We start from the raw sequence: 57,671 nt of genomic DNA, 5'->3' as shown, positions 1-57,671 counted from the left end.
CGCATTTCGCGGATCAGATGCGGCGACAGATATTGCGCAATGAAACTCTCGTCCTTGAAGTTGCGCATCGCGTAATGCAAGGCCGGCAGCCACGGACTGCCCGCCAGCTCCGGGAACCAGCGGCGATCTTCCTCGGTCGGGTTCTCGCAGATGCGGCGGATGTCGCTCATCATCGAAAAGCCGAGCGCATACGGGTTGATACCGCTGTAGTACGGTTTCGTCACTGGCGGCTGATAGACGACGTTGCTGTGCGAGTGCAGGAACTCCATCATGAAGCCGTCTTCGAGCTTGCCCTCGTTGTACAGCGTGTTGAGCAGCGTGTAATGCCAGAACGTCGCCCAGCCTTCGTTCATCACCTGCGTTTGCCGCTGCGGGTAGAAGTACTGGCCGATCTTGCGCACGATGCGGATCACTTCGCGTTCCCACGGCTCGAGCAGCGGCGCGTTCTTCTCCGCGAAATACAGCAGGTTTTCCTGCGGTTCCGGCGGATAGCGCTCTTCCACTTCCTCGGGCAGCGCCACATGCCTGCTCGGCAGCGTGCGCCACAATTCGTTCACTTGCGACTGCAGATACGCTTCGCGCTCGCGGCGCGCTTCGAGCTCTTTATGCAGCGACAGTTTCTGCGGGCGCTTGTAGCGGTCCACACCGTAATTCATCAGCGCGTGGCACGAGTCGAGTAATTCTTCGACCCGATCGAGCCCATAGCGCTCCTCGCAATCGGCGATGTAGTTCTTCGCATAGACGAGGTAGTCGATAATCGCGTGCGCATCGGTCCACAAGCGGAACAGGTAGTTGCCCTTGAAGAACGAGTTGTGACCGTACGCCGCGTGCGCGATGACGAGCGCTTGCATCGTCATCGTGTTCTCTTCCATCAGATACGCGATACACGGGTTCGAGTTGATCACGATCTCGTACGCGAGACCCATCTGCCCGCGCCGGTAGCTCTTCTCGGTCGACAGGAAGTGCTTGCCGAACGACCAGTGACGGTAGTTGACCGGCATGCCGACCGATGCGTAAGCATCCATCATCTGCTCTGAGCTGATCAGCTCGAGCTGGATCGGATACACATCGAGTTCATATTGCTCCGCAACATGCGAGATGTGTGTGTCGTATTCTTCGATCAGCTCGAAGGTCCAGTCGGACGGGCACGGCAACGGCCGTCTGTCGGCAACGTTCATACGGACTTCCCTTTGCCCATCGGTGGGCGCCCCGGTTTGTCCCTGTGCGTGAGCGGCTTCGCGTGGTCCGCCCTTTCCAGCATCGGGCTCGTAGACCTTGTGTACGCCGGTATCGGCATGCTCCGCGTTGCTGCCCGTCTGCACGCCTTTCTTTCGCTGCGGCTCATAGCCGCGCGCTTCGTTATGCAAATGTCGCGTCGTCATACTTCCACATGTTTCTCGAACAGTTCACGGAACACCGGATAAATATCCGCGGCTGTTTCGACCTTCTTCATCGCCAGATGAGGGACCGTTTGCGCAAGTTGCGCATATTCGAGCCACAGATTCTGCTCTTCGGGCGTCACCTGAATATAGGCAAAATACCGCACCTTCTCGAGGATGTCATCTGCAAGGATCTTGCGGCACTTTGGCGAATCGTCGGTCCAATTGTCACCGTCCGACGCTTGCGCGCCGTAAATATTCCATTCAGTGGGGGAATAGCGCTCGTCGAGGATTTTCTGCATCAACTCGAGCGCGCTCGATACGACCGTGCCGCCGCTTTCGGTCGAATGAAAGAACGTGTCTTCATCGACTTCCTCCGCACGCGTGTGATGGCGGATGAAGACGACCTCGATGCGCTCGTAGTTCCGCTTCAGAAACAGATACAGCAGAATGAAAAAGCGCTTCGCGAGGTCCTTGCGTTGCTCGTCCATCGAGCCCGACACATCCATTAGACAAAACATCACCGCCTGGCTCGACGGCTGCGGCTGCTTCACGCGGTTCACGTAGCGCAGATCGAACGGATCGATAAAAGGTATGCGCCAGATGCGGCCGCGCAGATGGTGAATCTGTTCTTCGAGCAGCTTGATTTCGTCGCGTCGATCGGCCGGGTCGGCCTTCATCTCTTCGAGCTGCTGCTCGAGCTCGTGCAGTTCATTGACGAGCGGCGCACCGAGCGCGATGCGCCGGCCCAGCGCGCTGCGCAGCGAGCGCACGACGTCGATGTTGTTCGGCGTGCCTTCCGCAGCCCATCCCGCGCGAATGCTCTTCCATGTGGGCACCGCGAGCAGATGGGTTTTGACCAGGCGCGGCAGTTCGAGGTCGTCGAAAAAGTACTGCATGAACTCTTCACGCGACAGCTCGAACACGAAGTCGTCCTGCCCTTCGCCTTCGTTGCTCGCGTTGCCGCCGCCCCCGCCGCCGCCACCGCCCTGCGGGCGCGCAATCTTGTCGCCGCGGATATAGTCGGAGTTGCCGGGATGGACCAGTTCGCGCCGGCCGCCCGGGCCATGCCGGAACGACGGTTCAGCGATGTCCTTGCGCGGAATCGTGATGCTCTGCGTGCTTTGAATGTCTTTGATGCTGCGGTCGCGCACCGCATCGGACACGGCGCGCCGAATGTAACTCTTTACGCGACGCAAGAAGCGTTCGCGATTTGCAATGCTCTTGTTCTTGCCTGCCAGCCTGCGGTCGATGATTTGATGAAGCACACCCGGTCTCCCGCTTCGATGTCGAACACGCAAGACGCAAGTTGTGCATGCAACCTCAGGTCGATGCCGCTTGCGACTTGCAAGGGGCCCGCGCGGCGCGGTTCGATAAACCCGCGCCGCGCGGGCTGTGCGTGTCGCGTGTCATGACGACTTGCGCACGCGCAGGTACCAGTCACACAAGAGCCGTACCTGCTTCGGCGTGTAGCCTTTCGTGACCATCCGGTTGACGAAGTCCTCGTGCTTGCGCTGCTCCTCCGCCGACCCTTTCGCATTGAACGAAATGACCGGCAAAAGTTCTTCCGTGTTCGAGAACATCTTCTTTTCAATCACGACGCGCAGCTTTTCATAGCTGATCCACGCGGGATTCTTGCCGCCGTTCGCCGCACGTGCGCGCAGCACAAAGTTGACGATCTCGTTGCGGAAGTCCTTCGGATTGCTGATGCCCGCGGGCTTCTCGATCTTCTCCAGTTCCGCGTTCAACGCGGCACGGTCGAAGCTCTCGCCGGTGTCATGATCGCGGAATTCCTGGTCTTGTATCCAGAAGTCCGCATAGGTGACATAGCGGTCAAAGATGTTTTGACCATACTCGGAATACGACTCCAGATACGCGGTCTGAATCTCCTTGCCGATAAATTCCGCATAGCGTGACGCGAGCACATCCTTGATGAACGACAGATACTTCTGTTCGGTTTCCGGCGGGAACTGCTCACGCTCGATCTGCTGTTCGAGCACATACATCAGATGCACCGGATTCGCCGCGACTTCCGTCGTATCGAAGTTGAACACACGTGACAAGATCTTGAACGCGAACCGCGTCGAGACGCCCGTCATCCCCTCATCAACACCTGCGAAGTCACGATATTCCTGGTATGACTTCGCTTTCGGGTCCGTGTCCTTCAGATTCTCGCCGTCATACACCTGCATCTTCGAGAAGAGGCTCGAGTTCTCGGGCTCCTGCAAACGCGTGAGCACCGACATCTGCGCCATCATTTTCAGCGTGCCGGGCGCACACACCGCATTCGCGAGCGACGAGTTGCGCAGCAACTTCTCATAAATTTTCATTTCTTCCGAGTAGCGCAGGCAGTACGGCACCTTCACGACGAAGATCCGGTCGAGCAGCGCCTCGTTGTTGCGATTGTTACGGAATGCCTTCCACTCGGACTCGTTCGAGTGCGCGAGAATCACGCCGTCGAAGGGAATCGCGCCGAACCCTTCCGTGCCCTTGAAGTTGCCTTCCTGGGTTGCGGTAAGCAGCGGGTGCAGCACCTTGATTGGCGCCTTGAACATTTCGACGAACTCGAGCAAGCCCTGATTCGCGAGACACAGGCCGCCCGAATAGCTGTATGCGTCGGCATCGTCCTGCGCATATTGCTCGAGCTTGCGGATATCGACCTTGCCGACCAGCGATGAAATGTCCTGGTTGTTTTCATCGCCAGGCTCGGTCTTCGCAATACCGATCTGCCGCAGAATGGACGGATAGCGGCGCACCACGCGGAACTTGCGGATATCGCCGTTGTACTCATGCAGGCGCTTGACCGCCCACGGACTCAGGATGCTCTTCAGGTAACGGCGCGGAATGCCGTATTGCTCTTCGAGTATCGGACCGTCTTCGTCGTAGTCGAACAGACCCAGTGGCGATTCATTGACGGGTGAACCCTTGATCGAATAGAACGGCACGCGTTCCATCAGTTGCTTGAGGCGCTCTGCAATTGAAGACTTGCCACCGCCCACCGGCCCCAACAGATAGAGAATCTGTTTCTTTTCTTCGAGCCCCTGAGCGGCGTGCCTGAAGTACGCAACGACCTGCTCGATCACATCTTCCATTCCGTAGAACTCACGGAACGCGGGGTAAACCTTGATGACCTTGTTCGCGAAGATCCGCGACATGCGCGGGTCGTTACGCGTATCGATCTGTTCAGGCTCTCCGATTGCCGTCAACATGCGCTCGCCAGCAGTGGCGTACGCGGCGGGATTGTCTTTGCAGAGCGCGAGGTACTCTTCGAGCGAAAATTCCTCCTCTCTCGTTTTCTCGAAGCGGGTCGCGAAACTGCTGTAGATATCCATGCTACCTCCTCGCCGAAGTCTGGAACGATGCCGTGCGCGGCGCGCCATCAGGAAGCGTCATCGTTCGAATTCATCCTAAACCCTTTTAAATTTTTTTTCACGAACTACGTTAAGAAATCGCCTCACAGCGAATGCGGGCAAGCTTCACTTGAAGACGCCGTTTCGGTCACCTACAATCTCCGGCCGCTCGCGACGATCAAAGCGCGAATCAATGCGGCGACGCCTTCCTTGCCTTTTCAACCACTCGCAACCTGTGCACCCGGCTGCGCATTCACTCATGCAACCGCTCGACTGATCGCAGCGTTGCATCGAACGTACCTCAAACTGCGATTGCGTGCGCGATCGCGCGCAGCAAGTGCTTCCATCATCCGTTTCAGTCCGTTTCAGCGCCGCTACGTTCGCTGCTTCTGCAACGGTCTGATACACCTGCGCCGTGTCGTCTTTTCCGGCACCTTCGCAAAGTCATCGGCGACATGCGGTGTGGTGCCCCACATTGCGCCGCACCGTAAGCGTGCGATCCGTCTCGCAATGCGGCCTGGCGCTCCCATCCACTCGCGTTCGAGCCGCTATTTACCTTAACGTGCGCCACGCGGCAAACGACGACATTGCAACGCGCTGTTACACGTTTGTGCGTACCCGGCTATTCGTCCCCGCATACCTGATTTCGTTCAACATCGACTGACAACATTGCATCTGAAACATGCGCAACACACTGTGCGCGACAGGTGCGGAAAACCGCGTCGTCCGCAGGGTCGGCGCGTGAAGTTCGCGACAGCGTTCAGCGGTGCGCGTCTTTGCGCACCCGCCAGTAAGCCACCCGCGAGGCAACCGCTGGCGACGTCCGTTTTTCTCGCGTCCCTGGCTGTATGACGGTTCGTCGGAGCCGCATCTGAATCAGTAGATACACGGTATGCGCGGCTCATTGCTATCAATGAGCGTACCTGCGCGTAGCGGATGTGGGATGTGCGACGACCCGGTGCGATGGCCGCATTCGGCAAGCGATGCGCGGCGCACGCGATCGCGCGTGACATCGCGCACCTGCACGACGCACGCGTGTGCGGCAACGGTTCAGGTGAGCCCGGAATCGGCCAGCCGTAATCAGCCATCCCTAATGGGGCGCCCCTGATGGGCCAGCCGTTCAGACAAGTTCGACTTCGACTTCGCCGAGGCCGTCGATATGACCGCGCACCATGCCCGGTTCGGCGATCGAATGCGCGCCGACATAGGAACCGGTTGTAATCGTCCACGTGGGTTCGATGGTGATGCCCATCGCCGCGCAATGATTGACGAACCAGACGAGCAGCTCACGCGGATCGCCCGCCGGATTGCCCGGCGCTTCGGGCACGAGCGATGCACCGTTGAACGCCAGTTCCAGTTCTGGCGACACGAAGTCGAAACTGCGCGCAAGGCTCGCGTAGCTGACCGGACGACCGGTCACGAGCGCGCCATTGTTCTGCGCGTCGGCGAGTTGCGCGAGCGGCGTGATATTCGGCCATTCGGCGAAGCGGCTATCGACGATTTCAAGCGTCGGCAGCACGGTGCCGACCAGCGTCAGCACTTCGTCGCGCGCGTAGGACTGCGCGCGCGGCGCAACCGGTTCGGCAAAACGGAACGCAATTTCAAGTTCGATCAGCACACGAAAAAACGACTGTCGCTCGACGCGCGCCGGCGACGCGAACGTCAGCGGCGCCGGAATCGGCGCGCCCGACGCGTCGCCGCCCGGCGAACGGGCACCGATTTTCCACGCACCGGTCACGCAGCCAAGGCCCGCGATCACCGCCTGCTGGATCGCATACGCGGTCGCCGCGTCGGGCGGCAGGCAGCCGGACGGTAGCGATTCGATTGCACGGTGCTGGCGGCGTGCCGAGATCAGGCGCTGCGCGAGGTCGGGTTGCGTCATGTCGTTCCTTTCTGGCTGTCGTGTTGAACGGCGCGTTGAACGGATACGGATGCAAAAACAACGGCAAAAACAACGTGCGCTCGGGGCTGGCGGAGGTCGGTATGCGCCGAAATCGTGCAAAGATGAAACGCCACCGGTTCAGGCGGGATTTCAGCCATTTTTCGACGCTGATTTGCAGCATTCCGTACGCTTTCAGACATAAAAGCGCCGCGATAGCGGACGCCTCGTCCACATATCGGACAGCGACACTCGACAGCCTGCCCGCCAATGTACCGGAACAAAGATACGGCGGGTCAATTCGAGTGTAGAGAATGCGAAAAGGATTGCAGCAGCGAATCGCCAGCGATGCCGGCGGCCTTGCAGAAGCGTGGCGCGCCGGCAATCTGGGCGAATCCGAGCGGCGGCCGCGCCGCCGCGGGTGATCAGCCGGCCAGAATGGCGACCGGCGCTGGGTTCAGAATGTTTCCCAATCCTGGTCGGTGGCGCTGGCCGACAGCCCCGCTGGCGCAGGAACGGGTGCAGCGGACGACGGCGGCGCGCCGCGGCTTTCGTGATGCACTGCAGATTGCACGCCGCTTTGCGCGCGCTTATGCCCGCCCTCGTATGCCGCTTTCTGCAAACTCTGCTGCGGCGCGCGCTGCGCGACGGCCGGCGCCGCGGGCCGGCGCAACGACGCGACCGCAGCGCTCGTCCTGCCGGGCGATGGATCCGCAGCGATTGCGGCATCTTCGACGTCGAACACGGCCACCGCGGTGCGCAGTTTCTGCGCCTGGTCTTCGAGCGATTGCGCGGCAGCCGCTGCCTGCTCGACGAGCGCGGCATTCTGCTGGGTCGCTTCGTCCATTTGCGCGACCGCGCGCGCGACCTGGTCGATGCCGCCGCTCTGCTCCGACGACGCCGCGGCGATCTCACCCATGATGTCGGTGACGCGCTGCACCGCACCGATGATTTCGGTCATCGTACGGCCCGCTTCGTCGACTAGCGCCGAGCCCGACTGCACACGTTCGACAGAGGTGTCGATCAATTCCTTGATCTCCTTCGCCGCCGCCGACGAGCGCTGCGCGAGACTGCGCACTTCACCGGCGACCACCGCAAAGCCACGGCCCTCCTCGCCTGCGCGCGCCGCCTCGACCGCCGCGTTCAGCGCGAGGATATTGGTCTGGAATGCGATGCCTTCGATGATCGTGATGATGTCGGCGATCTTCGCCGAACTCTGATTGATCTCGCCCATCGTGCCGACCACCTGTCCGACTACCGAGCTGCCCTTGTTCGCGATGTCCGACGCATTCGCGGCCAGCGCGCTCGCCTGGCGTGCATTCTCGGCGTTCTGTTTCACCGTGCCGGTGAGTTCTTCCATGCTCGCGGCGGTTTGCTGCAGTGCGGACGCCTGCTCCTCGGTTCGCGACGACAAGTCGATATTGCCGGCGGCGATTTCGCGGGTGGCGGTCGCGATCGAGTCGCTGCCGCTGCGCACCGATTGCACGGTCGCGACGAGGCTGCGCTGCATCTTCGCGATGCCATCGATGATCTGGCCCATTTCGTCGCGCGAATGCGCGACCACCGGGCGCCGCAGATCGCCTGCGGCGATTGCGTCGAAGTGGCCAAGCGCGTCGGCGAGGGGCCGCGCGATTGCACGGCGCAGCGTCAGCCAGGCAAGGAAGGCCGCGATCAGGCCGGTGGCTAGCGTCACGATACCGACGATGCGAAACGTATTGAAGGTCGACTCGGACGCGTCGTAATCCTGTTTCGACGATTCGAACTGGAATTTGCGCAGTTCGGCCGCCGCATTGGCCATCTCGTTGTAAGTCGCTTGCAGGCGTTTGGCGCCGTCGACCAGTTTGTCCCGGTCGTTCGCGGTGACGATCGCGACAAATGCGTCCATCGCCTGATACAGCGCGTCGCGCCTGGCCGACACGACCTGCGCGAGGCGGTCCTCGTTGGCATCGTGCGGAATGTCGAGATAGCGTTTCCATCCGTCATGCGCCGACGAACGCATCGTGCGGGCGCGCTCGAGCGTCGCGGCGACCTCCGGCGTGCCAAGCAGGAATGCGGCGCGGTCGAGCGCGAGGCGTTCACGGGCCGCGTACATCTCCATCTTGTCGATCGCGACCGCCGCCGGCATGTTGCCGTTGAAGGTGTCTTCCAGCGCATGGTTCGAGCGGCTCATGCCTATCATTCCCAGCGCGCTCGTCGCCGCGAGGAGTACCGCCAGAAATGCCATTGCGACGCCAATCCGCGCGTTGATCGTAATGCCCTTGCCCATGTTTTTTATCTGCCCTGTCGAGAGTGATGGCTGCGTACGCAGTCCCGTGCGTGGCGTGGGGTGACTGCTTGCCAATGACGATCCTCGGCGCCTTGATCCGGAACCGGGATGAGGCGCTCTTGAGGTTGTTTACGACAGGAGGCCTAAAAATCTTGAAATTTTTATATGGTCTGAAGATTACAAGTCGGTAAATTGTAATTGTTGCAAGATTTCGTCATCAATTTGTAGTATTGGCAATACCTGATACGCAAATCGGTCCATCGCCGGACAAGCGACGGGTTGGCTCGCGAGAAAGCGATCGAGGAGGAAGGGAGGTACCGGAAGAAAGGACACGAGACGCCACCGGCGCGGCGGCGCTCCGTCAGCGTGCGTCGACTTCCACGCGCGTCGGAATGGACGGCTGCGCGCCGGCGCGCGTCACCGACAGCGCCGCGGCCCGCTGCGCGAAGCGGATCGCATCGTCGAGCGGCGCGCGTTGCGCGAGTTGCGCGGCGAAGCCGCCGATAAACGTGTCGCCTGCCGCGGTCGTATCCACGGCGGCCACGCGCGGCGCGGCAAAATGCACCGGCGCGGCATCGCCGAGCGCGGCGAGCACGCCTTGCGCGCCGAGCGTAACGATCACATTGCGGGCGCCCGCGTCGCGCAACGCCGCAGCGGCCGCTGCGGCTTCATCCGGCGTGCGCACGGGTAGCCCGGTCAGCGTCGCGGCCTCGAGTTCGTTCGGAATCAGGTAATCGACAAGCGCAAGCCACGCTGCGGGCAGCGGTCCGGCAGCCGGCGCCGGATTCAGTACCACCGTCTTGCCGTGCCGATGCGCAGCGGTCAGTGCCGCATGCACGGTATCGGGCGGGGTTTCGAGCTGGCAGATCACGACCTCGGCGGCGGCCAGCACCGCGTCGTGGCGTGCGATGGTCGCCGGTGTGACTTCACCGTTGCTGCCAGCGACGATCACGATCGAATTCTGCGAGCCGTCGTCGACGATAATCAGCGCGACCCCAGTCGGCGCGGTCGTGCTGGTCTCGAGCGCCGCGCAATCGATCCGCTCTGCCTCGAGTCCCGCGCGCAGTTGCGCGCCATTCGCGTCGGCGCCGACGCAGCCGAGCATCGCGACCTGCGCGCCGAGACGCGCGGCCGCGACCGCCTGGTTGCCGCCCTTGCCACCCGGTACCTGCGCGAAGGTTCGCCCGGCGAGCGTCTCGCCCGGCTGCGGCATGCGCGGCGCGCGCGCGACGAGATCCATGTTCAGGCTGCCGACCACCGCCACGCGCGCATTCGTTTGATTCACCGCCAAGCTTGTCCCCTACGTTGTTTCCAGCGTTGTCTTCCGTTCGTTGCCGCGCTGTTTTGCCGCGCTGTTTTGCCGCGCTGTTTTGCCGCGCTGTTTTGCCGCGCTGTTTTGCCGCTTTGTCCCTGCGTTGCCGGTTGCACTGCCCCAGCGCCGTCCCGCTGACCGATGCGCTCAGACCGCGCGGCGGTAATGCTTACGCGGCGACGCCACTACGGCGTGCGCCGCCCCAGGCCGCGGTCGATTCGCGCAGCACGAGACGCGGCGCAATCACGCGACGCCGGCCAGGCGCGCTCGTCACGCTGCCGGTGATCCGTTCGATCAGCGTCTGCGCGGCCATATCGCCGAGCGCACGCACCGATTGCCCGACCGTCGACAGTGCCGGGTACGTGAAACTGCCAAGCTCGATGTCGTCGAAACCGATGACCGAGCAGTCGCGCGGCACGTCGATACCGCGCTCGGCCGCGGCGCGCAGCGCGCCGATACCCATCATGTCGTTGCACGCGAAAATCGCCGACGGTTGCACGGTGTCGAACAGCCGGCTCGCGGCCCAGTGGCCGCCCATGCCGGAAAAATCGCTTTCGACGATCGCATCCGGCGCGATTTCGATGCCCCGCTCGGCCATCGCGCGAATAAAGCCATGTACGCGCATCGCGCTGACCGCGGTCTCGACCGGTCCGGTAATACAGCCGATCTTCACGTGGCCAAGCTGCAATAGATGGCGCGTCGCCAGATACGCGCCCTTCTCGTGATCGATCTGCACGAGGTCCGCGTTCACCCCTTCGATGTTCCGATCGACAATCACGAGCGGTTCGCGCGAATCGGCCAGCGTCTTCGCCAGCACTGCGTCGTCGCCGGCGGACGCGACGATCAGCCCGTCGATGCGCTTTTCCTGTAGCACGCGCAAGTAGCTGCGCTGCTTCGACGGATCGTCGTCCGAGTTGCAGAAGAACACGCAGTAGCCGTTGCGCGCGCAACCGTCCTCGATGCCGCGCGCAAGCTCCGCGAAGTACGGATTCGTGCTGTTCGGCACCACGAGGCCGATCGTCGCGGTCGAGCGCGCCTTCAGCGAGCGCGCGACTGCCGACGGCACGTAGTTCAGCTGGTGGATCGCGCGTTCAACCTTCGCGCGCACATCCGCCGATACCGGCCGCGAATTGTTCACGACATGCGACACCGTCGTGAACGACACGCCTGCCGCTGCCGCTACATCCTTGATCGTCGCCATAACCTGTTGCTCCCCTGCCTGTTTTCACTGCTCATCGATGCGGCCGGTCCGCGGCGCGGCCGTCCGCCCGCGTAACGCCTCACGTACCCGCCGCACGCGTTTTCCCATGTGCCACGTCCACCCGTCACGCCCGTTTGCGGCGGCTGCGATACGTGTCGAGCACAACCGCCACGACAATCACCGCACCCGTAATGATGCGCTTGGTTGGCTCATTTGCGCCAATTTGCGCGAGTCCCGCGGCCAGAACCGAGATGATCAACACGCCAAAAAACGTGCTGATCACCGAACCGCGCCCGCCCATCAGGCTCGTGCCGCCGATCACGACGGCCGCGATCACCTGCAGTTCGAGACCGACGCCCGCGTTCGGGTCGGCGGCCTCGAGCCGCGAGATCTGGAATAGCGCCGCGAGCCCGGACAGCGCGCCCATCAACGCAAATACAATCACCTTGTACGGACGCGGATTCACGCCCGCGAGACGCACCGCTTCCTCGTTCGTGCCGATGCCGACAAGATAGCGGCCGAACACGGTGCGCGTGAGCACCAGTTGCGCGACGACCATCACCGCGACCGCGATCAGGAACGCCGGCGAGATGCCGACCGCGATCGGGTTCGACAGGAAATCGAACGCGTCGCCGATGTATGCGGTGCGCGAGTTCGTGATCTGGTACGCAACTCCTCGCGCCGCTTCGAGCACACCCAGCGACACGATAAACGACGGAATCCGCCAGCCAACCGTGACCGCGCCGGTCAGCGTGCCGGTTAGCGCGGCGGCCGCCAGACCGAGCACGGCCGCCGGTAGCGGCCCCCAACCCCACTTCAGCGTCGCGACGCTCACCACCGATGCGCCTAGCGCGAGTACCGAGCCGACCGACAGATCGATCCCCGCGATGATCAGCACGAAGGTCATGCCGACGGCCATCACGACGAGATCGGGAATCTGGTTCGCGATCGTGCTGAACGTGTCGTAGGTCAGAAAATGCGAGCTCAGCAACGAAAACAGCACGATCATCGCGGCGAGCGCGCCAGCCAGCCCGAGGTAATTCGAGAACCCGAGGCGCGTGCCCGCCGGCTTGCCGCTCGCGAGCGGCGCGGACGGGTCGTGCGCGACGGGCGACGCGGAAGGCGCCGCGCCGCGCGTGCCGGTTGCCGGCGCACCGCTGCCGCCTGCGCGTGGCTCCTCGCTCATCGGGACGCGCGGCGATTCGATCACGACAGCGCTCCCGCAGGGTGCGTCGCGAGCAGCGCATCGCGGCTTCGATAACCGGCGAACGCCGCCGCCAGCAGCGCGTCCTGCGACCATGCATCGCGCTCGAAAATGCCCGTCATCCGGCCCGCCGACATCACGCCGATCCGGTCGCAGATCAGCATCAGCTCGCGCAGATCGCTCGACACGACGACTAGCGCGCGCCCCTCGCGTGCGAGCGCTCCCATCAAACCGTAAATATCGAACTTCGCGCCAACGTCGATGCCGCGCGTCGGCTCGTCGAACAGCAGCACCGTGCAATCGCGCGCGAGCCAGCGGCCGATCACGACCTTCTGCTGGTTGCCGCCGGACAACTCGCCGACCGGCTGCGCGGGCCCGGACGTGCGAATCCGCAGTGTGTCGATCTGCCGGTTCGCGAGCGCGTTTTCGCGCTTCGGGTCAACGACGCCATGCGGCGCGACGCTGCCGATGTTACCGAGCGAGATGTTCGCGGCCACTGGTTGCGGCAGCAACAATCCTTCGCCCTTGCGGTCTTCGGTGATCAGCGCAATGCCGTGGCGCACCGCATCGGCCGGCGACGCGATCCGCACCGGCGCGGGCGCCATGCCCGGCGCGGCGGACAACGACACCGTGCCGCGATCCTTCGCATCGGCGCCGTAAATCAGGCGCATCAGTTCGGTGCGGCCCGCGCCGATCAGCCCGCTGATGCCAAAAATTTCGCCTGCGCGCACGTCGAACGTGACGTCGCGCACCACATCGGCTCGACCGAGTCCATCGACCTTCAGCAGCGGCGCGCCGATCCGGCGTTCGCCAAGATCGATCCGCTCGCCAAGCTCGCGGCCGACCATCAGCGTGACGATCTGGTCGCTCGTCAGGTTCGCCATCGCGTCGACGCACACGAGCCTGCCGTCGCGCAGCACCGCGACACGTTCGGCGACCCGCGCGAGTTCCTCGAGCCGGTGCGAGATATAGACGAGCGCGACGCCGCGCGCCTTCAGCCGGTCGATCTGTTCGAACAGCAGGTCGACTTCGCGAGCCGTCAGCATCGCGGTCGGTTCGTCCAGAATGAGCACGCGGCAATCGCCGATCAGGTTGCGCGCGATCTCGACCATCTGCTGATGACCGATGCCCAGCTCGCCGACCAGCGTGTCCGGGTCGATCGCTTCGAGCCCGACTTGCGCCATCGCATCGCGCGCATCGTCGTGCAGACGACGCCGGTCGATCCAGCCGAGCGGAATGCCGCCACGCTTCGGCAAGCGGTTCAGAAACAGGTTCTCGGCAACCGACAGCGTCGGCAGCAGATTCAGCTCCTGCATCACCATGCGGACGCCGAGCGCTTCCGCGTCGGTTCGACTGGCCGGTGCGTACGGCGCGCCGGCGAGCCGCATTGCGCCGGCAGTGGGCGCGACCAGTCCGCCGATGATCTTCGACAGCGTGCTTTTGCCCGCGCCGTTTTCGCCGGTTAACGCCAGCACTTCGCCGGCGCGCAGCGTAAGCGCGACATCGGAAAGCACCGGTTCGGCATAGGTCTTGCCGATTCCGGTGACTGACAACACGGCAGTCAATGCGTCGTGGTCGGTCGAATCCATTGTGATCAAGGTTCCGGGCCGCCGCGTCGGGTTTCGTCCGCCGTTGTACGACGGGCGTTGCGGCGCCGGGCAGCCACGCATGTCATGTCGCCATGCTGCGCGGATTTCGTTTGCGGATTACGCGAGGCATTGCTATGCCCCGCCAGCCGTCATGACGCTTAACCCGATATCGGCCGCACAGCGGATTTCTTTAGCAATTGTTGAATTGGCGCAAGACGATGCGGCGATTGCGAAAAAGTACGGCGCAACTTCCATGCTTCGAGGCGCGCGTCGCGCCGGTTCGCTAGTGCGCGGCGCCGCTCTTTTGCCGTTGGCTTTCTCACGGGTTGCGTTTCGCTTGCGCCACCCACGCAGTTCATCCAGCCGATCTGCGTCTACTTTGTCACGAGTTCCACCGGCGTCTCGATCACGCCGGACAACTGCGATTGCTTCTTGTGCTCGCTCAGCGCTTTCAGCGCCGTATCGATGCCGAATACCGCCTGCTTCGCCGCGAACTGGTCGGCGGTCGCGAGCACACGGCCATCCTTGAGCATCGGCCTGATCGCATTGATGTTGTCATAGCCAACCACATACACCTTGCCCTGCCGGCCCGCCGCGCGCACCGCCGACACCGCGCCGATCGCCATATTGTCATTGCCGCACAGCAGCGCCCGCAGATTCGGGTATTCGTTGAGCATCGCCGATGCGACCGCATTGCCCTTGTCGATTTCCCACTCGCCCGATTGCACCGACACGACCTTCGCGCCGACCTTCTGCATCGCATCCTTGAAGCCCGCAGTGCGCTGCTGCGCGTTGGTGGTCGTCGATACGCCTTCGATGATGCCGACTTCGTCGCCCGCCTTCAGCCGCTGCGCGAGATAGTCGCCGACTTTCTGCGCGCCCTTGCGGTTGTCAGGACCGACGAACGGGACGTTCAGATCCTTCGACTTCAGCACATCCGGGTCGAGCCGGTTGTCAATATTGACAACGATGATGCCGGCATCGACCGCTTTCTTGACGACCGGCACCAGCGCCTTCGAATCGGCCGGCGCGAGTACGATCGCATCGACCTTCGACACGATCATCTGCTCGACGATGCGGATCTGGCCCGCGGTGTCGGTTTCGTCCTTGATGCCGTTTGTGATCAGGTCGAAGGTGCCCGAGTTGTGGCGTTGATATTCCTTCGCGCCGTTTTCCATGGTCAGGAAGAACTCGTTCGCGAGCGACTTCATGACGAGCGCAACTTTGGGTTTTTTCGCGGCCTGCGCGTGCGCCGGCAACGCGGGTAACGCGGCGGCGGCAGTGATGGCGAGGCCGGCGGCAAGGATGCGGCGGCGGATACGTTGGGTCATGCGTGATCTCCTGTTGTTCGCAGGCTCAACCAGAAAGCCTTATTTATTCAGGTCCGCAAACGTTTGCGGAGCCTATTCTCGACGGAGCTCTACAGCTGTGTCAACGACCGAAGGTGCTGCGCCGCACAGTGTCGTGCTTTGGCCTTGCCATGCATCGACGCGTGCCAGGATGAGAGGTTTGGTCGAGAGGTTTGGTCGAAAGGCCTGGTCGAGGGGTCTGTGCGAGAGGTTGCACACGGGTGCATGACCGGCGCGGCACGTGGAGGCGAGGCACGCCAACGACCACCGTTCAGAGCCAGCCGGCCCGCTTGAAGCGCCACCACAACACGACGTCGATCAGCACCATCACGCCAATGCAGATCGGGTAGCCGAAGCGGAAGTGCAATTCGGGGATCCTTTCGAAGTTCATCCCGTAGATGCCGGCAATCATCGTCGGCACCGCGAATAGCGCGGCGAACGAACCGAGACGCTTGGTCACCTCGTTTTCCGCGAGCGAGATCATGCCGAGGTTCACCTGGATCGCGGTGACGATCATTTCACGTCGGCCGTCGATGGTTCGGACGATCCGGTCGAGATGATCGTAGACGTCGCGGAAGTACGCCTGCATGCCCGAGCAGACCACCGGGATGCGCCCGCCGGTGAACTTGCTGATCGCCTCCAGCAGCGGCGCGATGTGATGCTCGAGCGTGACCAGCCGGCGCTTTAACGAGTACAAGTCCTGGATGATCGCGCGTGACGCGGCAAGACTGTGCTTGTCGAAGATGCGGTCTTCGATCTGTTCGATCTCGGTGCCGAGCGCCTCGAGAATCGGGAAGTAGCGATCGACGATGTTGTCCGCGAGCGCGTACAGTACGAACGCCGCGCCTTGCCGGAGCAGTTGCGGCTCGCGCTCGCAGCGCGCGCGCACCTCCTGGAAGCCGTGCCGCGTGCGATTGCGCACCGTGAGCACATAGTTGCTGCCGACGAACACGTCGACTTCGCCGATCAGGATCTCGCCTTCGTCGTCCATCTCGAGCGTGTGCAGCACCGCGAACAGCGACTCGCCGTACTCTTCGATTTTCGGCCGTTGATGGCCGTTGCGCACGTCTTCGACCGCCAGCTCATGCAGCCCGAACTCGTGCTTCATTACGTCCAGTTCACCGGGACCGGGGTCTTTCAGCGCAACCCAGACGAAACACTCGGGCTTCGCGACATAGACGCTGATGTCGTCGATTTCAATGTCGGCGAGCTTCCGGCCATCCTGGTACGCCGCACAGTTGATCAGCATGATCGGAACCCTTGAGAACAAATCGGCATTGGATGTTGAATGGTTGAATTGTCGGACTGCCGGCGGCTATTGCGCAACGCGCCGAAGTTCGACGCGGTGGTCAGGCTTGAACGTGACGCTCGCGCGGTTTGTATAGCGAGGGTCGGCCGTGACGAGAAATTGCAATTCGCGTACCGGATCGAACTGCGTGGACACGGCAAGCCGGTGCACGCCGGGACTCAGAAAGAACACGACGTATTCACCGTTCATCAGATCGGTGACGCGCTCGCCGTCGACATAGACCAGCACATCCCGAAAACGGACAACGACGTTGTCGGTCCGCTCTCGCCGGACATCGACCGCGATCTTGCCGCCACCCGGCTCCGTGTAGCCCGCCTTGACGATGCGCTCGGCGGGCACCGCCCTGAACGGCACCCGTTCGGCAGGCGTTGCGCCGCATGCTGCAACAGAAATCGTGGCGACGGCCAACGCGACACGGGCGAAGGTCGTCTTTGCGATTTTTGTTGCTTGTCGTGACGCACGCTCCGGTGCGTGACGACTGCGTTGATGGACCGCATGCCGCGGTGGCTGCATCCGTCGTCTCCGTTGACTGCTTTTTGTTTGTTCTTTCTGTTTGCGTGTAGCACTCGTCGTGCTTGTGTGTCCGCTGCTTGCTTCCACTCGCGAAAGGCGTGGCCCGCCGATGTATCGTCATGTTGATGATACCGGCGGCGCCGGGTCTCGCGCCGCCGCGCCGCACCTATCCGTTATGCGTCAAACGGATTTACCACGCGCGCGCCCGTCGCAGCAAAGTCGTTCGTGTTACGCGTGACGACCGTGAGGTTGTAGATCAACGCCGTCGCGGCGATCAGCTTGTCGAGTGAATGCTCCGCATGCGGGACACGCAGGCGCCCCCACGTTTGAGCAACATCATCTCCGACTGTCAGGATGTGATCCGCAAACGACTTGAGCAGCGTATTCAACCACTCTTCCAGACGCGCGGCCTGCTCGACGTCGCCCCGATGACGCATCAAGTCGACGCCGCGCCGCAATTCACCGATCGTGATGACCGACAGATACAGCTTGAGTTGTTCCTTCGCCGCGCGGCTGAAGAATTCCTGCACGCCGGGGTGAGCGCCATTGCGCTTGCGAATCTCGCTGATCACGTTTGTGTCAATCAAATACATGTTTGCCCTCACCTTCATCATCATGGTTGACGCGCGCGAAATCGGCGTCCGCGCCGACATCGGGCATGCTCATCAGCAGCTCGGTAAAGCTGAGCTTTTTCGGGTGGTGCAGCGCCTGCGCCAGAATTTCCCGATGCTCGGCTTCAACGCTCCGGCCGTTTGCCGCCGCCTGCGTACGCAGCCGTTGCACAAGGGCCTCCGTGAGGCCTCGAACTAGCAGATTGGGCATGATAGGTTCCCCCAGAACTTGACATGATATCAATGCTATCACCTCCTGATAAGTTGTAAAAGAAAAAGACGACTGCGCGCCGCCGCGAACTTGCACGCCGCGGCCTTCCGGGTCATGATCGGCGCAGCTCAACAAGCCGCGACTGCTGCGTGCGGCAAGCCGGCTTCGCATGCCCATCAGTAAGCCATAGGTGGATCGCACTGCGAAAGTCGTCCGATCGGCATCTTGTGCGCGGAGGCGTCAATGTGGTACTTCAGCTGGATTCTCGGCATCGGGCTCGCATTGGGCTTTGGCATCATCAACGTGATGTGGCTCGAAGCGAACGGCAAGCTCGCGCGCGATGCGTGTGGGCCGAAAAACGCAGCGCAAACGCCGCGATGAACGGCTCCCGCTAATTGGCGCGCCGTGACCTATCTCGTGTTTTTTTGCGGCCATGCGGGCACCGGCAAGACAACGCTCGCGCGGTGCATGCTCAAGCCGTTGATGCAGGCAAGCGGCTCACCGTTCTGCCTGCTCGACAAGGACACGCTATACGGACACACTGGCGCGGCGATGATGCGCGCGCTCACCGGCGACCCGCACGACCGCGACAGTCCGCTCTTCCTTCAGCATTTGCGCGACCCCGAGTACCGCGGGCTCGTCGATACCGCGCGAGACAATCTTGCGCTTGGTGTCAGCGTACTGGCCGTCGCGCCGTTATCGCGCGAAGTACGCGAGCGGCGGCTGTTCGATCGTGAGTGGCTGGGAGTCGGAATGGACGTCGAGATTCGCGTCGTCTGGGTCCAGACGCGGGAAGACGTCGCGAGAAAGCGGATCGCCGCGCGCGGCGACCCGGCCGATGCATACAAGCTCGCGCACTGGCACGCCTACCGGCAACGCCGTTTCACGTGGACTGAGCTAACCGATAGTCAGCGAGACGGCGTGGTGTTATTCGACAACACCGCGCCGGACGCGGCCGGCTACGACATGCTGCTTCAGCAACTTGTCGAGCCACACCGCGCATGACAGGCTCGCTGTTTCCTGCGATGCCGCACACGCGTAAGCCGTGTGGGAAGCGCTCGATGTGAGCGCGTCAGACGAGCACGTCACTTCAGGTCAGCGCCTGGCTCAGCCAGGCGCGAAACTCCAGGCTCAAACCGTCGCCATCGCATCGAGCGGCTGGCCCTCATACAGCTGGCCGAACCGGTTGCCGAGAAAGTCGCGCAGCGACACCTGCTCCTGCCGCACGAACCCGCTTTGCGGCAAACGCCGTTCGCGGAACAGATCCAGCACCGCGCACATTGCGCCCGCGGTCGTGATCTGGATTGCGCTCATCGGCATTCCGCACACCGTCTTCGCGAAGATCTTGCGGGTGAAGACTTCCTGCACCAGCTGACCGTCGCGCATGCCGGTCACCGTGATGAACACCAGCACGACATCCTGCGCGGTCGACGGCACCGCGCGGCGCATGATCGACTTCAGCGTATCGCGGTCGCTCGACAGGCGCAGATCTTCGAGCAGAAACTGCATCAATGCGCGATGTCCCGGGTAACGCACCGACTTGTAGTCGAGCGATTCGACGCGGCCGGCCAGCGTTTCGCACAACGTGCCCAGGCCACCCGACGTGTTGAACGCCTCGTACTCAATACCGTCGAGCGAAAAATGCTCGAGCCCCTCGAGCGGCTGAACCCATTGTGTGCGGCCGTCGCGAATCGCTTCGCAGGGCTGGCAGTATTCGTTGATCAGACCGTCGACGCTCCAGGTCAGGTTGTACTTCAGCGCGTTGGTCGGAAATTCCGGCAGCGCGCCGACGCGCATTTTGACGTCGCGGATTTCGCTGAAACGGTTCGCGAGCTCGTGCGCGGCGATACCGATAAAACCTGGCGCAAGACCGCATTGCGGCATGAACGCGTGGTCCGCGCCGTCCGCGATCGCGCGAATGGCGTGAGTGGCGCGCACATCCTCGGTCAGATCGAAGTAGTGGACGCCCGCGCCCTTCGCCGCCGACGCGACATTGACGGCAAGGTAATACGGCAATGCATTGATCAGCACATCGACGTCATGCACGGCGGCGCGCAGCGCGGCCGCATCGGCGGATTCGACGCGGCGGGTCGGAATGCCCTGAGCCGCGAGTTTGTCGAGCGCGTGCGGGTCGCGATCGAGCGCGACCACATCGTAGTCGCCGGTCTCGCGCAGCATGTGAGCGATCGTGTGGCCGATCAGACCTGCACCAACGATGGCAACTTTCATGCGCTTCTCCTTTTTTGTGAGTGTCGTGAGCGGAATCGCGCGCCACGTGAGCTAGCCTCTGCACGCGCGGCGCCCGGCGGGCAAGCCCTACACAAAGTTTAAGGAGATGGACGAGCAGATCCTACGCACAGAACGCTGCGTATTGACCATGATTTTCGACATTTCGACGACATCAGCAGCCGATTTGACGAAAACGCGTAAAAACGGCGTAAATGCGGGTGAGCAGGCCCAGCGTGAAATGGCCTTTGCGATGGCGCGCGGCGTGCCCCTAGCCGCGCTCGCCGCCGATCATCCCGCGGTCGATCTTGCGCGCGAGGATGATCGATGTGGTCGTGCGTTCGACGCCCGCGAGGCCGCCAATCTGATCGAGCAGTTCGTTGAGCCGGTCCGGAGAATCGGCGCGCAGCCACGCGACATAGTCGAACTCGCCGCTCACCGCGCACAGCAGTTGCACCTCGGGCATCCTGGCGAGCCGCTTCTGTACGTCCGGTCCGTACTTCGGCGCGATGATGATGCCGACATACGCAAAAATGCTCGCATCGATCACGTCCTGACCGAGCCGCACGCCATAGCCGGCAATCACGTTGGTCTTTTCGAGCCGCGCGATGCGCGCAATCACCGTCGTGCGCGCGACGCCAAGCTGGCGCGCGAGATTCGCGACGCTTTCGCGCGCATTGTTCTGCAGCAACGCAACGAGGTTGCGGTCGAGTTCGTCGAGTTGATCGAGGCGCGGTGGTCTCATTGAAATCGGTGTGTCGGGTTGACCGGGAAGTCGGGAGGTCCGTTCAGGTCCCCGGGGTTCGCCGATTATGCCCGTGTTCCCGATACCTGCGCATACCGCTTTTATGTGCTGCGTTTAGCTGCGCGCAATCAAGCACACGCAAGCGCGGATTCAAAAGCGCGGCTTTAATTCTGTATTTTTGAATCTGTGCTTTTAAATCCGCGCTTTTAAACCAACTGACCCTGCACGCTAACCACGCGACCCGGGCTACTAGCGAGCAGCACTTTTCCCGCACGGATCCGCAACCGCCGCGAACTGCCTGCCGATCGTCTGGCGCGCGCGCACGACCCGGCTCATTACCGTATTGACCGGCACGCCAAGCACGTGCGCCGCCTCGGCGTAACTGAGTGCTTCGATCGCAACAAGCAGCATCGCAATGCGTTGTGCATGCGGCAGCTGATCGACGGCGGTGACGATCAGCTGGTTTTGCGCGGCGCGCGCGTGATCGAGCGCCGCCTGTGGGTCGGCGCTTTGCATCCATCGCAGTGGCCGCGCACGCCGCATACGGGCGCGCACGTCCGGAGTGCGCAATTCGTCGATCCAGATCCGATATGCAATCGCATAGATACTGCACAGCGGCCGTATGCCTTGCAGCGTCGACCCGACACGTTGCCGCGCCTGCAAGCAGGTCTTTTGCGTGAGCGCCTGGGCATCGAGCCGATCGCCGGTCATTCGACAGGCGAATGCCCATAGCCTCGGCAGCAGGTCCGGAAGCATTCCGGCCAGTTCCGTCGTATTCGCCAACATGATTCCTCTGTGGGTTTGCAGTGCGGCAAAGCGCCGTGGCGCATTGCTTCGTCATTGGCGCGCCCGTGCGCGTCGCGATGCCGGGGCAACCGCGCATCCGGCAACGCATCACGCAAAACGTGCATCGCATTGGCAAAACGACTGTCCACGACGCAATTTCATTAAACTTTTTCCGGACTACGTCGCTTTCACATTAAACCTGCATGTCAGTTGCATTTCGTCTCTGACACCGATCGCTGCGTGATGATGTATCGGGAGACCTCGGGGTGTATCGGTGTCCGATGCAATCGCACGCTGAGGCGGCGGCAGGGCGACGGCGCCACGCCCGCGGCCGGTCAATCGGCGTAAGCTTCTAACGCACGGCGCACGCGGCGCGTGCAGCAGAAAAGCCGCCGCTCGCTTCGCCGCGGCGCGGCACCGCGAAGCGAGCAAGCGCGATTTCGCATTCCAGCGGGGAATATCCGGGACCAGCAAGTGTTGTATCGGCGCTGCCGCGCGCATCGGACGCGCGCGACGCCGCCCCACCACCTTGACGAGGAAAAAGTATGCACGCGACCACGGTCCACCCGTGCGACGAGCCGCTGCCCGCGGGCCGGCTGCTGACGCTCGGATTCCAGCACGTGCTGGTGATGTACGCGGGCGCGATCGCGGTCCCGCTGATCGTCGGCAGCGCGCTGCAACTGCCGAAGGACCAGATCGCGTTCCTGATCAGCGCCGATCTGTTCGCATGCGGCATCGCCACGTTGATCCAGACGCTCGGCATCGGCATCTTCGGCATCCGGCTGCCGATCATCATGGGCTGCACGTTCACGGCGGTCGGCCCGATGATCGCGATCGGCTCGAATCCGAACCTCGGCATCCTCGATATCTTCGGCTCGACGATCGCATCCGGCGTGATCGGCATTCTCGCTGCGCCGGCCATCGGCAAGCTGCTGCGGCTCTTTCCACCGGTCGTGGTCGGCACCGTGATTGCGGTGATCGGCCTTTCGCTGATGGAAGTCGGCATCAACTGGGCAGCGGGCGGTGTCGGAAATCCGCAATACGGTAATCCTGTTTTTCTCGGGGTGTCGCTCGCGGTGCTGCTGCTGATCTTGCTGATCAACCGCTTCGGCAAGGGCTTTATCGCGAGCATCTCCGTTTTGCTCGGCATCGTCGCGGGCTTCGCGATCGCCGCGCTGATCGGCCGCGTGAACCTCGACGGCGTCGCGGGTGCTCAATGGTTCGGCGCAGTGGTGCCGTTCCGGTTCGGCATGCCGCGCTTCGACGCGGTGTCGATCGCGACGATGACAGTGGTGATGTTCGTCACGTTCATCGAATCGACCGGGATGTTCCTTGCGGTCGGCGACATGGTCGGCCGCCCGGTCGATCAGAAAGCGCTCGTGCGCGGCCTGCGCGTCGACGGTCTGGGCACACTGATCGGCGGCATCTTCAATGCGTTCCCGTACACGTCGTTCTCGCAGAATGTCGGGCTGGTTGGCGTGACCGGTGTCAAAAGCCGCTTCGTGTGCGCGACGAGCGGCGCGATTCTGATCGTGCTCGGACTGGTGCCGAAACTCGCGCAGGTGGTCGCGTCGATTCCGGCATTCGTGCTCGGCGGCGCCGGCATCGTGATGTTCGGCATGGTCGCGGCAAACGGCATCAAGGTGCTGTCGGGCGTCGACTTTTCGAAGAATCATCACAACCTGTTCATCGTCGCGGTGAGCATCGGGCTGGGACTCGTGCCGGTAGTCTCGCCGCAATTCTTCGCGAAGCTGCCGCCGGCACTGTCGCCGCTCCTGCATAGCGGCATTCTGCTGGCCGCGGCTTGCGCAGTCGTGCTGAATCTGATCTTCAACGGATTGCACGGCGAACGCGCGGCCTTGCGCGACATCCAGAGCATCAGTCACTGACGCGTGACATGCGCGCCGCTAGCAGTCGTGCGCGTGTTCGCACGCCGCAAGCTGACGATTGCATTCGCGCGCACTTACCGTTCGTTTCGGTTGTAAGCAGTTGTCGCAATCGCGTCGCACTGCAGCGATATCGTGGTATTAATACGCGTGGCTAATCGCGGGGCTCTCGCGAAATTCAACCCAATTCAACGGCTGCGGCGCGCTCACACACCGCGCAGCCCGTTGCGCGATTTCGCCTCCGGATTACATTTTCCCGCCATACCCCGATACCAACAGATGTCAGGAGTCTCGATGAAAAAAACGCTCGTTTTGCTCGTTTCAGCACTCTCGATCAGTGGCGGCGCATTCGCGCAAACCGCGGCGCCGTCCGCTGCGCCCGCCATGTCGGCCGCGTCCGGCGCGGACAAGTCTGCTCGCCGCGAAGAGCGTGTCGAACAGCGCATTGCCTATCTGCATCAGGCACTCAAGATCACACCACAACAGGAAACGCAATGGAATGCGTTCGCTGACGTGATGCGCGGCAACGGTGCGACGATGTCGGAGCTCTTCGAACAACGCCACGCAAACAAGAACATCTCCGCGCTCGACGACATGAAGCAATACGCGGAGATCGCACAGGCCCACGCGGATGGTACGAAGAAGCTGGTCGATGCATTCCAGCCGCTGTACGACAGCATGCCGGCTGAACAGAAGAAGCTTGCCGACGTGACATTCCGCGAAGCGCCGCCGCAAGGTGGCCATCGTTCGCGAAGCAGCGGCAAGAAGGCCGCGCCGTCGAACGATTCGACGGTCAAGCCTTAACGCGGGCCACCGCACATCGCGCAGGCGTGCGGGACATCACCGCCGCGCGCCGCGCCACACCGAACGCCTGCCTCGAACGGCAGGCGTTTTACGTTTCAGGCGGTCCATGCGCCGTAATCTGGCATCATTCCGGTCCTGCCGCGGCGTGCTGTTCGCGACGCCGGCGCCCTTGCCTACTCCGCTGGAACGCCTGTCATGATCGAACTGAAAAACCTCGATTTACGCACCGACCCGCTCGCGCAACGCGTCGTGAAAGACGAGACGGTTACTGTCGAATTCGCCGGCGGCGACGGCGCGTTGATGAGTCTCGAAGGACCGAATCGCTATCAAGCGGGCGACGCGCTGATCACCGGTGCCACGGGCGAACGCTGGGTCGTGTCGCGCGGCCGCTTCGACGCGAAATACGCGCCGGTGGATGCGTCGATGCCGCACGGCACGCATGGCGCGTATCGCAATCGACCGGCAGTCGTGCTCGCGAAGCAAATGAATGACGCGTTCTCGCTCGCCCGCACCGCGGCGGGCGGGGACGTACTGCACGGCACGGCCGGCGACTGGGTGATGCAATACGCGCCTGGCGATTACGGCGTCGTGCAGGCCGCGCGCTTCGCGAAGGTCTATCGGAGCGCGCCTTAGCTTTAGCCTGAGTACGCACAGCGCTCAGCGCGCCGCGCGCGGCACTTCAGGCAAACATTTCAGGCAAACACCTCAGGCAAACTCGTCGCCCAGTTCGACCGTAACTTCGCGCGGCACGGCCTCGCCGTTCGCATACTGCTCTTCAAGCGAGCCGAGCGACGCTTCGACATACGCGCACAACACCGCGAAGCTGCGTGCTCGCGCGCGCGGTGGCAACGCGCGGTAACGCGCGAATGCAGCCGGCGCGATTACGATGCTCATCGTGATCCGGCGCGCCGTCGCCCCGAAGCGCATCGCGACCCACTGCACCGCAAGAACCGGCGCACGCCCTTCTTCCGCGGGCTGCTCGGCAAAACGCGTCTGCTCGGGAAACAGATCGCTGATCACGCGCGCCAGTTGTTCGATTTCCGCGCTTGCGCACTCGTATTGGTAGTCCATGTCGTAACGGAATGATTGAGAAACGGCGTGATGCGGTGCCTAGCCCACCTGCGCGGCAGACATCGTCTGCGCCTCGCGGCGAAACAGCCGGATGAGACCAATCGCGAGCGGCACCGCAATCAGCACATAGATCGTATCGACAACCACCAGCGGCAGCGCCTGCGTTTGCGACAACGCAGCCGGCACTTCGAGCAGCGCATGCGCGGCGATCGCGAGCGGCAACACCGCGACCGAACCGGCGCGCACGCCGCGCCACATCAGCACCGACAAGCCGATCTGAAATACCAGTGCCGCGCCGCGCTCGAGGATAAACACGCCCGCGGCGGCCGGCGTCAGACTCACCACCAGCAGATGAATTCGCATCAGCGCATCGATCGGCAACCCGGACAGCGCGTTGCCGAGCTTGCCCTCGTTCTCGAGCCATGCGAACACGATCCACTGCACCTGCACCAGCACGCCGGTGAACCACAGTTCGGCGCCGCCCTGGCCCAGGCCGTAAGCGAGCGCGACCGGGTCGCGCGTCGACGCCCCCGTGGCGCTTTCCTTCGCGGACCTGCGCGCGAATAGCCAACGCATCGCGAGAAAACGCCCGACCTCCTGACAGATGCCGATCGACAAGACGCCGACAATCACGAAGACCGTGGGATGGGTCAGCCAGCCGGCAAGCGTCGGATTCACCCTTAGCAGCAAGTCGTTCAAGCCACGCTCGATCAGCATCGCAAACAGTGCGAATACGCCGATGCCGAGAATCGCCGGGCGCCGGTCGAGACCGAGCGGCTTGCGCACCCGGAGATAGAGAACGATCGGCAACGCGGCCATAAACAGCGTCGCGACAATCAGGCAGGCGAGCGTAAACGGTGCAACGGGCATGAGTTTCCTTATGAAAGTCGGGGTTTGGCGCCGGCTGGCGCACGAATGACGCCAGAACGGTTGGCGCGTGCCGGTCGCGCGCCGCAGCCCGAATGATCGCAGATCAGCGCGAAATCGACGCGCGCGCGGTCAAGTCGCCGGGCACCAGGCGGTCGAGCGCGGCTGTATTGCTGCCGCTCGCAATCCGCTCACGCTAAAACCGGAACCGCGCGATAACCGCTGGTGCGTGCCGGCCGGACAATCATCGTGATGCGCGGCCCCTCGCGAGCAGCACATCGGACACCGGACCGGATGCCAAGCTCATCCCACCAGCACCTCGCGGTTGACGATATTGCGCGCGAGCGTGCGCTGCAATGCGCCGATCAGGTTCTCCGCCGCGCAACGCGCCATCGCGTGCCTTGTTTCGTGCGTTGCCGAGCCGATGTGGGGCAGCGCGACCACGTTGCGCATCGCGAGCAGTGGAGAATTCGCGGCAAGCGGCTCCTGTTCGAACACATCGAGGCCGGCGGCGAGAATCGTCCCGGCTCGCAACGCGTCGACGAGCGCGGCTTCATCGACGACCGGTCCGCGCGCCGCATTGATCAGAATGGCGCTTTTCTTCATCGCGTTGAGTTCCGGCGCGCCGATCATATGACGGGTCTCGTCTGAAAGCGGCATTTGCAGACAGACGAAATCCGACGCTTCGAGCAGCGCAGGCAACGCGACACGCCGCGCGCCATATTGACGCTCCGCGTCCGGATTCGCCGAGCGGTTCGTATAGAGCACGTTCATGTTGAAGCCGTGCGCCGCGCGGCGCGCAACGGCTGCGCCAATGCGCCCCAACCCGACGATACCGAGCGTCTTGCCCTGCACGTCGACGCCGAACTGCGCGGGCCCGACGCTATGCGTCCACTGCCCGGCCTTCACCCAGTCGGCCAGTTCGACGACGCGACGCGCGGTCGCGAGAATCAGCGCGAACACGGTATCCGCGGTCGACTCCGTCAGCACATCCGGCGTATGCGCGAGCACGATGCGACGCCGCGTCAGATCGGCCACGTCGAACGCGTCGTAACCGACCGAGATCGTCGACAGCGCCTTCAGACGCGATGCGCCGTCGAGCATCGCAGGCGTGATCCTGACAGTCGACCCGATCGCGCCGTCGGCGTCCTTCAGCGCGGCGACGAACGCGTCGTGGTTCGCCCCATCGACTTCAACGACCTCGGCGTGCTCGCGCAGATACGCAAGCACATCGTCCGGCACCGGTTTGTATACGACGATCCTGCTGTTCATCGGCATTGGCTCCGGGAAACCCGTCTTCCAGCGCGGGGATTGAATGACGCGCGGCCGGCGGCCGCTTGACCATCGATTGAAATTTCACGAAAACTCATGACATCGGCGGCGGCGAACGAGAGAGTGCGCGAGGCCGCAGTGTGACAACGAGCGTCATCGAAACCATTGTGACGGCGGATGCGCTCAAGAACACGTAGGATGCCGCAGGCGAGCCTGGTGCGCCAAAACGCCGACATCGAACCACGCCATAAAGCAGTGCCGATGCTCCGCCGGGTCAAAGCCACCCGTGCGGCCGGCGGCGCTTCGATCGCTCAGACCGCGCCACATCGCAACGGCTCAGGCCTGCGCGAGACACAGCGCGAGAAAACCGCCAACCAGCCGCGACGGCGCGCTCGCGTGCGGCACGAGAATCGAAAAGCGACGTGCGAGCTGCGGGATGAATGAGCAACGACACAGCGCGTCGTTCTCGTGACGCATCGACATCGCCGACACGAAGCCGATACCCATTCCCGCGCGCACCGCCTCCTTCACGCCTTCGACGCCGGCAATTTCAAGCACCACGCGCATCGGCGAACCGGCATCCGCAAACGCGCGCTCGACCAGTTGCCGCACGCCCGAGCCCGCCTCGCGCAACACCAGCGGCTCGGCGCTGAGCTGCGCGAGCGACACGCCGCGCTCGCAGCCGCGCGCCGCGAGCGGATGCGTGCGCGGCATGATCGCAACGATCTCGTCCTCGCGCCATGCATGGACGGCGGTATCCGGCGGCAGATCCGGGCCGGCGACGCCTTCGATCAACGCGATATCGAGCGAGCCGAGGCCGCCGACGATTTCCGACGTATTGCCGCCCGCCGTATGCAGCGTGACGTCCGGGTAGCGTTTCTGGAACGTGGCAATCAGATACGGCAGCAGGTAACTCGCCGGCGTCGTGCTGGCGCCGATGCGCAGCGTGCCGCGCTCCATGCCGCGCAGCGCGTCACGGTATGCGTGCGCCTGGCGCCACGTATCGCGCAGCCGCGCCGCGTAATTCGCCAGTTGCTCGCCGGCCGGCGTCAGACGCACGCCGCGCCCGTCGCGCAGATACAACGGCTCGCCGAATTCGTCCTGTAACTGCCGCAGCTGGCCGGACACCGCCGGCTGCGACAGATGGAGCGCAACCGACGCGCGGCTGATGTTGCGGTGCTCGGCGACGGCGGCGAAAGTTATAAGCTGATCGGGGGTCATTGGGAAGAAATATCGGTTCAGCCAATATTTTACGTGACAAATCACGATTTTTCATATCGATATATTCAAATTAGGATTGGGCCATTGCTCAGAGCTCGTTGAGCTTCCATCCTTGCAGGTCGTGATATGTCTACCGTCCCCCTTCATGCCGCTCCGGCCGCCGCGCCTTCGACCCGCGGCCAGATCAACGGCATCCTGTTCGTCGCGCTGTTCGCCGGCGCCGTCACGAGCATCGCGTCACTGCCGAGCGTCGCCGCGCTCGGCCTGAGTCCGCTGATTGTCGGCATCGTCGCCGGCGCAATCTACGGCAACGTACTGCGCGACGGCATGCCCGCCAGTTGGGCAGCAGGCGTGAATTTTTCGGCACGCAAGCTGCTGCGCATCGCGGTCGCGTTCTTCGGTCTGCGTGTGAGCTTGCAGGAAATCGCGCAAGTCGGTCTGCCGGGGCTGGCCGAATCGCTGCTGATCGTCGTCAGCACACTCGTGCTCGGCACGTGGGCCGGCATCAAGCTGATGAAGCTCGATCGCGACACGGCGCTGCTTACCGCCGCGGGCAGCGCCATCTGCGGCGCTGCCGCAGTGCTTGCGTTCGAATCGACGCTGCAGTCGAAGCCGCATAAGAGCGCGATGGCAGTTGGCAGCGTCGTGCTGTTCGGCACGCTGTCGATGTTTCTGTACCCGGCGCTGGTGCGCGCCGGCTGGCTGCATCTCGATACAGTCGGTGCGGGCCTGTTCTTCGGTGGCACGATTCATGAAGTCGCGCAGGTAGTCGGCGCGGCGAGCAACGTGAGCCCCGAAGCGACGCATATCGCGACGATCGTCAAGATGACGCGCGTGATGCTGCTCGTGCCGGTGCTGCTCGCGGTCGGCGTGTGGGTCAACCGCTCGGCGCTGAACGCCGCCGCGGCGGCCGGCGCACACCGCGATGCACACAGCGGCGCCCATCGCACCGCACCGCGCAAGCTTGCGGTGCCGTGGTTCGCACTCGGCTTTCTGCTGTGCGTCGGTCTGAACTCGGTGCACGTGCTGCCGGCCGCCGCGACGCATACGCTAAACCTGCTCGACACGTTCGCGCTGACGATGGCGATGACCGCGCTCGGCATGGAAACGCGGGTTGCGCAAATTCGCGAAGCCGGTCCTCGTGCGTTGCTGACGGGTCTCGTGCTGTATGCGTGGCTGTTCGTTGGCGGTCTCGGGATCACGTGGGCAGTGCAGCGGCTGTTCGGGTAAGCCGGCCACGCCGTGGCGGCGCGCAGCCCATTCAGGTCCGCAACATGCATGTGCCGTCGCGCATACTCGGCATGTACGCGACGCATCCGCGACGCGTGGCCCAGGTAACCCCTGAATGAGGATCGCTCGATGACTTACGAGCTCTACTACTGGGACGGTTTGCAAGGACGCGGCGAATTCGTGCGGCTCGCGCTCGAGGAAGCCGGCGCCGAATACATCGAAGTCGCGCGTGGCGACGAGCATGACGGACTCGGCACCGGCGCGATGATGGCGACGATGGACAGCAAGTCCGAGCCCTATCCGCCCTTCGCGCCGCCGTTCCTGAAAGACGGCGACCTGCTGATCGCGCAAACCGCGAACATCCTGCTCTATCTCGGGCCGCGGCATGGCCTCGTGCCGGGCGTCGACAGCTTGCGCTATGTGGTGAACGGGCTGCAGCTGACGATCGCGGACATGGTGACCGAAGCGCACGATACGCACCATCCGCTCGCGAGCAACCTGTACTACGAGGATCAGAAAGACGCGGCGAAGGTACGCGCGACCGACTTCATCGAGCACCGCATCCCGAAGTTCATGGGCTACTTCGAACGTGTGATGAAGCAGAACCCGGCTGGCGACGCATACCTGGTCAGCGACGCGCTGACTTACGTCGACCTTTCGATGTTCCAGCTGATCGACGGTCTGTACTACGCGTTTCCGCGCGCGATGAAGACGTTTCCGAAGCGCTATCCGCGTTTGGCCGCGTTGCACGACGCGGTGCTCGAACGGCCGCGGATCGCCGCGTATCTCGAGTCCGACCGGCGCATTGCGCATAACGAATCGTGTGTGTTCCGGCACTACCCGGAACTCGACAAGGACACCCGCTAACGCTTACACCGATGACCGAACGCTCGCAGCCCGACAACAGCAACGACATCACACCCGGCGCATCGACCCGTACCGATGCGAGCACCGACGCGGATCGCGATGCGCCGCCCGGTCGCACAGCGCGTCCTGTGTCCACGGACGATGCCGCGCCGGCGCCGCACGATGCTATCCTTGCGCGCGATACCCACGAACCCACCACGTACGCCGTGCTCTCGTTCCTGCTGAGGCTGCGCACTCGCGCCGCACGACTCTTCCGGCTGTCCGACGCGCATACGATGCTCGTCTGGTCGGTGATCGTCGGTATCGCGGGCGCACTCGCGACGGCCGCGTTTCGCGAAGGCATCGCGTTGCTGCAGCGTACCTTTGCCGGCACCGAAGGCAGCTTCGTCGAAATGGCGCGCGGTCTGCCGTGGACCACGCGCATCTGGCTGCCGGCCGCGGGCGGCCTGATCGCCGGCGTGATGCTGGTGCTTGCGCGCCGCGGTCAGGACAAGAAGGCCAGCACCGATTACATGGAAGCGGTCGTGATCGGCGATGGCATCGTGCCGGTGCAGGCGAGCCTTTGGCGCACCGTGTCGTCGCTGTTCTCGATTTCGAGCGGCGGCTCGATCGGCCGCGAAGGGCCGATGGTGCAGCTGGCCGCGTTGTGCGGGTCGCTGATCGGCCGCGTGATCAACTTCGATCCGCCGCGGCTGCGTCTGCTGGTTGCGTGCGGCGCGGCGGCGGGCATTACGTCCGCGTACAGCGCGCCGATCGCCGGTGCGTTCTTCGTCACCGAAATCGTGCTCGGCTCGATTGCAATGGAAACCTTCGGCCCGGTCGTCGTCGCGTCGGTGGTCGCGAACATCACGATGCGCGAGTTCGCCGGCTACAAGGCGCCGTACGAAATGCCGGCCTTCCCGGCAATCGCCGGCGTCGAAGTGCTGCTGTTCGTCGGGCTCGGCTTGCTGTGCGGCGCTGTCGCGCCGCAATTCCTGCGCCTTATCGAGCTGTCGAAGAACACCTTCCGGCGCATCAAGGTGCCGTTGCCGTTCCGGCTCGCGCTCGGCGGTCTCGTGGTTGGCGTCATTTCGGTGTGGACGCCTGAGGTGTGGGGCAACGGCTATAGCGTCGTCAACTCGATCCTGCACTCGCCGTGGACCTGGACCGCGCTGGTGATGGTGCTCGTGTTCAAGATCATCGCGACCGCGGCGACCGTCGGCTCCGGCGCGATCGGCGGCGTGTTTACGCCGACGCTATTCGTCGGCGCGGTGCTCGGCTGCCTGTACGGCCTCGGCATGCATACGCTGTGGCCGAACGGCATTTCCGGCGCCTATGCGTATGCGATGGTCGGCATGGGGGCGTTCCTCGCGGGCGCGACCCAGGCGCCGTTGATGGCGATCATGCTGATCTTCGAAATGACGCTCAGCTATCAGGTCGTGCTGCCGCTGATGCTGTCGTGCGTGGTCGCGTATTTTGTCGCGCGCGCGATCGGCAAGACGTCGATGTACGACATTACGCTGCATCGCAACCGCGAGGAACAGGAACGCATGCGCGCGCGCTCGACGCAGATGCGCGAGCTGATCCGCCCGCCGCAGACGGTCGTGCCGCCGAACGCGACGGTTCAGGATATGACGCGCGTGTTCCTCGAGTATCCGGTCAAGTACCTGTACGTGACCGATGAAACCGGCTGCTTTCTCGGCGTGGTCGCGTTGAAGGACATCACGTCGGATCTGATCGACCGGCGCGACACGTCGACCCGCACCGCGGCGGACTACCTGCAGCCGCACTTCGACGTGCTGACACCCGATATGACGCTGGGCGTCGCACTGCAGCACTTTCTTGCCCATCAGGGCGAGCGGCTGCCGGTCATCGAAAGCCTCGCCAGACCGAAACTGACCGGCGTCGTCTACAAGTCGTCGCTGCTCGACGCGTACTTCCGCATGAACCCCACCCGCTGATACCAACGGTCACAACCTGCGGCGTGCAAAGCGCAGCAATTTCTCTAAAATGGATTGACCAGAAAGCGACCGTCGCTGCGCCGGACGCGCGGCGCTTTCGTTGGGAAAGGCGCGGTGCCCTTCGACCGGGAGCGAAGATGAACGAACCGTCCATCGATGCCGTGCGCCGCGATCACGCGGGCTGGATTTTCGTGCATATCGAAGGCGAACCGTACGACCGCGGTGAGCAGCACGGACAGTTGCTGGCCGCCGAAATCCGCAATGCCATCCAGACCGCCCGCTACCTCGCGAAGTGGGATACCGGCGAAGACTTCGACACCTTCATCAACGCCGCGGTCGCGCAGTTCGCGCCGCGCCTCGATACCGAATTCGCCGACGAAATCCAGGGCATCGCCGATGGCGCGAAGCTGCCGTTCGCCGAAGTGCTGGCGTGGAACGGCTATATGGACCTGCTGCAAAGCTGGTGGCCGAGTTTCGCCGCGGCGCAGCATCCGCGGCTGGGGCTCAAGCCATGGCGCGGACGCCGCGGCCATCATTGCAGCGCGTTCATCGCGACCGGCAACGCGACGCACGACGGCCGCATCGTGATGGCGCATAACTCGTGGGACCGTTATGCGGCCGGCGACGCGTTCAACGTCGTGTTCGACATCGTGCCGGACGCCGGGCACCGCATTCTGATGCAAGGCTTGCCCGGCTGCATCTCGAGTCTCACCGACTTCTGGCTCACGTCCGCCGGCCTGATGATCACCGAAACGACGATCTCCAGCTTCGCCGGCTACAACCCGGCCGGCGCGCCGGAGTTCTACCGGTCGCGGCACGCGGCGCAGTACGCAAGCAACATCCGCGAGTGGTGCGATATGTTCGCGGTCGCGAACAATGGCGGCTATGCGAATAGCTGGCTGCTCGGCGATACCAAGACCGGAGAGATTGCGCGCTACGAGCTCGGACTGCGCTATGCCGGGTTCGAAAGCACAAGGAACGGCTTCTATAGCGGCTACAACACCGCGTCGGATCTGAAAATCCGTAATCAGGAATGCGCGGGCGAAGGCGAGGACTATACCGACGTGCGCAAGAACGGCGCGCGGCGGCTGCGCTTCATGCAGCTCGAGGAAATGCATCACGGCAAGATCGATATCGAGCTTGCAAAACAGATGATCGCCGACCACCACGACGTGTATCTCGATCGCGACGACAATCCGTGCTCGCGCACGATCTGCGGTCATCTCGAACTCGATGACGCGCGCTTTGGCGGCACCGACCATGGGCCGTTCAATCCGTGGGGCGCGAACGACGGCAAGGTCGTCGATAGTGAAATGGCGCGCGACATGGCGTTTTACGCGCGCTGGGGCCATCCGTGCGGCCGCGCATTCGATGCGCAAGCGTTTATGAAGCGGCATCCGCAGTGGAACTGGCTGAACGGGTATATGCGCGACCGGCCGTCGTGGCCGTGGACCCGCTTCGCAGTACTGCGCTAGGCGCGTTGCTGCGGCACAGCAACCAGCCGTCCTCCATCCGTAACGCTAGCCGGGTGCATCGCTCAGCGCCGCCGCATTGCATTGGCGAGGCGCTGGCGTGACGTTGGCGTGGGCGCCGACGCGGCGCCCGCATCTGCTTTTTTCTTCCATTCCGGGCGGCTTGCGAACGCCGGCGCGGGTCCGCGGGTGATCAAGGCGCTTGAAAAAATTACCGTCTAAGATGGGAATATCGGCGTGGTGCTGACGACGCACAGTCGCGCCAGGCGAGCGCCCGTTTTGCGGCTCGCAAATGGCATAGCGCTTGCGAGAGTTCCAGCGCTGGCTTAGGAAAGGAGGTCGGGTGATGAGAACCTCGACACTGTTGACCATGGTAACGTTGTCGGCCTCATGCTTTGCCGCGCCGGTTCACACCGCACGCGACGGCCTTTCCGACATCGCCGCACAACGCGCAAACGCGGCGCCGGTCGCGCCACCGGCGCCTGATGTCGCCGCGCAGTCCGATATCCGGCCGGACCGCTGGCAGCACATCACGCTGCCCAAATCGCGGCATCTCGAACGCGGCTTCGCGGCGCGCAACGAGCATCCGCAGACGTAACCGCGTTTTTCGCGTTTTTTCGTTTCCGGCGCAGTTGAACGGCCGATAATGCACTGCGACCGTTCGCTGCCGCTGCACCGCGTTACCCGCCCGAACCCTTCAGTGCGAGGATCAGACTCATGACCCGACCGGCGTCACGCAGCATACCTGGCGAATCGATCGACCTGCAGATCACCGATGTATTGCGGGCGGCGACGTACCCCGCCAATAAAGATGCACTCGTCGATGCCGCGCGCGACGCGGGCGCAAGCAACGAGGTGCTGGCGATGCTCGACGGCTTGCCCGAGCAGGATTACGCGGACATCGCGGCGGTCACGAAACTGATCGGCAGTAATTTCGGGCCGGGGCTCGGACTGTAGCGCTGGCGGTCGGTGACCGGCTCAGGTCCATCGGAGCTTGTCGAGCTTGCGCTCAAGATCACGACACTTGTCGTCGGATTTTCGCAGCGCGTCACGGCATGCTTCTATTTCGCGGGTCTGCCGCCAGAAGTCGTCGCGAGCCGTCCGCTGCAGGTTACCGAGTTCGTCTCGCCGAGCCGTATCCAGGCCGCTTTGCCGGCTCTCATCGTCAAGCCGTTTGACAGCCTCGGAGATTCTGCCGAGATCGGCGAGCGCGCCGTCATATTTCTGCCGGGCGCCGTCCATTTCGCGCTTTGCGTGGTCTAGCCGGCTCTGCAGGTCATAGCGTTTCGCGTCGTTTGCCGCGCGTTGCGCTTCTGTTCCGCTGCGCGTTCCGTGATACATGCGTTGATTGCTGGAACCGGGCTCGTCGGGCAACAGACGCTCGCGGTCGCCCCGCTTGTCGCCCGATGGATGAAGGTTCCCGCCGCCACGCAACCGCAGGACGGGAGCAGCCGTCGAACCGGCATGGGCCTGGCCTGCGCGTCGCACCTGATTGAAACCGCCTGGATCCTCACGCGACGTGTCAGATCGTGCCACATCGGCCATGCGTGACGATCCGGCGTTGGCAACCTCGGAACCTGACGAATGCGGTTCCCGAGGCACCATGTCCGTCGGATGAAACCTGCCGCTGAATGATCCACCAATGTGCGTACCGGGCATTTGCGGTCCCTCCTGTGTGCGATCGAGGCTTCATTAGATCAAGAAGGGTTGGCGCAATGTAGTGACGGAAAACGGCGCCGCGCGCGACGCGGGCGCCCGCGGGTCGGGGCGGCGCCTACGCCTCTTTTCCCGGTTCGCGACCGAACACCACTCTCGCAAAGAATCCCGCGAGCACCGACTCCGCGACCTCCGCGGTCACGTGCTGCGGATCGGTCGTGTACAGGAACTGCACGCCATCGACGAGCCCCATGAAGCCCATCGCAAGCGTCGCCGCCGGCAGCGCCAACGGCGTGCCGACGCGCGCTGAAAATTCGCTGATGTAGGCCGTCAACTCTTCGCGCTTTTCATGCATGAATGCGTTAAAGCGCACACGAAAGCGCGCATCGCGCGCGGCAAGCAATTTCGCTTCGGCCCATAACAGAAAGCATTCGTTGCGAAACGGCAGGCGGCTGTAATACTGCAGCACGCTCGCTTCCATTTCATCGCGCGTGGCGCCTTCGCGAAAGATGCTCTGCAGGTCGGCCTGCATCGCCTCGTGATCGCGCCGCAGCAGTTCAAGGAACAACTCCGGCTTGCTGCGAAAGTTCGAATAGAACGCGCCGCGCGTGTAGCCCGCCGCCTCGGCGATGTCCTCGACGCTCGCGCCGACGAAGCCTTTCTTCATGAAAATGACCTGCGCAGCGTCCAGCAGACGCTGGCGCGTCTGGTCCCTGCTCTGTTCACGTGTCAACCGTTTGCGTTTCATGGGCGGCAGTCTAGCATCGAAGTTTTCGATTCAGCTTTGCACTCAGATACACCTCTGTATTAGAATTCGCCCCAACATCCCAGGCAATGGTGGTGTGCCCTGGTAACACGTCCTTGCGGGCGCGGTTGACGGGCCGCTGCGAGCCGAGCTTCGCCCTTTCCAGCGTGGGGTCATCATGAATCGTTCCGGTTGTCGCAGGCCGCCCGAGGCGCGCGAGCCGTGCTGTTTCCGCTTCGGTCATCGCGGGGTCCCGGGTGACGTTGCCCGGTTCCTCAACGGACTCTTCGGCGGCTTTCCCGTTCGTCAATTTGTCGGGACCCCGGCCGCGGCCGCGCATCGTGTGGCGTGCGCGCTCGGGTTCGCAGGCGTCATCGTGTTGAGCGGCTGTCACCAGCAGGAAGCCTCCGCGCCATCGCCGAGACCGGTCGTCGCACGCGCGGTGCGCGCCGACGGGCAGGCGTTCGCCGCGACGCTGCCCGGCGAGGTACAGGCGCGCTATACGACCCCGCTGTCGTTCCGGATCGGTGGCAAGATCATCGAGCGCCGCGTACGCCTCGGCGATACCGTGCACAACGGTCAGATCGTCGCGCAGCTGGACCCCGCCGATGTGCAGAAGAACGCGACCAGCGCCGCCGCGCAACTCGATGCCGCGCAGCATCGGCTCGTCTACGCGAAGCAGCAGCTGGATCGCGACCGCGCGCAAGCGCGCGAGAACCTGATCGCGCAGGCGCAACTCGAGCAAACCGAAGACGCGTACGCGTCCGCTGCCGCACAGCGCGAACAGGCCGCGCAACAGGCGGCGCTCGCGAACAATCAACTGCAATACGCGACGCTCGTCGCGAATCATGCGGGCGTGATCACCGCCGAGCAGGCGGACACCGGGCAAAACGTGTCCGCCGGGCAAGCGGTCTATAGCCTCGCGTGGAGCGGCGATGTCGATGTCGTCTGTGATGTGCCGGAAAGCAATCTGGCCGCACTGCGCGTCGGCCACGTCGCGCGCGTGACGCTCGGCGCGCTACCTGGCCGCACGTTCACCGCGCGCGTGCGCGAGCTGTCGCCGGCCGCCGATGCGCAAAGCCGCACATGGCGCGCAAAGCTGACGCTCGAGCAAGCCGGGACCGAGGTGCGGCTCGGCATGACCGCCAACGTGTCGTTCATCCGTGACGGCGCCGCCGGTCAGACCGGCGAAGCCGTTTCATTCACATTACCGGTCACCGCCCTCTTCCACGACGGCAACGCGCCGGCTGTATGGGTAGTAAAAAGCGGCAACGACGTACTCGAATTGCGCCGCGTGCAAGTCGCGCGCTACGACGAACGCACGATCGAGGTGTCCGGCGGATTGAAAGACGGCGAGCGCGTCGTGCTGCAAGGCGTGCATACGGTAACGGCCGGCGAGCGGGTGCGTCCGGTCGCGCCGCTGCACCCCGAGGACTTCGCTTCATGAGCGGCTCGCACGACGCAGGCGAAGGCCGCTTCAACCTGTCCGCGTGGGCGTTGCGCCATCAGGCGCTGGTTGTTTTCATCATCACGCTCGCGACGCTTTTCGGCATCCTCGCGTACTCGCGTCTCGCGCAATCGGAAGACCCGCCATTCACGTTCCGCGTGATGGTGGTCCGCACGTTCTGGCCGGGCGCGACCGCCCGTCAGGTCCAGGAGCAGGTCACCGACCGCATCGGCCGCAAGCTGCAGGAAACCCCGTCGATCGATTTTCTGCGCAGTTACTCGCGGCCCGGCGAATCGCTGATCTTCTTCAACATGAAGGACTCGGCTCCGGCGTCCAGCGTGCCCGACACGTGGTACCAGGTGCGCAAGAAAGTCGGCGATATCGCCGGCACGCTGCCGCGCGGCGTGCAAGGCCCTTACTTCAACGACGAGTTCGGCGATGTCTACACGAACATCTATACGCTTGAAGGCGACGGTTTTTCGGCCGCGCAACTGCATGACTACGCGGACGAACTGCGCACGGTGCTGCTGCGCGTGCCGGGTGTCGCGAAGGTCGACTACTTCGGCGACCCGGATCAGCATATCTACGTCGAAATTTCGAATACGCAGCTCACGCGCCTGAACATTTCGCCGCAGCAGATTGCGCAGGCGATCGATTCGCAAAACAGCGTATCGGCGTCGGGCACGCTGACCACCTATCACGACCGTGTATTCGTGCGCCCGAGCGGCCAGTTCACCGATGTCGCCGCGCTCGCCGACACGCTGATCCGCGTGAACAACCGGTCGTTTCGACTCGGCGATATCGCGACGATCAAGCGCGGCTACGACGACCCGCCCGTCACGCAGATGCGCTTTCGCGGCCAGGCCGTGCTCGGCATCGGCATCACGATGCAGCCGGATGGCGATGTCATTCGCCTGGGTAACGCGCTCGATGCGAAGACCGCCGACCTGCGCGCACATCTGCCCGCGGGCCTGAAGCTGGTCGAAGTGTCGAGCATGCCGCGCGCGGTATCCCGTTCCGTCGACGACTTTCTCGAAGCCGTCGCCGAAGCGGTGGCGATCGTGCTGGTCGTGAGCCTCGTGTCACTCGGCCTACGCACCGGCATGGTGGTGGTCATTTCGATTCCCGTCGTGCTCGCGGTCACCGCGCTTTGCATGTATCTGTTCGGCATCGGCCTGCACAAGGTATCGCTCGGCACGCTGGTGCTCGCGCTCGGGCTGCTGGTCGACGACGCGATCATTGCGGTGGAGATGATGGCGGTCAAGCTCGAGCAAGGCTGGAACCGCACGCGCGCCGCGGCATTCGCGTACACCAGCACCGCATTTCCGATGCTCACCGGCACGCTCGTCACGGTATCGGGCTTTTTGCCGATCGCACTCGCGAAGTCGAGCACCGGCGAATACACGCGATCGATCTTCGAGGTGTCGGCGATCGCGCTGATTGCGTCATGGTTCGCGGCGGTCGTGCTGATTCCGCTACTCGGCTATCACCTGCTGCCCGAAAGAAAGCGCGCCGCGCACGAGCCCGACGATCACGAGCATGATATTTACGACACGCGTTTCTACCGGCGTCTGCGCGGCTGGGTCGGCTGGTGCATCGAGCGGCGCTTTATCGTGCTAGCGATTACCGTCGTGCTGTTCGCCGTATCGCTCGCGGGTTTTACGCTTGTTCCGCAGCAATTCTTCCCGAGTTCCGACCGCCCCGAATTGCTGGTCGACGTTCGGCTGTCCGAAGGAGCTTCGTTCGCCGCGACGCTGCGCGTGGCACAGCAGCTCGAAAAAGCCCTCGAAGGCCGGCCGGAAATCGATCACCTGATCAACTTCGTCGGCACCGGCGCACCGCGCTTTTATCTGCCGCTTGATCAGCAACTGCAGCAACCTGACTTCGCGCAGTTCGTGATCACCGCAAAAAGCGTGAAGGCACGCGAGCAGCTTGCGGGCTGGCTCGAGCCGATGCTGCGCGATCGTTTCCCCGCGATCCGCACCCGGCTATCCCGGCTCGAGAACGGACCGCCGGTCGGCTATCCGGTGCAGTTCCGCGTGAGCGGCGGCGATATCGCGACGGTGCGTTCGATCGCCGAGCGCGTCGCGGCGACGATGCGCGCGGACTCGCGCGCATCGAATGTGCATTTCGACTGGGACGAACCCGCCGAGCGTTCGATGCGTTTCGAGGTCAGCCAGAAACGTGCGCGCGAACTCGGCGTCTCGTCGGCGGACATCTCGAGCTTTCTCGCGATGACCTTGTCCGGCTATACGGTCACGCAGTACCGCGAACGCGACAAACTGATCGGCGTCGACCTGCGCGCGCCGCGCGACGAACGCGTCGATCCCGCGCGCCTGATGTCGCTCGCGATGCCGACGCCGAACGGGCCGGTGCCGCTCGGCACGCTCGGGCAGATGCGCAACGACCTCGAATACGGTGTGATCTGGGAACGCGACCGGCAACCGACGATTACCGTGCAATCGGACGTGCGCGCGAACGCACAAGGCATCGATGTTACGAAAAGCGTCGACCGGCGGCTTGCGAATGTGCGCGCATCGTTGCCGGTCGGCTATCGGATCGAGATCGGCGGATCGGTGGAAGAAAGCGCGAAGGGGCAAACGTCGATCAACGCACAAATGCCGGTGATGATCGTCGCCGTGCTCACGCTGCTGATGATCCAGCTGCAGAGTTTCGCGCGCGTGCTGCTGGTCGTGCTGACCGCGCCGCTCGGACTGATCGGCGTGGTGGTCGCGCTGCTGATGTTCGGCAAGCCGTTCGGCTTTGTCGCGATGCTCGGCGTGATCGCGATGTTCGGCATCATCATGCGCAACTCGGTGATTCTCGTCGATCAGATCGAGCAGGACATCGCGGCCGGGCATAAGCGTTTCGATGCAATCGTCGGCGCAACCGTGCGGCGCTTCCGGCCGATCACGCTGACCGCGGCCGCCGCGGTGCTCGCGCTGATTCCGCTGCTGCGCTCGAACTTCTTCGGGCCGATGGCGACCGCGCTGATGGGCGGCATCACGAGCGCAACGGTGCTCACGCTGTTCTATGTGCCCGCGCTGTACTCGATCTGGTTCCGCGTGCATGGCGACGAGCGCGATCCGCGCACCGATGCTTCCGCTCATACGGGGAATTGACGATGAAAGTTCGCCCGCTCGCTATCACGCGCAACGCGCTTTCGCTGGGCGGCGGCGCCGCGATGCTGCTGCTTGCCGCGTGCTCGTTCGGACCGACCGGTACGCCGCCCGCAATGCCTGAACCCTCACATTACGGTGCGCAGGCGCAGCCCGAGCACACGGTAGCCGCACAGGGTGTCACACAGCGGTTTGTGGCTGGTGCGCAACCGGTGCCGCAATGGTGGCGGCTCTATCAGTCGGACGCGCTCGACGCGCTGGTCGACGAAGGGCTGCGCAACAGTCCGACGCTCGACGCCGCGGACAAACACCTTGCGGCCGCGCGCGAGCAATTGCGCGCACAAATGGGCAGTTCGCTGTTGCCGACGATCGATGCCGGTGGACAGGTGTCGCGGCAACGCGCGCTGGCGATTCCGGAGATCGGCCCGAATACGTTTCTGTACAACGTGTTCGTCGGACAGGTGCAGGCACAGTACACGTTCGATCTGTTCGGCGCGGTGCGCTACGCGAATGCGTCGCTCGCGAAACGTGTCGATCTGCAGGCATATCAATTCGATGCGGCGCGCCGTGCGCTCGCGGCCAATATTGTGTCGGCGGCGATCAATGCGGCGATGCTCGACGCGCAGGTCGCGACCACCGAGCGGCTCGTCGCGCTCGCGAACGAACAGGCAGGCGATACGCAACGGCGCTATGCGCTCGGCGCGGTCTCGCACAGCGACATGTTGAGTGCGCAACAATCGGCGGCGAGTCTCGCCGCCGGGCTGCCCGTGCTGCGTCAGCAGGCGCTTGCGACGCGCCATGCGCTCGCGGTGCTGCTAGGCCGCACGCCGGACGCGGCGCCGCCAACGCTCGATCTCACGCAATTGCATCTACCGGACGAAGTGCCGGTGGTCGTGCCGTCCGAGCTGTTGCGCGCCCGGCCCGATATTCTCGCGGCCGAAGCCGCATTGCAGGCCGCCGCGGCCGACGTCGGCGTCGCCACCGCGCAGATGTTCCCGAGTCTGACGCTCAATGCGTCGATGGGGCAAGGCGGCTTTAGCTGGCCGGCCGCGGTGTCCGGCGCGGGTGCGCTGTGGAGCATTGGCGCGTCGCTGTCACAGCCGATCTTCCATGGCGGTGCGCTGGTCGCGCAGCGACGCGCAGCGCTCGATACGTACGATGCCACCGCGTCACAGTACAAACAGACTGTGCTGAGCGCGTTTCAGAACGTCGCCGATACGCTCGCGGCACTTGAACACGATGCGCAGTCGCTCGATGCGGCCAATGCGGCGGCGCTTGCCGCACAGCGCGGGTTCGAAGAAACGTCGGCACGCTACAGGCTCGGCGCCGTGCCGGTGACCGCCGCGCGCGCGAGCGAACAGCAGTATCGCAATGCGCGGCTCGACGAGATCCGCTACACCGGAGCACGGCTTGCGGATACGGCGGCGCTTTTCCAGGCGATGGGCAATCCGCCGCCGGCTCCGGCAATCCCGCGGGTCAGCGGACGATGAGCAAGCTGTCAACCCAAACGCCCCTGTGCTGATCACGAAGATGCGTGAACGACGACATCATTCACGCTGCAGGCGGGACAACCGGGCGTCGGCTCTGAACTGATCCGCGACCACCGCGTCCAGCCTGCGCAGCACCGCCGACAACTCGCCACGCCTGGTATCGATCCGGCCATGCGTTTCGGCCACATTCCGCTCGGCTTCGTCGAGTTTGTACTGCTCGCGCTGCGCATCGGACTCAGCGGTGCGCAACTGATCACGTGCCACCTGAGCAGCGCGCTTGGCGTCGTCGGATGCCTGAGACGGATTGTCCAGCACACGCTGCGTGGTTTCCATTTCACGCCGCGCCTGATCCGCGCGTCGTGTGGCGTCGGCGAGACCTCGACGCGCATCGTCGGCTTTCGTTCGATACCCTAACGCGGCCGCATGTGCGTCGTTGATTTCCCGCGTCAGGCGATCCTGTTCACCGGTCAATGCCTGGTGCTCCCGCGTCAGATCGTCAACCTTGCGTTGCGCTTCCGCAATGCCCTGTGCTTTCGCCGGATCTCCACTCAACATGCCGCCTTTCAGGCCCACATCGTCGTGAATGGTCCAGCTTCCATTCGCGCCCAGATCGACAGGAATGCCAGGCTTGGCGGGATCGCCCTGCTGCGCGAGACGCCATGTCCCGTTTGCGTTGTCTCGCGACACACCGTACCACTTCCCGTCGTTTTGCAGATATTGCTGTCCTTTTCTGTCAATGAAGATACCCATGTTGCCCGGATCGGATCGCAATTCGCCGTCGGGTTTCGCGATGTATCGCTCGGGTAATGCGGCACCGCTCGTCGGTGCGCCTCGCGTCGAATTGCGCGTGCGATTGAGTCCGTTTCGCGTCGCGCCGCCGGCTGAATGTACATTCGAAAGTATGCTGGTTTGCGCGGTGCCGAGCCGGTCCGACGAACCTGTCTGACCGTGATTCGAATTCGATGGACCCTGTTCGCCGTGATAGACAGGTGTGTCGTGATAACCGCCGCCGGCCTCGCCGATGTGTATGCCCATTCGCCCTCCCTGGTGTACGTCGATCGGATTGCGCATGTCGCTGGGCAAGCTCCCGCGACCATGCTGATGACCATTACACCAGTGAAACTCCGCCTGATGTGATGCGGCAGTATCGACATCAGTTGTGCAGAACCAGCCGATGCGGCGCACCGCGAACACCAATAAAAAACGCGTTCGGGCATGATGCCGCGAACGCGTTCTTTTTTTCAGCTGTTATCAAGCGCGCATTATGGCTTGTTCGATTCGAACAGATCCATAATCTGCTTTTTCTCGGACGACGAAACGGTAGGCTGCGGTTGAACCTGCTGCTGCGGCGTCATCGATGCCGGGCCGACGCCACCCTGCACATCGCTTGCGGCCGCGAGCGGGTTCGCGCTGTCCATGCCGATGCTCGCGACAAAGCCGCTGCCAGGTTCCCTGTCCGCGTAGAACAGTTCGCCGTCGACGGACGCGACGCCCGCGGGCATCGGCGGTTCCGCCTGCGGCACGCCACGTAGCGCGCGACCCATGTAGTCCATCCAGATCGGCAGTGCGAGTTGCGCGCCGAATTCGCGGCTGCCGAGGCTCTTCGGCTGGTCATACCCCATCCACGCGACCGCTACCAGCGATTGCTGGTAGCCGGCGAACCAGCCGTCCTTTGCGTCGTTCGTCGTACCCGTCTTGCCCTGCAGGTCCGAGCGATGCAGCGCGTTCGACGCCGCGCCGGTACCGGCCGTCGCAACCGAATGCAGCAGGCTGTTCATGATGTACGCGTTACGCGGATCGATCGTGCGCGGCGCATCGCGGCCCGCGACCAGCGGCTGTGCGCGCGACAGCACGACACCGCGCGCGTCGGTCACTTCCGAGATCAGATACGGATTGACGCGGTAACCGCCATTCGCGAACACCGAATACGCACTTGCCGATTGCAGCGGCGTAACCAGCCCCGCGCCCAGCGCCATCGGCAGATACGGCGGCGTCTTGTCCGCGTCGAAACCGAAGCGCTGCGTCACATAATCCTGCGCGTACTTCGTGCCGATATACGACAGGATACGGATCGACACCAGGTTCTTCGACTTCTCGAGGCCGACGCGCATCGACATCGGACCGTCCGGCTGATCGTCGTCGTGCGGCTCCCACGGGTCGCCGCCCGGCGTGGACGGCGGGAAGTACAGCGGCGCGTCGTTGATGATCGTCGCCGGTCCAAGGCCCTTGTCCAGCGCCGCCGAATAGATGAACGGCTTGAAGCTCGAGCCCGGCTGCCGCCATGCCTGCGTCACGTGGTTGAACTTGTTCTTGTTGAAATCGAAGCCGCCGATCAACGCGCGAATCGCGCCGTCCTGCGGCGTCAGCGATACCAGCGCGCCTTCCACTTGCGGCAACTGCGTGATCTGCCAGTTGCCGTTCGCATCCGCGACGACGCGCACGATCGAGCCCGCACGAATGCGCTGCGCTTGCGAGGCGCGCGCCGACAACGCCGCCGCCACGAAACGCAGGCCATCGCCCTTCACGGTCGCGACCGTGCCATCCTGCATCTGCACGGACACTTCCTTCGGGCTTGCCGCGGTGACCACCGCCGACACGATTTCGCCGTTATCCGGATGCTCCGCCAGCGCGTCCTCGATCGCTTCCTCGCGCTCGTCGCCGCCGGCCGGCAGTTCGATAAAACCTTCCGGACCGCGGTAGCCGTGCCGCCGCTCGTAGTCCATCACGCCCTTGCGCACCGCGTTGTACGCGGCGTCCTGATCGGCCGAATCGATGGTCGTCACGACGTTCAGCCCGCGCGTATAGGCTTCGTCCTTGTATTGCGCGTACATCATCTGCCGGACCATTTCGGCGATGTATTCCGCGTGCACGCTGTATTCGTTGCCGGTCAGCTTCGCGTGAATGTCTTCCGTCAGCGCCTGGTTGTATTGATCCTGCGTGATGTAGCGCAGATCGAGCATGCGCTTCAGGATGTATTCCTGACGGATCTTCGCGCGTTTCGGGTTGACCACCGGGTTATACGCGGACGGCGCCTTCGGCAAGCCCGCGAGCATCGCGCATTCAGCGAGTGTCAGGTCTTTCAGATCCTTGCCGAAATACACGCGCGCGGCGGCCGCGAAACCATACGCGCGCTCGCCGAGGTAGATCTGATTCATGTACAACTCGAGAATCTGGTCTTTCGACAGTGCACGCTCGATCTTGTACGCAAGCAGCATTTCGTAGACCTTGCGCGTATACGTTTTCTCGCTCGACAGGAAGAAATTGCGCGCAACCTGCATCGTGATCGTGCTCGCACCCTGCGACGCACCGCCATGCGCGAGATCGGCAAAACCGGCGCGCAGGATACCGATGAAATCGACACCGCCGTGCTCGTAAAAGCGATAGTCTTCGATCGCGAGCACCGCTTTTTTCATTTGATCGGGGATGTCCTGAAAGTGCACGAGGCTGCGGCGCTCCTCGCCGAATTCGCCGATCAGCACGTGGTCCGCGGTATAGACGCGCAGCGGCACCTTCGGGCGGTAATCGGTCAGCACTTCGAGCGACGGCAACTGCGGACCCATCACGATCAGCGCATAGCCGATGATCAGCACGCCGACCACGCCAAGCGCGGCGATCAGCCCGAAGAACCACAACACGAGACGCGTCGCAAGCGACGCGCGGCGCGCGGGCGGTGCTTCGTCATAGCGGTGATACGGGTTATCGGACCTGTCCGGATCGCGGCCCCGGTCATCCGGATGGTCCGAAGAGTTCGAAGAAGGCGGTCGTTTGATGATAGGCATGAATGGTAATGTCGGCGCGTCGCTTCCCGCCGTCTATACGCGTGCTTTCGTACGCGAATGAATCGTGTCTGGGTGCACCGCTCGCCTGCAAGGCCCCCGGCCGACCTCAACACATGCATGAACGCACGCGATCGAGGCATGCAATGGCCGCATACAGCGGCGGCATACAGCGGTACACCATGCGCGCCCGAACCGCCCGAACGGCGTCTGGCGCAACGTAATAGCGCATTCTAAAGAAGTCCACCCGCATACTAGCGGATTTTTTTGTAAGAATTCCCTCACGATCAGGTACCGACGAGCAAAAAGAACGGAAAAACAGGCTGAAAACCCGAAGTGCCGCCCCAAAAATGCGCGTCGAAGCGGCAATCACACGCGGCCGTGCGGTTATCAACAGAACTTGTTGAAAGACCTGTGGACAATGCCCGTCTAAAACATACAAATCATTGATGTCACGGTAGATTCACCCTGCGCCCGGTTTCGCATCCGGACCAGTCGTTTTATGATGGACCGCATGCGCCATGCCGGCGCATACCCGCTCGGGACAACCCGCTGTTCCAACAATTACACGAGCCGCCTCATGAACAAGCCTAGCGAACGCATCGTCGTCTTTGTGTCGCCCGCTCAGAAGCGCGCGATTACCGCAACGGCCGAAGAACTCGGGATCAGCATCAGCGAACTGATGCGGCGCGCCGTGCTCAATTTCGGTGCGACCAGCGAACAGGTCAAAGCGGCGAGCATCGTCGACCGGCTGCGCGCGCCGCGCGAACCGGATGCGTTAAATGAAGCGTTATTGCGCGTCGCGCGTGCGACGAAGCGTCATCGCGAAGCGTTGCCGGCGGCGCTTGCGTCAGCCGATGCATCGGTCCAATGCGCGCACGAGGCCACCGTCGAGCCAGGTCGCGACAGTTCGGCGCGCGACGCAACCAGCGTGACGCAAGCGCCCGTCGCGGCGCTGCAGGCCTTATCCAATGCAGTCACCGCGGACGCGCTACCTGAACACGCGCAGGCAGCCGACGCGCAAGCGGCGGCCGATGCCGCGGCCCGCGTGGCGACCGCGAAAGCGGCGGCGCTGAAGGCAAAGGCAAAAAGCATGGCCGACGCAGCAGCACGCGACGATAGTCCTTTCATCGACCCTACCGAAGGCACGGGCCGGTTTGCGTGAACCGCAGCTGACGAACGTGTCGCGCACCGGAGGAGCAGGACGCGGCCCGTGCGCACGCGCGTCAGCGGTCCGAAAGCATCGCTCGCCGATGCGCGAACAATTTGGCGCAGCACATGCTATCGAACATGCAGCGTGGTTCGCGCGAACCATGATTTGCTGCGTCGTCTACGCACCGGATCCCCTTCTATATTCATCGCGACGCAGCCGCTGCGCGACGCTTCGATGAGCGACTCGTGCAGCACGCGAAAACGTTGTCGCTACACGGTTTGCGCGCGTTCGCCGCGTTAATGTTTAAGCCCTTTTTAAGAGACCCGGTGGTGTAATATCCGCGAGCTATCGAGCACGTTTGCGCATCGCGTCGAGCGTCGTAACCGCTTGTCGATGTAACCGATTGGCACAGCGCTCTTGCAATGCAGCGGTGCGCCCCGATGTTCGGTCGCGCCAGATGCGCAGTACGCAGCGCAGCGGCGTAAACTAGCAGGTACACGGGTCAGCGCGCCGGAAATTCAGCGCCGGTTTCAATCAACGGAGAACTTTCATGTCGCTTTTTGACAGCATCTCGCGGACACTCAAAGGTCTGCTGAACGACGCAGCCGATTCAGTGCAGGACCCGTCGCGTGATGCGCGCCAGATCGTGCGCGAACTCGACGAGAGCATCGCAAAGGCGGAGAACTCGCTGATCGAGATCCAGGCGCAAGTCGCCACGCAACAGAGCAAGCGCGACGTCGCTGCGGACAAGGCGAAGAAATACGAAGACGGCGCGAAGCGCGCGTTGCAAGGCGGAGACGAAGGCCTCGCGCGTGAAGCGCTGGCCGCGCAGGCGAACGCCGAGACCGAACGCGACGCATTGGCGCGGGAGCTAACCACGCTCGAGCCGTCGGTCGAACAACTGAAGCAGCAGATCGACGATATGCGTCAACGTCGCAACGATCTGTCCGCCCGTTCGAACATCCTGCAAGCGAAGCAGCAGATCGCGCAGGCGAAGGACACGGCGGCTACCGCGCTGGGCGGTATCGGCGGCAAGAACCTGTCCGAAGACTTCCAGAAGCTCGAAGACAAAGTCGCGTTGTCGAACGCGCGCTCCGATGCGCGGCTGAACTCGGCCGACGTGAAGAGCGGCAAGGCGCTGGACGACAAACTCGCCGAACTCAACCGCGGCCCGTCGGTCGACGATCGTCTCGCTGCATTGAAAAAGCAGTTGAACACGCCTGCCGAGTAGTTGCCGCAGTTACCGCAGTTACGATGGTCAAGATGGTCACGGCAGGCCACATGCACCGCGCGGCGATTTGCCGCCGCGCGGCGCGGCAACCCGATCGACATGGAGACGGGTGTCAAGACGCCCGGCTTGCATCATGAAGAAATCTTTCACCACTATTCTCGCCGCCGCGTTTGTTTCGCTGGCACTCGTATCGGGCAGTGCAATCGCCGCCGCGGTGCCGAGCGCGACGCAGGTCGAAACGGCGATTCAACAGCAGAACTGGCAGAAAGCCGGCAGCGAATTGCAGCAGGTCTTGCAAGCGCATCCGGACAACGCGCGTGCACATTATCTGTACGGACAGGTGCTCGATCAGCAAGGCCGCTATAACGAAGCACTGAATCAGATACAGCAGGCCAAAACGCTCGACCCTCAAGTGCGCTTCACCGATCCGGACCGCTTCGCGCAAACCGAGGCGCGCATTCGTAGCGATGCGGCACGCGCGGGCGCGACACAAAGCAACACCACGCACAATCCATTCGTACAGCAGTCGACCGGCGGGGATCAGCAATCGGCGTTTGCGTCGGAAGCGCCACAACATCATGGACCTTCTATGGGCATGTGGATCGGTATTGTGATCGTCATCGGCGCGATTGCGCTGGTGCTGCGCTGGACTTTGCGGCGTGCGCGTTCGCAAAGCGACACGAACGCGGATGAAGAACGTCGCGTGCAGCTGAAGCGCGCGACCGAACTGCTGAATAACGTGCGCTCGTTGAAGCTCGACGTGAAGCTGTCGACCGCACCGGGCCACGAGCAGCTTGAAAAGGAAGTCGAAGGTGCGGAAGCGCAGTTGCGCGAACTGGTCGAAGGCTTGTCGGATCGCAAGAATCCGGTACCGCCGTATCAGCTCGACGAACTCGAACGGCAGGTCGCGAGTTTGAAGGCACGCGCGGAAGGCCGCCCTGACCCGAATGCCGCCGCAGCACCGAACTATTCAAACGAGTCAACGTTTGCACGTGAGGCCGATGCGAATTTTGGCCGGCAGGTGCCGCCAGGGCAGCAAGCGCCCTACCCGTATCCGCCGCAGCAGCAGCCTCCGGTTGTCATTCAGCAAGGCGGCGGATTCGGTGGCGGCATGGGCGGTCTGCTGACGGGCGTATTGCTCGGCGAAGCGCTGAATTCGGGACGTGACCGCGTGATCGAACGCGACGTCATCGTCGACGACGATGAGCGGCGCCGCGGTGGTGGCGACAACTCGTCGGTCGATTTCGGTCAGGGGTCGAACGACTGGGACGACGGCAGTGGCGGCGGCGGCGATGTCGATATGGGTAGTGACGATTCAGGTGGCTGGAACGACACCTGAGCGGCGCAGCGGTTATCGTCCGTGCTGCTGATGCACGGGAAGCTATTGCGCCCCATCGATATTCGATGGGGCTTTTTTCATCCGCGAACCAATTGGCGAGACGGACTGGCGTTACGCAGTCTTACGCAGTCGCATGGCCGACGTACACGCGTGTCTGATACGTGAACTCGACCATGCCGTCGCACGCGGTGCGATCGAAAAGTTCGCGCAGCGCGGCCAGCATCGGCTCATGGTTCGGGTGCCCGGCCTTCGGCGCATACGACGACGACATCAGCCTTCCTTTGAGACCATCGAAATCCAGCAACTGGGCGTTCGGGAACGCGCCTTTATGCGCGAACCCATCGCCGAACCACGCGGCCATCGATGCGTCGTCGCCGTAACGTTCGGCGACCGCCTGATAGTCGGTACTGTAGTGTCGGAGCAGCGTTTCATAGCCGGACAGAAACGGCGAGCCTTCGAGCAATCGGCTATTCCACATCAGCGCGACGAGTCCGCGCGGCTTCAGGATGCGTGCGAATTCGCGGCGCGCGGTGACGGGGTCGAACCAGTGAAAGGCTTGCGCGGCAATCACGAGGTCGACACTGGCGCCGTCTAGCGTAGTCGCCTCCGCGGTGCCCGCGACGCTTGAAAACCGATCAAAAGACGCGAGCCACGCATCGGCTGATGCACGCATCGCATCGTTCGGCTCGACTGCCACGACCGGATGACCGGCATCGAGAAAGAGTTTCGCCGAGATGCCGGTGCCGGCGCCGATGTCCGCAACGCGTGCGCCCAGTTCGACGCCGCACGTATCGTGCAGGAACGCGACGACCTCGCGCGGATAGGTCGGGCGAAACTTCACATAGTCGCCCACACGGTCGGAAAAGCGCTGCGTGGAATTGGCGAAGGTCGGCATCGTTCGGGTCGGTTCATTGCGGGAATCCCACGTTACCCGAGTTCGTCGAACAATGCATGACGCGCTGCATTCACCCGCCACCCAGCAGGCGCAGCACTCCCCAGAGGAACTTGCACACCAGCACGATCAACTCCCATAGCCGGACCAGTTGATCCCAGCCCGATACTTCCATGCGCCCCCCGATGCGATTTCGCTACTCGCGCGCGCTGCATGAAACCGTCGCCCTATGACGAAGATCGATGCAGCGCGCAGTCCTTATCAACCGTGTCACCTGCGATACCCCAGACCAGATCTTTACAGAACCGCCGTTTGCACAAACAGAAGCGGCATTTGTCGTCACATTTCCCGTCACGTGATTGCGTTGCCCGTAAAGCGTACGTAAGGTGCGCCGTTTCGCCATTTTCCGACCTTGTGACGTGCGGTACTTTAGCAAGACCACATTTGCGACGGCGGCATATCTGTCGTTCACCGGCACTGCATCGTTCGCTCAGAGCGAGCCTGTTGTTGTGCCGCTGCCCGGTTCAGACGTGCAGCGCATGCAGCAACAGCAAATCGATGCGGCCACGAGTTCCGCGACGCTCGGCAACGCGCTGCGGCCTGGCGATCTCGCGCCCGCGGCGCCGGACCTTGCGCACCTGCCAGCCGAAGCGCGTTGCTTCGAAATTCGCAAGATTGTGCTCGACGGCAATCCGTTCGACTGGCTCGCGTCGTTGCTTGAGCCGATAGCCGATCAATGCGTCGGCCCGAACGGCCTGAAGGTCATCCAGGATGCCGCTGTCAACGCGCTGATCACGCGCGGTTATATCACTGCGCGGGTGCAGATTCCGCCGCAGTCGCTCACCGACGGCACACTCACGCTGCAAGTGGTCGCCGGACGTACCGGTGAAGCGCGCACCGACGGCGCAGCAGCCGGTTGGCTGCCCGCGGCACTGCCGACTCACGACGGCGCACTGCTCAACCAGCGCGACATCGACCAGGCGCTCGAAAACGTGCGTCGCCTGCCGTCGCAAGCCGACGCGAGCTTCGATATCGTGCCCGGCGCGCAACCCGGCGAGTCCGACATCGTGCTGCATCCCGGCACCGGAAGACGATGGCACGCGGCAATCGGCTACGACAACGCAGGACTCGATACGACTGGCAAAAACAGACTGTCAGGTACGTTCACGTTCGATTCGCCGTTGCATCTGTACGATCAGTTGCAGTTGTCCGGGATGGTGAACGCGAATGCGGGCGCACGCGATCAAGGGACCCACTTCGCGGCGCTTTCGTATAGCCTGCCGCTCGGCTACGCGATGCTCGGTGTCGACGCGAGCCGCTCGCATTATCTGCAAACCAGCGCGACCTGGTATGGCCCGATCGAATACTCCGGGGTCCAGACGAACGCGGGTATCAAACTGTCGGGTGTCGTCCAGCGTGACGCGCATTCGCGCACCGAACTGCGCGCGCGGCTTTTTCGCGCGATCAACCAGAACAACTTCGACGATATTCCGATCGAGGTGCAAGGTCGCGACATCTACGGCTATGAACTCGGCATTGCGCACCGCCACTACTTCGGCAACGTGCAGGTAGACGGCTCGGTCGGCTGGCGGGCATCGCTGCCCGGCATTTCACGCGACACCGGCTACGCGGTCAGCGACTCGCCATTCGATGGTCACACTGAGGTGGAGACCGCCAGCCTTTCGGTGCTTGCGCCGTTTCGCATCGGCAATCAGGCGTTCTCGTATCAGTTTGGCTGGTCGATGCAGAACGCTCGCACGCCGTTGTGGGCGCCGGACTATTTCATGATCGGCACACGCTACGCGGTGCGCGGTTTCGACCAGCAGTCGACACTCGCGGCTGAAAGCGGCTGGGCCTTATCGAACGAACTCGACTGGTACGTGCCGACGTCCGTCGGCGTGCAGGCGCTCTATACGGGCGTCGACGCCGGACGTGTGCGCGGACCGACCGCACCGTACCTGGCGGGTAACACGCTGGTCGGGATGGTGGCGGGCGTGAAAGGCACGCTCGCGCCGAAGAACGTGTTCGGCACGAGCGTCAACTATGACGTATCGCTCGGCTGGCCGCTCTACAAGCCGGCGGGCTTTCCAAACCGCTCGCCCACGATGCTGGTCCAGGTCAGCGCGCTGATCTAGTCCGGCCTTCCCTTCCGGCAATCAACCGTGACGCATTACTACAAGGATGAAAAACCATGAGTCAGCAAGCTAATCATCACGATCACGCGCGGACGGAGCAAACGCCGCTGTGGTTCGCCGCGCGCGCAAGCGCGTTTGCCGCGTTATGCGCATTCGGCATGCAGCCGCTTGTCGCGAGCGCGCAGGCCGCGTTGCCGATCGCGCCGATGGCCGGTGCCGGTCCTACTGTCGGCACGTCCGCGGCGGGTGTGCCGGTCGTCAATATCGTCGCGCCGAATGCGCGGGGCGTATCGAACAACCGGTTCGATCAGTTCAACGTCGGCACGGCGGGCGTGATCGTCAACAACAGCGTACAAGGCGCGCAAACGCAGATCGGTGGCGCGGTGCAAGGCAACGCGATGCTCGGCAAGCAAGGCGCGAATCTCGTGCTGTTTCAGGTGACGTCGGGCGCGCCGTCGCAACTGCTTGGCAAGACTGAAATCGCGGGTCAGGGTGCGAACTTCGTGCTGGCGAACCCGGCCGGCATTTCGTGTTCCGGCTGCGGCTTTCTGAACGCGCCGCGCGTGACACTCGCGACCGGCACGCCGAACTTCAACGCGGACGGTTCGCTTGCGGGCTTCGACGTTACGCAGGGCCGCATTTCGGTGAACGGCGCAGGCTTGTCCGCATCGAATAGCGCGGTTGATCTGATTGCACGAGCGATGACGATCAACGGCCAGGTGCAAGGTCGGTCGATCGATGCGATCGCCGGTGCGAACCGTGTCGACTATGCAACCAGCAGTGTCACGCGTGCGCTACAGAGCACGGACGAGAAGCCGGCCGTCGCGATCGACGTGCAGGCGCTTGGCAGCATGTATGGCAATGGCGCGGTGCGACTGATCGGTACCGAAGCGGGTGTTGGCGTGCGTGATAACGGCAGGATCACGTCGTTGACCGGCAATATCAATGTCTCGGCGAACGGCGATGTGACGATCGGCGCGCCGGCGACGATGCAGGCCGGCGGCGATCTGTCCGTGCGCGGCGCGAATATCGCGAATCAGGGCGCGCTTGATGCACAAGGCGTTAGCCTGTTTGCGGATAACACGCTGACGAATAGCGGCAAGATCGATTCGACGAATTTCAGCGCCGTCGGCGTGCAGGCGCTGACCAATCGCGGAACCGTGTCAGGCAGTGAAGGCGGCACGATGGGCGGCAATCACATCGCACTCGATGGCGGTACGGTGAAAAGCGGTGGCCTGCTCAACGTGAGCGGTGGGGATGTGTCGAACCGCAATGGCACGCTGAGCTCGAATGGCGCGATGAACGTGGCTGTCGACAACTTCGATAACACGAATGGCGTGCTGTCCGCAGGCGCCGATTCGACAATCCGTGCGAATCGTGTCTTGACGAACGCGAACGGTACGATCGTCGCGAACGGTAGTCTGATGGTCGCGGGTGACTCGCTCGACAATGCAGGCGGCAAGATCGATGCGGGCAACGGCATGCTGAACGTGCAACTCGCCGACGGGCTGTCCAATGCAGCGGGTCTCGTGAAAGCAAACCTGGTCGCGATCGACGCGCAGCATGTCGATAACACCAAAGGTGCGATCGCGGCAGATTCGAGCGCCACGGTCAACGCGTATGGCGATGTGAAGAACGCCGGCGGCTCGATCGTCGCGGGAGGCGGGCTGAGCGTGACCGGTCAACTGGACAACACGGACGGCACGCTACAAACGGACCGCGGCTCGTTGACCGCTTATGCGCCTGCGATCGTTAATACGCGCGGCCGCATCGTGTCCGGCGGCAATGTTGATATCAACGTGGCCGATCTTGATACGAGTGGCGGCGAGATTTCCGCGGTCGGGAATGGCAGGGTGACCGCGTGGAATGCGGTTCGCAATGTTGGCGGCACGATCAACGCAGGCCAGACGCTAGAAATCAACGCGGCGTCGCTCGACAACCGTGCGGGCGGCGCGATTAACGCGGACCACGGCCGGGTGATGGCCACTGTCTCCGGTGCGCTGGAAAACAGCGGCGGACGGATCTCGTCCGGCGATCTGGTCGCGCTGACGACCGGTACGCTTGATAACGACAACGGCGTGATCAGTGCGTCGAACAACGTTGCAATCAATACGCGTGGCCCGCTGTCGAATCGTGACGGTTCGATCACTGCGGGCAAGTCGGTGGGCGGATTTGCCGGTTCGATCGACAATACCGGCGGCACGATCTACGGGCCGGAAGGTGCGACGATCGTGACGGCCGATGCACCGACGCCGAGCGGCCCGCAACCGCAGCCTGATGTGCAACCGCAGCCTCAGCCGAATCCGGACTGGAACCCGAGCGCCGGTCTTCCCGATGGGTACGTCGCGCTGCCGGATGGTCGATTGGTGTCGAAGAGCGAATACGCGCAGTGGAAAGACTTCGCGCAGCAACAGTCGCCGTCCGACGATCGCTACGTGACGCTGCCGGACGGGCGCCTCGTTGAAAAGAGCGAGGTCGGCATTCAGCCGACGCCGGTCGACTACTCGAATCGCGAAGCGCAACCCGCCCGGCTGATGAATAGCGGTGTCGCAACGCCACAGCCGTATGGCGTGAATGCATACACGGTGATGAACGGTGTGTGACGGCGGCGTGACGTAAGCGTTATTGCATGGCCTAACGGTAGCGTGACGTAATACGTCCGTGGGCACGCTGCCAAGGGCGCATCGCGTTTTCGACTGCGATGCGCCCTTCTGCATATCGGGCAATGAGCGCGATTGATTAGTGCATCGTGGGGGCGCTCAGTGCATCGGCGAATTGCGCTTCCGGGTTGTCCCACTCGTGGGGTGGGCATGCGCAGAAATATTCGATGCATTGTCTATCGAGTGCGGCTTCTGATTCAGCGTGCGTCGCGAGTTGTTCGACGGTTTCGAGCATCGCGACTCGATCGATCAGCGACACGCCTGAGCGCCGGATAGCACGCGCGAGCGCGGCAATTTTCGCGGCTTCGTCGCTGAATCGCTCGGCGTTTTGCATCGCCGTCGCGCTCACACGGTTGAGCAGGATCCAGACGTCTTGCAAGCTGATCGTGCATCAGAGATTGAAGCGCTTCGAGCGTGATGGGTTGGGACATGGTGCACCTCCATTGGAGCAAGGCCCGAAGCGCCCGTTTGGGGAGGGTGAGCGGGCACGATGACAGGGTTAGCAGACCGAGTACGCTCCCAAAACCCGGCGAGCCTTACGGCTCCCCTGTCACGGCCCGCCCATGAAGAGCAGACGCCGAGACGAACGCACAGCCTGCCGAGGCCGGCGTACGTGGGATGCGTCGAAGTCAGGCTGCTAAACCCGGCCGTCGCTGTTTCGACGGCTCGGTGAGTATAGGAGCGTGTTTTCTGAGAGTTCAACCGAACTGGTTAAAACCGCGCGGGGGCAAGATTCAGCAGGATGACGTAAGACAGACGCCTGAACGGCCGCAAGCGCAAGCAGAAGGTGATATGCCGGACCGAGACGCGCGCACAGCGCGGAGCGGGATGGATGAGTCCTTTGTCACTCGCGCGGGAGGTGCGACGAGTCGGATGGTCCGCGCACCCATGACGCGGCTGTGCGGGGTACCCGCTTAGGACCCGAGCGGCTTTCTTTTGCCTACTTTTCTTTGCCGCTGCAAAGAAAAGTAGGTGCTGCCCCGCACAGGCGCGACGTGTGCGCCGCGAGGCGCTATCGCGGATGCCGGCGACGGCGGTTGCAAACCGAAGATGAAGAACAAGGATGCGGAGGTATCAGGAATTTTGTGTGTCGAGGTCGGTTTAAAAAATCTCAGCTCATGGCGTTCGTGAACCGCTCGCCGAACAGAATGGCGAACTGATTGACTGCCTGCCGCCAGGTAATAGGCGGCATCTTCCAGTCCTTTTCAATGTTGCGCAAGGCCAGATAAAGCAGCTTGCTGGCCGCTTCATCGCTCGGGAAGTGACCACGGTTCTTGACGATCTTGCGCAACTGCATGTGCATGCTTTCGATCGCGTTGGTCGTGTAGATGATTTTGCGTACTTCAGGCGGATAGGCAAAGAACGGGATGACCGGACCTATCCGTGATTTCGTGGGCGAGGCATATCATGAGCGATAAAAATCATGGATATGCCAATGAAGAAGAAACGCACGGTGGCGTCTCAGGCA

General features: G+C 63.2%; 46 protein-coding genes and 1 pseudogene (1 of these 47 running past the window's edge). 19 read left to right on the top strand and 28 right to left on the bottom strand.

Features of this window, described 5'->3' with window-relative positions; genetic code table 11:
- The 14 genes from BX592_RS30495 to BX592_RS30425 form a co-directional block, all read right to left on the bottom strand.
- Window positions 1–1,382, bottom strand: partial view of a SpoVR family protein gene (locus BX592_RS30495; RefSeq protein WP_134197017.1) — the 5' portion only. The gene continues 346 nt to the left of window position 1, outside the view; the window shows 1,382 of its 1,728 coding nt (coding positions 1–1,382); its start codon is at window positions 1,380–1,382; its stop codon lies off the left edge, out of view.
- On the bottom strand, window positions 1,379–2,647 hold the full coding sequence (locus BX592_RS30490) for a YeaH/YhbH family protein (RefSeq protein WP_134197016.1): 1,269 nt from the start codon (window positions 2,645–2,647) through the stop codon (window positions 1,379–1,381). Before BX592_RS30490 ends, BX592_RS30495 begins: the two co-directional genes overlap by 4 nt.
- A 141-nt stretch (window positions 2,648–2,788) precedes the next feature.
- The gene (locus BX592_RS30485) at window positions 2,789–4,711 is read right to left on the bottom strand and encodes a PrkA family serine protein kinase (RefSeq protein ID WP_075157018.1); all 1,923 of its coding nucleotides are present in this window, start codon (window positions 4,709–4,711) and stop codon (window positions 2,789–2,791) included.
- Between the two features lie 1,138 nt (window positions 4,712–5,849).
- The gene (locus tag BX592_RS30475) at window positions 5,850–6,611 is read right to left on the bottom strand and encodes a 2-keto-4-pentenoate hydratase (protein WP_134197014.1); all 762 of its coding nucleotides are present in this window, start codon (window positions 6,609–6,611) and stop codon (window positions 5,850–5,852) included.
- A gap of 454 nt (window positions 6,612–7,065) precedes the next feature.
- Window positions 7,066–8,874, bottom strand: coding sequence for a methyl-accepting chemotaxis protein (locus BX592_RS30470; protein WP_134197013.1), 1,809 nt, complete (start codon window positions 8,872–8,874; stop codon window positions 7,066–7,068).
- A gap of 361 nt (window positions 8,875–9,235) precedes the next feature.
- A complete protein-coding gene (rbsK, locus tag BX592_RS30465) occupies window positions 9,236–10,165 on the bottom strand; it encodes a ribokinase (RefSeq protein ID WP_134197012.1) in 930 nt (309 codons plus the stop codon).
- Window positions 10,166–10,355: 190 nt separating this feature from the next.
- Complete coding sequence (locus tag BX592_RS30460; RefSeq protein WP_134197011.1) at window positions 10,356–11,387, bottom strand: LacI family DNA-binding transcriptional regulator; 1,032 nt, start codon at window positions 11,385–11,387, stop codon at window positions 10,356–10,358.
- A 124-nt stretch (window positions 11,388–11,511) separates the two neighbouring features.
- Window positions 11,512–12,573: an ABC transporter permease gene (locus BX592_RS30455; RefSeq protein ID WP_134197020.1), complete on the bottom strand. Its 1,062-nt coding sequence runs from the start codon at window positions 12,571–12,573 to the stop codon at window positions 11,512–11,514.
- Window positions 12,574–12,593: 20 nt separating this feature from the next.
- The gene (locus BX592_RS30450; RefSeq protein ID WP_134197010.1) at window positions 12,594–14,180 is read right to left on the bottom strand and encodes a sugar ABC transporter ATP-binding protein; all 1,587 of its coding nucleotides are present in this window, start codon (window positions 14,178–14,180) and stop codon (window positions 12,594–12,596) included.
- Between the two features lie 374 nt (window positions 14,181–14,554).
- Window positions 14,555–15,511 (bottom strand): sugar ABC transporter substrate-binding protein, encoded by a 957-nt coding sequence (locus tag BX592_RS30445; RefSeq protein WP_134197009.1) that lies wholly within the window; start codon window positions 15,509–15,511, stop codon window positions 14,555–14,557.
- 289 nt (window positions 15,512–15,800) lie between these two features.
- On the bottom strand, window positions 15,801–16,778 hold the full coding sequence (gene corA / locus BX592_RS30440; RefSeq protein WP_134197008.1) for a magnesium/cobalt transporter CorA: 978 nt from the start codon (window positions 16,776–16,778) through the stop codon (window positions 15,801–15,803).
- Window positions 16,779–16,844: 66 nt separating this feature from the next.
- Entirely contained in the window at window positions 16,845–17,246 is a 402-nt protein-coding gene (locus BX592_RS30435; RefSeq protein WP_243849806.1) for a DUF2846 domain-containing protein, read from the bottom strand.
- Between the two features lie 278 nt (window positions 17,247–17,524).
- Window positions 17,525–17,944: a type II toxin-antitoxin system VapC family toxin gene (locus BX592_RS30430; protein ID WP_134197007.1), complete on the bottom strand. Its 420-nt coding sequence runs from the start codon at window positions 17,942–17,944 to the stop codon at window positions 17,525–17,527.
- Window positions 17,931–18,173, bottom strand: a complete 243-nt coding sequence (locus BX592_RS30425) for a FitA-like ribbon-helix-helix domain-containing protein (RefSeq protein ID WP_134197006.1) — start codon at window positions 18,171–18,173, stop codon at window positions 17,931–17,933. Before BX592_RS30425 ends, BX592_RS30430 begins: the two co-directional genes overlap by 14 nt.
- Before the next feature lie 243 nt (window positions 18,174–18,416).
- Between BX592_RS30425 and cydX the strand changes: the two genes are divergently transcribed.
- Both cydX and BX592_RS30415 read left to right on the top strand, forming a co-directional pair.
- A complete protein-coding gene (gene cydX / locus BX592_RS30420) occupies window positions 18,417–18,554 on the top strand; it encodes a cytochrome bd-I oxidase subunit CydX (RefSeq protein WP_134197005.1) in 138 nt (45 codons plus the stop codon).
- Between the two features lie 24 nt (window positions 18,555–18,578).
- Window positions 18,579–19,178: a P-loop nucleotide/nucleoside kinase family protein gene (locus BX592_RS30415; protein WP_134197004.1), complete on the top strand. Its 600-nt coding sequence runs from the start codon at window positions 18,579–18,581 to the stop codon at window positions 19,176–19,178.
- Window positions 19,179–19,304: 126 nt separating this feature from the next.
- Here the strand turns inward: BX592_RS30415 and BX592_RS30410 are convergent, their stop codons facing one another.
- The 3 genes from BX592_RS30410 to BX592_RS30400 form a co-directional block, all read right to left on the bottom strand.
- Window positions 19,305–20,402 (bottom strand): saccharopine dehydrogenase family protein, encoded by a 1,098-nt coding sequence (locus BX592_RS30410; protein WP_134197003.1) that lies wholly within the window; start codon window positions 20,400–20,402, stop codon window positions 19,305–19,307.
- Between the two features lie 268 nt (window positions 20,403–20,670).
- Window positions 20,671–21,144, bottom strand: coding sequence for an Lrp/AsnC family transcriptional regulator (locus tag BX592_RS30405; protein ID WP_134197002.1), 474 nt, complete (start codon window positions 21,142–21,144; stop codon window positions 20,671–20,673).
- 249 nt (window positions 21,145–21,393) lie between these two features.
- Entirely contained in the window at window positions 21,394–21,930 is a 537-nt protein-coding gene (locus tag BX592_RS30400; RefSeq protein WP_134197001.1) for an RNA polymerase sigma factor, read from the bottom strand.
- 545 nt (window positions 21,931–22,475) lie between these two features.
- On the opposite strand from BX592_RS30400, the gene BX592_RS30395 reads away from it, so the two are divergent.
- The 3 genes from BX592_RS30395 (at window position 22,476) to BX592_RS30385 (ending at window position 25,253) form a co-directional block, all read left to right on the top strand.
- Window positions 22,476–23,819, top strand: a complete 1,344-nt coding sequence (locus tag BX592_RS30395; RefSeq protein WP_134197000.1) for a nucleobase:cation symporter-2 family protein — start codon at window positions 22,476–22,478, stop codon at window positions 23,817–23,819.
- Between the two features lie 291 nt (window positions 23,820–24,110).
- A complete protein-coding gene (locus BX592_RS30390; RefSeq protein WP_134196999.1) occupies window positions 24,111–24,620 on the top strand; it encodes a Spy/CpxP family protein refolding chaperone in 510 nt (169 codons plus the stop codon).
- A 195-nt stretch (window positions 24,621–24,815) separates the two neighbouring features.
- On the top strand, window positions 24,816–25,253 hold the full coding sequence (locus tag BX592_RS30385; RefSeq protein ID WP_134196998.1) for a PGDYG domain-containing protein: 438 nt from the start codon (window positions 24,816–24,818) through the stop codon (window positions 25,251–25,253).
- A gap of 72 nt (window positions 25,254–25,325) precedes the next feature.
- On the opposite strand, the gene BX592_RS30380 is transcribed toward BX592_RS30385, so the two are convergent.
- The 4 genes from BX592_RS30380 to BX592_RS30365 all read right to left on the bottom strand — a co-directional run bounded on the left by BX592_RS30380 (window position 25,326) and on the right by BX592_RS30365 (window position 29,051).
- On the bottom strand, window positions 25,326–25,691 hold the full coding sequence (locus BX592_RS30380; RefSeq protein WP_134196997.1) for a DUF3022 domain-containing protein: 366 nt from the start codon (window positions 25,689–25,691) through the stop codon (window positions 25,326–25,328).
- A gap of 39 nt (window positions 25,692–25,730) precedes the next feature.
- On the bottom strand, window positions 25,731–26,561 hold the full coding sequence (locus tag BX592_RS30375; protein ID WP_134196996.1) for a YhfC family intramembrane metalloprotease: 831 nt from the start codon (window positions 26,559–26,561) through the stop codon (window positions 25,731–25,733).
- Between the two features lie 300 nt (window positions 26,562–26,861).
- Window positions 26,862–27,830: a 2-hydroxyacid dehydrogenase gene (locus BX592_RS30370; protein WP_134196995.1), complete on the bottom strand. Its 969-nt coding sequence runs from the start codon at window positions 27,828–27,830 to the stop codon at window positions 26,862–26,864.
- A 336-nt stretch (window positions 27,831–28,166) separates the two neighbouring features.
- Complete coding sequence (locus BX592_RS30365) at window positions 28,167–29,051, bottom strand: LysR family transcriptional regulator (RefSeq protein ID WP_134196994.1); 885 nt, start codon at window positions 29,049–29,051, stop codon at window positions 28,167–28,169.
- A gap of 126 nt (window positions 29,052–29,177) precedes the next feature.
- Between BX592_RS30365 and BX592_RS30360 the strand changes: the two genes are divergently transcribed.
- The 6 genes from BX592_RS30360 (at window position 29,178) to BX592_RS30335 (ending at window position 35,517) form a co-directional block, all read left to right on the top strand.
- The gene (locus tag BX592_RS30360; RefSeq protein ID WP_134196993.1) at window positions 29,178–30,281 is read left to right on the top strand and encodes a YeiH family protein; all 1,104 of its coding nucleotides are present in this window, start codon (window positions 29,178–29,180) and stop codon (window positions 30,279–30,281) included.
- A gap of 129 nt (window positions 30,282–30,410) precedes the next feature.
- Window positions 30,411–31,148, top strand: coding sequence for a glutathione S-transferase (locus tag BX592_RS30355; protein ID WP_134196992.1), 738 nt, complete (start codon window positions 30,411–30,413; stop codon window positions 31,146–31,148).
- A gap of 206 nt (window positions 31,149–31,354) precedes the next feature.
- On the top strand, window positions 31,355–33,088 hold the full coding sequence (locus BX592_RS30350; RefSeq protein WP_134197018.1) for a ClcB-like voltage-gated chloride channel protein: 1,734 nt from the start codon (window positions 31,355–31,357) through the stop codon (window positions 33,086–33,088).
- A 137-nt stretch (window positions 33,089–33,225) separates the two neighbouring features.
- A complete protein-coding gene (locus BX592_RS30345) occupies window positions 33,226–34,563 on the top strand; it encodes a C45 family autoproteolytic acyltransferase/hydrolase (RefSeq protein WP_134196991.1) in 1,338 nt (445 codons plus the stop codon).
- A gap of 343 nt (window positions 34,564–34,906) precedes the next feature.
- Window positions 34,907–35,158: a hypothetical protein gene (locus BX592_RS30340; protein ID WP_134196990.1), complete on the top strand. Its 252-nt coding sequence runs from the start codon at window positions 34,907–34,909 to the stop codon at window positions 35,156–35,158.
- 119 nt (window positions 35,159–35,277) lie between these two features.
- A complete protein-coding gene (locus BX592_RS30335; RefSeq protein WP_134196989.1) occupies window positions 35,278–35,517 on the top strand; it encodes a DUF2795 domain-containing protein in 240 nt (79 codons plus the stop codon).
- Between the two features lie 21 nt (window positions 35,518–35,538).
- On the opposite strand, the gene BX592_RS30330 is transcribed toward BX592_RS30335, so the two are convergent.
- Window positions 35,539–36,105 (bottom strand): hypothetical protein, encoded by a 567-nt coding sequence (locus BX592_RS30330; RefSeq protein ID WP_134196988.1) that lies wholly within the window; start codon window positions 36,103–36,105, stop codon window positions 35,539–35,541.
- A 229-nt stretch (window positions 36,106–36,334) separates the two neighbouring features.
- Window positions 36,335–36,964 carry a TetR/AcrR family transcriptional regulator gene (locus BX592_RS30325; RefSeq protein WP_134196987.1) on the bottom strand — a complete coding sequence of 210 codons (630 nt, stop codon included), beginning with the start codon at window positions 36,962–36,964 and terminating at the stop codon, window positions 36,335–36,337.
- A gap of 376 nt (window positions 36,965–37,340) precedes the next feature.
- Between BX592_RS30325 and BX592_RS30320 the strand changes: the two genes are divergently transcribed.
- The 3 genes from BX592_RS30320 to BX592_RS30310 all read left to right on the top strand — a co-directional run bounded on the left by BX592_RS30320 (window position 37,341) and on the right by BX592_RS30310 (window position 43,017).
- A complete protein-coding gene (locus BX592_RS30320) occupies window positions 37,341–38,408 on the top strand; it encodes an efflux RND transporter periplasmic adaptor subunit (protein WP_377681511.1) in 1,068 nt (355 codons plus the stop codon).
- The gene (locus tag BX592_RS30315; RefSeq protein WP_134196985.1) at window positions 38,405–41,530 is read left to right on the top strand and encodes an efflux RND transporter permease subunit; all 3,126 of its coding nucleotides are present in this window, start codon (window positions 38,405–38,407) and stop codon (window positions 41,528–41,530) included. The genes BX592_RS30320 and BX592_RS30315 overlap by 4 nt, the downstream gene beginning before the upstream one ends.
- Before the next feature lie 62 nt (window positions 41,531–41,592).
- Window positions 41,593–43,017 carry an efflux transporter outer membrane subunit gene (locus BX592_RS30310; protein WP_243849807.1) on the top strand — a complete coding sequence of 475 codons (1,425 nt, stop codon included), beginning with the start codon at window positions 41,593–41,595 and terminating at the stop codon, window positions 43,015–43,017.
- 57 nt (window positions 43,018–43,074) lie between these two features.
- Here BX592_RS30310 and BX592_RS30305 read toward each other — a convergent pair whose 3' ends face one another.
- On the bottom strand, window positions 43,075–44,052 hold the full coding sequence (locus BX592_RS30305) for a hypothetical protein (RefSeq protein WP_134196983.1): 978 nt from the start codon (window positions 44,050–44,052) through the stop codon (window positions 43,075–43,077).
- A 227-nt stretch (window positions 44,053–44,279) separates the two neighbouring features.
- Window positions 44,280–46,796, bottom strand: a complete 2,517-nt coding sequence (locus BX592_RS30300) for a penicillin-binding protein 1A (protein ID WP_134196982.1) — start codon at window positions 46,794–46,796, stop codon at window positions 44,280–44,282.
- A gap of 577 nt (window positions 46,797–47,373) precedes the next feature.
- Here BX592_RS30300 and BX592_RS30295 point away from each other — a divergent pair.
- The 3 genes from BX592_RS30295 to BX592_RS30285 all read left to right on the top strand — a co-directional run bounded on the left by BX592_RS30295 (window position 47,374) and on the right by BX592_RS30285 (window position 50,516).
- Entirely contained in the window at window positions 47,374–47,958 is a 585-nt protein-coding gene (locus BX592_RS30295) for a plasmid mobilization protein (protein ID WP_134196981.1), read from the top strand.
- Window positions 47,959–48,496: 538 nt separating this feature from the next.
- Window positions 48,497–49,177, top strand: a complete 681-nt coding sequence (locus BX592_RS30290) for a PspA/IM30 family protein (protein ID WP_134196980.1) — start codon at window positions 48,497–48,499, stop codon at window positions 49,175–49,177.
- A gap of 133 nt (window positions 49,178–49,310) precedes the next feature.
- A complete protein-coding gene (locus BX592_RS30285; RefSeq protein ID WP_134196979.1) occupies window positions 49,311–50,516 on the top strand; it encodes a tetratricopeptide repeat protein in 1,206 nt (401 codons plus the stop codon).
- A gap of 121 nt (window positions 50,517–50,637) precedes the next feature.
- Here BX592_RS30285 and BX592_RS30280 read toward each other — a convergent pair whose 3' ends face one another.
- Complete coding sequence (locus BX592_RS30280; protein WP_134196978.1) at window positions 50,638–51,411, bottom strand: class I SAM-dependent methyltransferase; 774 nt, start codon at window positions 51,409–51,411, stop codon at window positions 50,638–50,640.
- Window positions 51,412–51,947: 536 nt separating this feature from the next.
- Between BX592_RS30280 and BX592_RS30275 the strand changes: the two genes are divergently transcribed.
- Both BX592_RS30275 and BX592_RS30270 read left to right on the top strand, forming a co-directional pair.
- Complete coding sequence (locus tag BX592_RS30275) at window positions 51,948–53,543, top strand: ShlB/FhaC/HecB family hemolysin secretion/activation protein (protein ID WP_134196977.1); 1,596 nt, start codon at window positions 51,948–51,950, stop codon at window positions 53,541–53,543.
- Between the two features lie 56 nt (window positions 53,544–53,599).
- Window positions 53,600–56,146 (top strand): two-partner secretion domain-containing protein, encoded by a 2,547-nt coding sequence (locus tag BX592_RS30270; RefSeq protein ID WP_134196976.1) that lies wholly within the window; start codon window positions 53,600–53,602, stop codon window positions 56,144–56,146.
- Between the two features lie 136 nt (window positions 56,147–56,282).
- Here the strand turns inward: BX592_RS30270 and BX592_RS30265 are convergent, their stop codons facing one another.
- Entirely contained in the window at window positions 56,283–56,582 is a 300-nt protein-coding gene (locus tag BX592_RS30265; protein WP_134196975.1) for a hypothetical protein, read from the bottom strand.
- A 732-nt stretch (window positions 56,583–57,314) separates the two neighbouring features.
- Window positions 57,315–57,575: pseudogene (locus tag BX592_RS30260) on the bottom strand (transposase); the annotation flags it as partial.
- Window positions 57,576–57,671 lie beyond the last annotated feature (96 nt).

This window comes from Paraburkholderia rhizosphaerae (assembly GCF_004366595.1).
In the GTDB taxonomy this organism is placed as follows: domain Bacteria; phylum Pseudomonadota; class Gammaproteobacteria; order Burkholderiales; family Burkholderiaceae; genus Paraburkholderia; species Paraburkholderia rhizosphaerae.
This window is presented reverse-complemented; position numbering and strand designations above follow the sequence as displayed.

Coding starts and splice junctions, on each gene's coding strand:
- BX592_RS30330 (WP_134196988.1), bottom strand. CDS start 36,105: ATGGCCGATGTGGCACGATCTGACACGTCGCGTGAGGATCCAGGCGGT.
- BX592_RS30285 (WP_134196979.1), top strand. CDS start 49,311: ATGAAGAAATCTTTCACCACTATTCTCGCCGCCGCGTTTGTTTCGCTG.
- BX592_RS30360 (WP_134196993.1), top strand. CDS start 29,178: ATGTCTACCGTCCCCCTTCATGCCGCTCCGGCCGCCGCGCCTTCGACC.
- BX592_RS30405 (WP_134197002.1), bottom strand. CDS start 21,144: ATGAGACCACCGCGCCTCGATCAACTCGACGAACTCGACCGCAACCTC.
- BX592_RS30445 (WP_134197009.1), bottom strand. CDS start 15,511: ATGACCCAACGTATCCGCCGCCGCATCCTTGCCGCCGGCCTCGCCATC.
- BX592_RS30295 (WP_134196981.1), top strand. CDS start 47,374: ATGAACAAGCCTAGCGAACGCATCGTCGTCTTTGTGTCGCCCGCTCAG.
- BX592_RS30485 (WP_075157018.1), bottom strand. CDS start 4,711: ATGGATATCTACAGCAGTTTCGCGACCCGCTTCGAGAAAACGAGAGAG.
- BX592_RS30395 (WP_134197000.1), top strand. CDS start 22,476: ATGCACGCGACCACGGTCCACCCGTGCGACGAGCCGCTGCCCGCGGGC.
- BX592_RS30475 (WP_134197014.1), bottom strand. CDS start 6,611: ATGACGCAACCCGACCTCGCGCAGCGCCTGATCTCGGCACGCCGCCAG.
- BX592_RS30430 (WP_134197007.1), bottom strand. CDS start 17,944: ATGTATTTGATTGACACAAACGTGATCAGCGAGATTCGCAAGCGCAAT.
- BX592_RS30355 (WP_134196992.1), top strand. CDS start 30,411: ATGACTTACGAGCTCTACTACTGGGACGGTTTGCAAGGACGCGGCGAA.
- BX592_RS30400 (WP_134197001.1), bottom strand. CDS start 21,930: ATGTTGGCGAATACGACGGAACTGGCCGGAATGCTTCCGGACCTGCTG.
- BX592_RS30385 (WP_134196998.1), top strand. CDS start 24,816: ATGATCGAACTGAAAAACCTCGATTTACGCACCGACCCGCTCGCGCAA.
- BX592_RS30345 (WP_134196991.1), top strand. CDS start 33,226: ATGAACGAACCGTCCATCGATGCCGTGCGCCGCGATCACGCGGGCTGG.
- cydX (WP_134197005.1), top strand. CDS start 18,417: ATGTGGTACTTCAGCTGGATTCTCGGCATCGGGCTCGCATTGGGCTTT.
- BX592_RS30310 (WP_243849807.1), top strand. CDS start 41,593: ATGCTGCTGCTTGCCGCGTGCTCGTTCGGACCGACCGGTACGCCGCCC.
- BX592_RS30470 (WP_134197013.1), bottom strand. CDS start 8,874: ATGGGCAAGGGCATTACGATCAACGCGCGGATTGGCGTCGCAATGGCA.
- BX592_RS30390 (WP_134196999.1), top strand. CDS start 24,111: ATGAAAAAAACGCTCGTTTTGCTCGTTTCAGCACTCTCGATCAGTGGC.
- BX592_RS30450 (WP_134197010.1), bottom strand. CDS start 14,180: ATGGATTCGACCGACCACGACGCATTGACTGCCGTGTTGTCAGTCACC.
- BX592_RS30370 (WP_134196995.1), bottom strand. CDS start 27,830: ATGAACAGCAGGATCGTCGTATACAAACCGGTGCCGGACGATGTGCTT.
- BX592_RS30340 (WP_134196990.1), top strand. CDS start 34,907: ATGAGAACCTCGACACTGTTGACCATGGTAACGTTGTCGGCCTCATGC.
- BX592_RS30375 (WP_134196996.1), bottom strand. CDS start 26,561: ATGCCCGTTGCACCGTTTACGCTCGCCTGCCTGATTGTCGCGACGCTG.
- BX592_RS30380 (WP_134196997.1), bottom strand. CDS start 25,691: ATGGACTACCAATACGAGTGCGCAAGCGCGGAAATCGAACAACTGGCG.
- BX592_RS30460 (WP_134197011.1), bottom strand. CDS start 11,387: ATGGCGACGATCAAGGATGTAGCGGCAGCGGCAGGCGTGTCGTTCACG.
- corA (WP_134197008.1), bottom strand. CDS start 16,778: ATGCTGATCAACTGTGCGGCGTACCAGGATGGCCGGAAGCTCGCCGAC.
- BX592_RS30325 (WP_134196987.1), bottom strand. CDS start 36,964: ATGAAACGCAAACGGTTGACACGTGAACAGAGCAGGGACCAGACGCGC.
- BX592_RS30425 (WP_134197006.1), bottom strand. CDS start 18,173: ATGCCCAATCTGCTAGTTCGAGGCCTCACGGAGGCCCTTGTGCAACGG.
- BX592_RS30275 (WP_134196977.1), top strand. CDS start 51,948: ATGCAGCAACAGCAAATCGATGCGGCCACGAGTTCCGCGACGCTCGGC.
- BX592_RS30270 (WP_134196976.1), top strand. CDS start 53,600: ATGAGTCAGCAAGCTAATCATCACGATCACGCGCGGACGGAGCAAACG.
- BX592_RS30280 (WP_134196978.1), bottom strand. CDS start 51,411: ATGCCGACCTTCGCCAATTCCACGCAGCGCTTTTCCGACCGTGTGGGC.
- BX592_RS30290 (WP_134196980.1), top strand. CDS start 48,497: ATGTCGCTTTTTGACAGCATCTCGCGGACACTCAAAGGTCTGCTGAAC.
- BX592_RS30455 (WP_134197020.1), bottom strand. CDS start 12,573: ATGAGCGAGGAGCCACGCGCAGGCGGCAGCGGTGCGCCGGCAACCGGC.
- BX592_RS30335 (WP_134196989.1), top strand. CDS start 35,278: ATGACCCGACCGGCGTCACGCAGCATACCTGGCGAATCGATCGACCTG.
- BX592_RS30300 (WP_134196982.1), bottom strand. CDS start 46,796: ATGCCTATCATCAAACGACCGCCTTCTTCGAACTCTTCGGACCATCCG.
- BX592_RS30305 (WP_134196983.1), bottom strand. CDS start 44,052: ATGGGCATACACATCGGCGAGGCCGGCGGCGGTTATCACGACACACCT.
- BX592_RS30365 (WP_134196994.1), bottom strand. CDS start 29,051: ATGACCCCCGATCAGCTTATAACTTTCGCCGCCGTCGCCGAGCACCGC.
- BX592_RS30315 (WP_134196985.1), top strand. CDS start 38,405: ATGAGCGGCTCGCACGACGCAGGCGAAGGCCGCTTCAACCTGTCCGCG.
- BX592_RS30410 (WP_134197003.1), bottom strand. CDS start 20,402: ATGAAAGTTGCCATCGTTGGTGCAGGTCTGATCGGCCACACGATCGCT.